Source organism: Photobacterium piscicola, from assembly GCF_900166965.1.
Lineage (GTDB): Bacteria > Pseudomonadota > Gammaproteobacteria > Enterobacterales > Vibrionaceae > Photobacterium > Photobacterium piscicola.
The window spans coordinates 115,344-173,014 of record NZ_FUZI01000006.1 but is presented as its reverse complement, the minus strand read 5'-3'; the positions used below and the strand labels follow the sequence as shown (position 1 = coordinate 173,014).

The 57,671-nt window shown below is 41.4% G+C and carries 40 protein-coding genes and 1 other annotated feature (1 of these 41 only partly in view); of the genes, 13 read left to right on the top strand and 27 right to left on the bottom strand.

Annotation, left to right across the window (positions count from 1 at the left end; genetic code table 11):
- The 12 genes from CZ809_RS15765 to hemL form a co-directional block, all read right to left on the bottom strand.
- Nucleotides 1-156 carry the 5' end (the start) of a beta-N-acetylhexosaminidase gene (locus CZ809_RS15765; protein ID WP_080158522.1) on the bottom strand. 1,773 nt of this gene lie to the left of the window's left edge, so 156 of the gene's 1,929 nt are visible here — the first part of the coding sequence; its start codon is at nucleotides 154-156; its stop codon lies off the left edge, out of view.
- A 10-nt stretch (nucleotides 157-166) separates the two neighbouring features.
- Nucleotides 167-1,057, bottom strand: coding sequence for a glucosamine kinase nucleotide-binding domain-containing protein (locus CZ809_RS15760; protein ID WP_080158521.1), 891 nt, complete (start codon nucleotides 1,055-1,057; stop codon nucleotides 167-169).
- Complete coding sequence (locus CZ809_RS15755; RefSeq protein ID WP_080158520.1) at nucleotides 1,050-2,786, bottom strand: glycoside hydrolase family 9 protein; 1,737 nt, start codon at nucleotides 2,784-2,786, stop codon at nucleotides 1,050-1,052. The genes CZ809_RS15760 and CZ809_RS15755 overlap by 8 nt, the downstream gene beginning before the upstream one ends.
- A 124-nt stretch (nucleotides 2,787-2,910) precedes the next feature.
- Complete coding sequence (locus CZ809_RS15750; protein WP_080158519.1) at nucleotides 2,911-3,906, bottom strand: ABC transporter ATP-binding protein; 996 nt, start codon at nucleotides 3,904-3,906, stop codon at nucleotides 2,911-2,913.
- 41 nt (nucleotides 3,907-3,947) lie between these two features.
- Nucleotides 3,948-4,922 (bottom strand): ABC transporter ATP-binding protein, encoded by a 975-nt coding sequence (locus CZ809_RS15745; protein ID WP_080158518.1) that lies wholly within the window; start codon nucleotides 4,920-4,922, stop codon nucleotides 3,948-3,950.
- Complete coding sequence (locus tag CZ809_RS15740) at nucleotides 4,922-5,950, bottom strand: ABC transporter permease (protein WP_080158517.1); 1,029 nt, start codon at nucleotides 5,948-5,950, stop codon at nucleotides 4,922-4,924. The genes CZ809_RS15745 and CZ809_RS15740 overlap by 1 nt, the downstream gene beginning before the upstream one ends.
- 2 nt (nucleotides 5,951-5,952) lie before the next feature.
- On the bottom strand, nucleotides 5,953-6,939 hold the full coding sequence (locus tag CZ809_RS15735; protein WP_080158516.1) for an ABC transporter permease: 987 nt from the start codon (nucleotides 6,937-6,939) through the stop codon (nucleotides 5,953-5,955).
- Between the two features lie 146 nt (nucleotides 6,940-7,085).
- Nucleotides 7,086-8,762, bottom strand: coding sequence for an ABC transporter substrate-binding protein (locus CZ809_RS15730; protein ID WP_080158515.1), 1,677 nt, complete (start codon nucleotides 8,760-8,762; stop codon nucleotides 7,086-7,088).
- 746 nt (nucleotides 8,763-9,508) lie between these two features.
- The gene (locus tag CZ809_RS15720) at nucleotides 9,509-12,886 is read right to left on the bottom strand and encodes a response regulator (RefSeq protein ID WP_199190810.1); all 3,378 of its coding nucleotides are present in this window, start codon (nucleotides 12,884-12,886) and stop codon (nucleotides 9,509-9,511) included.
- Between the two features lie 270 nt (nucleotides 12,887-13,156).
- Entirely contained in the window at nucleotides 13,157-14,176 is a 1,020-nt protein-coding gene (gene rsmC / locus CZ809_RS15715) for a 16S rRNA (guanine(1207)-N(2))-methyltransferase RsmC (RefSeq protein WP_080158513.1), read from the bottom strand.
- 155 nt (nucleotides 14,177-14,331) lie between these two features.
- Nucleotides 14,332-15,417: an AI-2E family transporter gene (locus CZ809_RS15710; protein ID WP_080158512.1), complete on the bottom strand. Its 1,086-nt coding sequence runs from the start codon at nucleotides 15,415-15,417 to the stop codon at nucleotides 14,332-14,334.
- Between the two features lie 339 nt (nucleotides 15,418-15,756).
- Complete coding sequence (gene hemL / locus CZ809_RS15705; protein ID WP_080158511.1) at nucleotides 15,757-17,061, bottom strand: glutamate-1-semialdehyde 2,1-aminomutase; 1,305 nt, start codon at nucleotides 17,059-17,061, stop codon at nucleotides 15,757-15,759.
- Between the two features lie 346 nt (nucleotides 17,062-17,407).
- Here hemL and clcA point away from each other — a divergent pair, with 346 nt between their 5' ends.
- Both clcA and erpA read left to right on the top strand, forming a co-directional pair.
- Nucleotides 17,408-18,796 (top strand): H(+)/Cl(-) exchange transporter ClcA, encoded by a 1,389-nt coding sequence (clcA, locus tag CZ809_RS15700; protein ID WP_369926012.1) that lies wholly within the window; start codon nucleotides 17,408-17,410, stop codon nucleotides 18,794-18,796.
- A gap of 62 nt (nucleotides 18,797-18,858) precedes the next feature.
- Nucleotides 18,859-19,200: an iron-sulfur cluster insertion protein ErpA gene (gene erpA, locus CZ809_RS15695; RefSeq protein ID WP_045036017.1), complete on the top strand. Its 342-nt coding sequence runs from the start codon at nucleotides 18,859-18,861 to the stop codon at nucleotides 19,198-19,200.
- A gap of 82 nt (nucleotides 19,201-19,282) precedes the next feature.
- On the opposite strand, the gene CZ809_RS15690 is transcribed toward erpA, so the two are convergent.
- Nucleotides 19,283-20,596 (bottom strand): peptidoglycan DD-metalloendopeptidase family protein, encoded by a 1,314-nt coding sequence (locus CZ809_RS15690; protein WP_080158533.1) that lies wholly within the window; start codon nucleotides 20,594-20,596, stop codon nucleotides 19,283-19,285.
- Nucleotides 20,597-20,900: 304 nt separating this feature from the next.
- Here CZ809_RS15690 and CZ809_RS15685 point away from each other — a divergent pair, with 304 nt between their 5' ends.
- Nucleotides 20,901-21,521, top strand: coding sequence for a DedA family protein (locus tag CZ809_RS15685; RefSeq protein ID WP_080158509.1), 621 nt, complete (start codon nucleotides 20,901-20,903; stop codon nucleotides 21,519-21,521).
- A 128-nt stretch (nucleotides 21,522-21,649) separates the two neighbouring features.
- Here the strand turns inward: CZ809_RS15685 and CZ809_RS15680 are convergent, their stop codons facing one another.
- The 8 genes from CZ809_RS15680 to gltB (CZ809_RS15645) all read right to left on the bottom strand — a co-directional run bounded on the left by CZ809_RS15680 (nucleotide 21,650) and on the right by gltB (CZ809_RS15645) (nucleotide 37,375).
- The gene (locus tag CZ809_RS15680; protein ID WP_080158508.1) at nucleotides 21,650-22,261 is read right to left on the bottom strand and encodes a trimeric intracellular cation channel family protein; all 612 of its coding nucleotides are present in this window, start codon (nucleotides 22,259-22,261) and stop codon (nucleotides 21,650-21,652) included.
- 124 nt (nucleotides 22,262-22,385) lie between these two features.
- Nucleotides 22,386-23,222, bottom strand: coding sequence for a vitamin B12 ABC transporter substrate-binding protein BtuF (btuF, locus tag CZ809_RS15675; RefSeq protein ID WP_080158507.1), 837 nt, complete (start codon nucleotides 23,220-23,222; stop codon nucleotides 22,386-22,388).
- Entirely contained in the window at nucleotides 23,222-24,184 is a 963-nt protein-coding gene (locus tag CZ809_RS15670; protein WP_080158506.1) for a cobalamin biosynthesis family protein, read from the bottom strand. The genes btuF and CZ809_RS15670 overlap by 1 nt, the downstream gene beginning before the upstream one ends.
- A gap of 26 nt (nucleotides 24,185-24,210) precedes the next feature.
- Nucleotides 24,211-24,909 carry a 5'-methylthioadenosine/S-adenosylhomocysteine nucleosidase gene (gene mtnN / locus CZ809_RS15665; protein WP_080158505.1) on the bottom strand — a complete coding sequence of 233 codons (699 nt, stop codon included), beginning with the start codon at nucleotides 24,907-24,909 and terminating at the stop codon, nucleotides 24,211-24,213.
- A gap of 173 nt (nucleotides 24,910-25,082) precedes the next feature.
- Entirely contained in the window at nucleotides 25,083-26,492 is a 1,410-nt protein-coding gene (locus CZ809_RS15660; protein ID WP_080158504.1) for a glutamate synthase small subunit GltD family protein, read from the bottom strand.
- 14 nt (nucleotides 26,493-26,506) lie between these two features.
- Entirely contained in the window at nucleotides 26,507-30,970 is a 4,464-nt protein-coding gene (gene gltB, locus CZ809_RS15655) for a glutamate synthase large subunit (protein ID WP_080158503.1), read from the bottom strand.
- 398 nt (nucleotides 30,971-31,368) lie between these two features.
- Nucleotides 31,369-32,835 (bottom strand): glutamate synthase subunit beta, encoded by a 1,467-nt coding sequence (locus CZ809_RS15650; RefSeq protein ID WP_080158502.1) that lies wholly within the window; start codon nucleotides 32,833-32,835, stop codon nucleotides 31,369-31,371.
- Complete coding sequence (gene gltB, locus CZ809_RS15645; RefSeq protein WP_080158501.1) at nucleotides 32,828-37,375, bottom strand: glutamate synthase large subunit; 4,548 nt, start codon at nucleotides 37,373-37,375, stop codon at nucleotides 32,828-32,830. Before gltB (CZ809_RS15645) ends, CZ809_RS15650 begins: the two co-directional genes overlap by 8 nt.
- Before the next feature lie 520 nt (nucleotides 37,376-37,895).
- On the opposite strand from gltB (CZ809_RS15645), the gene mnmL reads away from it, so the two are divergent.
- Entirely contained in the window at nucleotides 37,896-38,843 is a 948-nt protein-coding gene (gene mnmL, locus CZ809_RS15640) for a tRNA modification radical SAM protein MnmL/YtqA (RefSeq protein ID WP_080158500.1), read from the top strand.
- A 142-nt stretch (nucleotides 38,844-38,985) separates the two neighbouring features.
- Complete coding sequence (arcB, locus tag CZ809_RS15635; RefSeq protein WP_080158499.1) at nucleotides 38,986-41,340, top strand: aerobic respiration two-component sensor histidine kinase ArcB; 2,355 nt, start codon at nucleotides 38,986-38,988, stop codon at nucleotides 41,338-41,340.
- A gap of 62 nt (nucleotides 41,341-41,402) precedes the next feature.
- On the opposite strand, the gene arcA is transcribed toward arcB, so the two are convergent.
- Nucleotides 41,403-42,122, bottom strand: a complete 720-nt coding sequence (arcA, locus tag CZ809_RS15630) for a two-component system response regulator ArcA (protein WP_036796042.1) — start codon at nucleotides 42,120-42,122, stop codon at nucleotides 41,403-41,405.
- 607 nt (nucleotides 42,123-42,729) lie between these two features.
- Here arcA and CZ809_RS15625 point away from each other — a divergent pair.
- A complete protein-coding gene (locus tag CZ809_RS15625) occupies nucleotides 42,730-43,233 on the top strand; it encodes a putative 4-hydroxy-4-methyl-2-oxoglutarate aldolase (protein WP_080158498.1) in 504 nt (167 codons plus the stop codon).
- Here CZ809_RS15625 and CZ809_RS15620 read toward each other — a convergent pair.
- Nucleotides 43,216-43,692, bottom strand: coding sequence for a hypothetical protein (locus tag CZ809_RS15620; RefSeq protein WP_080158497.1), 477 nt, complete (start codon nucleotides 43,690-43,692; stop codon nucleotides 43,216-43,218). The two genes, CZ809_RS15625 and CZ809_RS15620, sit on opposite strands and share 18 nt — an antisense overlap.
- A gap of 154 nt (nucleotides 43,693-43,846) precedes the next feature.
- Nucleotides 43,847-45,574, bottom strand: a complete 1,728-nt coding sequence (gene aceK / locus CZ809_RS15615) for a bifunctional isocitrate dehydrogenase kinase/phosphatase (protein ID WP_080158496.1) — start codon at nucleotides 45,572-45,574, stop codon at nucleotides 43,847-43,849.
- A gap of 236 nt (nucleotides 45,575-45,810) precedes the next feature.
- Nucleotides 45,811-45,928 (top strand) — a sequence feature (Thr leader region).
- A 75-nt stretch (nucleotides 45,929-46,003) separates the two neighbouring features.
- On the opposite strand from aceK, the gene thrA reads away from it, so the two are divergent.
- The 3 genes from thrA to thrC are packed head-to-tail and all read left to right on the top strand — an operon-like array spanning nucleotide 46,004 to nucleotide 50,716.
- Entirely contained in the window at nucleotides 46,004-48,463 is a 2,460-nt protein-coding gene (gene thrA / locus CZ809_RS15610; RefSeq protein WP_080158495.1) for a bifunctional aspartate kinase/homoserine dehydrogenase I, read from the top strand.
- Between the two features lies 1 nt (nucleotide 48,464).
- Nucleotides 48,465-49,421: a homoserine kinase gene (gene thrB, locus CZ809_RS15605; protein WP_080158494.1), complete on the top strand. Its 957-nt coding sequence runs from the start codon at nucleotides 48,465-48,467 to the stop codon at nucleotides 49,419-49,421.
- 2 nt (nucleotides 49,422-49,423) lie between these two features.
- The gene (thrC, locus tag CZ809_RS15600; protein ID WP_080158493.1) at nucleotides 49,424-50,716 is read left to right on the top strand and encodes a threonine synthase; all 1,293 of its coding nucleotides are present in this window, start codon (nucleotides 49,424-49,426) and stop codon (nucleotides 50,714-50,716) included.
- 98 nt (nucleotides 50,717-50,814) lie between these two features.
- Here thrC and grcA read toward each other — a convergent pair whose 3' ends face one another.
- On the bottom strand, nucleotides 50,815-51,192 hold the full coding sequence (grcA, locus tag CZ809_RS15595; protein ID WP_036796032.1) for an autonomous glycyl radical cofactor GrcA: 378 nt from the start codon (nucleotides 51,190-51,192) through the stop codon (nucleotides 50,815-50,817).
- Nucleotides 51,193-51,554: 362 nt separating this feature from the next.
- Between grcA and nfo the strand changes: the two genes are divergently transcribed.
- The gene (gene nfo / locus CZ809_RS15590; protein ID WP_080158492.1) at nucleotides 51,555-52,394 is read left to right on the top strand and encodes a deoxyribonuclease IV; all 840 of its coding nucleotides are present in this window, start codon (nucleotides 51,555-51,557) and stop codon (nucleotides 52,392-52,394) included.
- A gap of 12 nt (nucleotides 52,395-52,406) precedes the next feature.
- Nucleotides 52,407-53,069: a uracil-DNA glycosylase gene (ung, locus tag CZ809_RS15585; protein WP_080158491.1), complete on the top strand. Its 663-nt coding sequence runs from the start codon at nucleotides 52,407-52,409 to the stop codon at nucleotides 53,067-53,069.
- 70 nt (nucleotides 53,070-53,139) lie between these two features.
- Here ung and CZ809_RS15580 read toward each other — a convergent pair whose 3' ends face one another.
- Nucleotides 53,140-53,322: a DUF3545 family protein gene (locus CZ809_RS15580; RefSeq protein ID WP_080158490.1), complete on the bottom strand. Its 183-nt coding sequence runs from the start codon at nucleotides 53,320-53,322 to the stop codon at nucleotides 53,140-53,142.
- Between the two features lie 497 nt (nucleotides 53,323-53,819).
- On the opposite strand from CZ809_RS15580, the gene CZ809_RS15575 reads away from it, so the two are divergent.
- On the top strand, nucleotides 53,820-55,271 hold the full coding sequence (locus CZ809_RS15575; RefSeq protein ID WP_080158489.1) for an alanine/glycine:cation symporter family protein: 1,452 nt from the start codon (nucleotides 53,820-53,822) through the stop codon (nucleotides 55,269-55,271).
- A 106-nt stretch (nucleotides 55,272-55,377) separates the two neighbouring features.
- Entirely contained in the window at nucleotides 55,378-56,151 is a 774-nt protein-coding gene (gene yaaA, locus CZ809_RS15570; protein WP_080158488.1) for a peroxide stress protein YaaA, read from the top strand.
- Nucleotides 56,152-56,238: 87 nt separating this feature from the next.
- Here yaaA and srmB read toward each other — a convergent pair whose 3' ends face one another.
- Nucleotides 56,239-57,489, bottom strand: a complete 1,251-nt coding sequence (gene srmB / locus CZ809_RS15565; protein ID WP_080158487.1) for an ATP-dependent RNA helicase SrmB — start codon at nucleotides 57,487-57,489, stop codon at nucleotides 56,239-56,241.
- Between the last annotated feature and the right edge of the window lie 182 nt (nucleotides 57,490-57,671).

The window sequence follows — 57,671 nt, the reverse complement described above, 5'->3', positions numbered from 1 at the left end:
TCCCACCGAGACTGAAGCGGGATCAATGCAGCGGCTTATAAAAAAATACAGTGACCATCCGTGCAATGCCTGATCGGTTAAGTTATGTAAACTTAACGCATAGCGGCAATAGCCTTTCGCTTTTTCTATTACTGTAAAATCAAGACGATAAGTCATTTATGTTTCCTTAACGTACAAATAGGTTGTGATTGCCGCGCGCCATTGCAATAGCACCATCCATGGCATCACCCTGAGGTGTTGCTAGACGATGTTGCATTGGTGGTGTTAGCCATGCTTGAATACGTTCACCAATCCCCCCCATTAGGCAAATGTTGTGTGCACCACGTAATATCAATGCTTGCATCCACATTTCAATATCAGCGGCTGTCTGTTGCAGTAATGAGATAGCAAGTGGATCGTTGCGTTCGGCAAACGTAAAAATAGCCGGTGAGAATTGACCATAATCACAAGGCCGAGCGGTTTTTGACCAACTAACAATGGCATCAATATCATGATCGAAATGGGTTAATACATGATGAGCCAGTTCTGTTTTCGGCACGATACCATCGACACTGAGTAGCACTTGCTGAATAAGGTGCAATCCCATCACTGCACCACTGCCTTGATCTGAAATAGGAAATTCACGTCCGCCGACAACATATTGCTTACCATTAAGTAATAAAATGCCGCAAGAGCCTGTTCCTGAAATTAAAATCGCACCATCTTTACCGCCCCAAGCACCTAAACAAGCACCATAAGCATCAGTATTTAATGTGATTGCACCATAAGGGTGAGGTTGTTGCATAAAAGCATGCCATGCTTGTTGTTGTTCTGCGCCAGCAAGTGCTAATCCAACCGTCATTGCAGAATAGTCAGCTAAGGTTAATTGTGCTTGTTGGGCCGCAAGAGTAATGGCTTGTTGAATTGATGCCATGGCAATGTCACTACCAAGCAAAATATTAGCGCTACCCGTTTTGGCTTCACCTAAAATATTGCCATCTAAATCACAAATACGAGCGCGACAAGACGTGCCACCACCATCAATACCCACGAGATAACGATAAGGGAAATTAGCCATGGTGACGTTCCTTAAATTGCAGCGCAGTGGCTAATAAATACCAACCACCATGAGGGATCCATTGCTCTCCCCAACGCCAGTTTTGCAACATGTCATCTTTTTGTGCTGCTGGATTAAAGGCAATATCTTGTTCATTTTCAAAGCCGGATGTGATGCCATTACACACTCCGCCTTTAGCATTGCTAAAACCAAGTTGTGGAAGGTAATCAGGGTTATTGTGACCATGGCCGTCTAACATGCACATATCAAAAGGATTTAAGCCTAAAATCCAATTCATTAACTGTTGGCCATAGTCCATTAGATGCTGTTTTAATTTAGGATCGGTGAGGTGATCTTGTGCCATATAAGCCATGCTCGCGAGAGAGGCAATGCGGGCATTTTCACCTTGCCACCAATAACCTGATTCATTGTTATGAGCGACAAAGAATGCTGTTTGCTTATCACCATTAACAGCTTTGGTATATTGGCGTGGATAACCAAATGGATTATTAACTTCAGTCGTTAACGTTAATTCAAAATTAAGCGTATTCACCAGAACTGGGTGTAACTGTTGCTGCTGTTTTGTTTCTGGCTCTGCGGCTAAATATTGCATTAAGGCAATCGCGGGTAAGCCTGCTTCTGCTGCATGGAAATAAGGGCGGCTACCATCTGCGGTTGCTGACCAATAATCGTTAATATTGGCATCAGACATTTGACGATTGCTTAAACGCTGCGCCCACTCACGCATTTCAGTTAAGTAACGCTGCTGATGGGTAGCGCGATAAAGCTCTACTGCGGCTAATAAAGCGCAGTATTCATCAATGATATTTTCAGTACCATCGTTGAGGTAGTTAATATTGTGTTGTTTTAAGTGCCAATAGCCACGTTCTGCTGCTTGCAGATATGACTCACTCTGCACGTTGTCGCTATGAGGAATACGACTGCAAGATGGTAAGGTTGTTATACGAGCAGCGGCAGCTAAAGCGGCAATAGCAATACCACCACCTTGACGAAAACCTGCTTGATAGTCATCAGTTTTGATGCCATCTTGGGTTGCATAGGCGCAGATATCACGTTGTGCTGGCGACTTGCTCCATTTATCAAACACCGTCATGTAAAAGAAGCCGTCATCGCTTTGCATACGTATTAAAAAGTCTGCGCCAAATAACGCTTCTTCTAATAAACGTACCCGAGTGAAATCAGCAATATCAGCTTGATCTTCTGCAATTTCATAAGCTTTGAGCATGTTCCAAACAATCATCGGTGTCTGCTGAGGATTGAGATAATTAGCGTAAGAAAGGTGACTTAAATATTTACTGACATCACCTGACGCATCATACCAACCGCCACGAACATCAACGAGAGTCTCGCTATTGAGTAATTGCGCTTGGCTGTCGGCATGATCATAAATGCCGCTACAACGTTGTGATTTGAAATAGTGTAGAACATCACTGAAAGTACGTTGCATTAATAGGCCTTCAGCAATGCTGAAAACAGGTGTTTCAATATTGGCGTAACGAATACGGTAATCACCTGCTTTTTGGCAAGCAGAAAAATCAATTTGGTAAATATTGCCCGTATGCCATTGTGCGGTGGTGCCACATGCAGTTAATGGCAGCTGCATAATAGTTTGGTTAGTATGATTGCACACTAATTCGGCTTGGCCTGACAGTGTTTGTGATGTTGTTTGTAGTAATGCTTGCTTTGTATTAAAGCACTCATAACCAAGGTGATTAATTAACAGCTGCATAGGGCCTCCAATGTCGCGAATAAGTGATGGCTCCTTATGGGAACCATCACTGAACGGCTGGTGCGACAAATAACATGGATATAAAAATAAAAGTGTTATTAGTGCTTAGTTTTTGTAACGTTGTTTAGTTTTCGTATAGATAACAACGAACAAAGTGGTTATCAGATAATTGAGTAACTTCTGGTAATTTCTCACGACATTTATCTGTCGCTTGCATACAACGACCCGCAAATGGACAACCAAAGCTTTCAGGTGTCCATAGTGGAATTTCACCTTTGTTACCTTTCAACTTGGTATGAATCGATTTACTTGGATCGGGTACTGCTGAAACTAATAATTGGGTATATGGGTGTTGTGGATTATGGATAATTTGTTCAGTATCGCCCCACTCAACCATGTGACCAACGTACATAACTGCAAGATCTTCAGCGATATAACGTGCTGTTGCGATATCGTGCGTGATGTAAAGTAGTGCCATTTCACGCTCAAATTTCATCTCTTCCATCAGGTTAAGAACACCGGCACGGATTGAAACATCAAGCATTGAAGTTGGTTCATCGGCTAGTACCACCTCAGCGCCAACGGCAATGTTGCGGGCTAAGTTGACACGTTGACGTTGGCCGCCTGAAAGCTGGTGCGGGAATTTTGCCGCGGTGGCTTTTGGTGGAATAAGACCCACTTGCTCAAGAAGGTTGTATACCGTTTCTTCAAGTTCTTTTTTATTACCCGATGGCACTTTGTTATGGATCAGTAATGGACGTGCTATATGGTGAAAAATAGTATGAGTAGGGTTTAATGATCCAAACGGATCTTGCCATACCATTTGTACCCCTTGACGGTATTTCATTACATCATCACGGCTGGTGATAGTTTGAATATCACGCCCGTAATATTCAATGTGGCCGCCACTTGGGGCATACATTTTAGCGATCATTTTAGCGGTAGTTGATTTACCTGAGCCTGATTCGCCAACCACGGCTAAGCCACGGCTTTTGTACATTTTGAAAGATACGTCGTTAATTGCACGCATCTTTGATTTTTTAAGTGAGTTACTGTTTACCGAAAAATCTTTAATTAGATTTTTACCTTCGACAATCGGTGTTCCAACAGGCTTGCTCATAGTGTCTCCTAAATACTGCCTATAAATGCGATGTGTTGCTGCTAGTTACCTGTATTGGTAAATAGGTGGCAGTTTGATAAACGTCCTGGTTCAATCTGGCTTAACTGAGTTGGCGTACTGAAACACGCTGGGTGGGTTTTTCCACAGCGAGCTTGAAAGCGACAACCTTGTGGTATTTCAAGTAAATTCAATGGATTACCTGGAATGCCTGTTAAACGTGTTTTAGGGCCTGTTAATGGCGGGAATGAACTTCCCAAGCCTTCGGTGTATGGGTGGTACGGTGTTTCAAGAATTTGTTTTGATGGTGCAACTTCAATTAATTCCCCTGAGTACATGATGCCGATACGATCAGAGAACTCGACCATCAGTGATAAATCATGAGTAATAAATAAAATTGAGAAGCCAAATTCTTCTTTTAATGCATAAATTTTTTGTAGAATTTCACGTTGAACCACTACATCAAGTGCGGTTGTTGGCTCATCCATGATGATCATTTTTGGATTTAGCGCCAGTGCAATTGCGATAACTAAACGTTGACGCATACCGCCTGAAAACTGGTGTGGATAATCACGTAAACGACTTGGGTGAATATCAACAATCTCTAATAATCCTTCAGCACGGCGAATCGCTTGCTTACGGTTCATGGTGGTGTGACGCATGATCACATCACAAAATTGCTCTTCCATGGTTAATACAGGGTTCAAGGCATTCATCGCACTTTGGAATACCATTGACATTTCGCTCCAACGGAAGGCTGACATTGCCATATCCGTTTTCTTCAAAATATCACCATGACCGTCAAAGATTACCTCACCACCGGTAATGAATGCTGGTGGCTTATGTAGACGCATCAGTGAAAATGCAACGGTTGATTTACCACAGCCTGATTCACCGGCTAGACCAAAAACTTCACCCTTACCAATATCAAAGCTAACATTATTAACTGCACGGACATCGCCAGCATCAGTAATATAATCAACACATAAATTACGAATTGAGATTTGTGGATCGGTCATTATTTAGTCCCGCCTTCTAGTGCTGGTTGAGGGATAGCTTCAACCGGTTGTGCTTGTTTTGCTGTTTCTTTTGCCAGGTTTTTCCAACGACGCATGCCTTTATGTGAACGTAACTGTGGGTTCGCAATTTCATCGACTGCGAAGTTCAACATAGCAAGGCCAATCGCGATAAATATCAGTGCGATACAAGGTGCTAATACTTCCCACCAAGCGCCGACTAACATTGAAGATGATGTTTGAACGTTGTACAACATTACGCCCCAACTAATGCCATTTGGATCGCCTAGGCCTAAGAATGAGAGAGTTGCTTCTACGTTAATCGCATACATCACCGAACCGATAAAGCTCGCACCAACGATAGAGATAAGGTTAGGAAGAATCTCAACGAAAATGATACGAGGAGACGATTCACCTAATACTTCAGCGGCTTTTACAAATTCTTTTTCTCTAATTGATAGGGTTTGTGCGCGTACAACACGTGCGCCCCATGCCCAAGAGGTGACCGCAATTACAATGGCAATGGTTAATGGTCCTGCTTGGCCAACAAACGCGGCGATAACAAATAGAATCGGCAGTTGTGGCATTACCAACATGATATTCATACATGCGGTGAGGAATTCATCGACTCGCCCACCAAAGTAACCTGCTGAAATACCGATAATTGTGGCTAGGAAGCACACTAATAGACCAGCACCAAAGCCAACAGCTAATGATGTACGTGCGCCATAAACAAGTTGAGACCAGATGTCACGACCCATACGAGAAGTACCGAGTACGTGATCAGCATCTTTTGACATTAATAACGTACGTTTGTTGGTTGCCAAGTTTTTAGCGATCCAACCTTCTGGATTATCTTGCGCAGCTTTTACAACAAAAGCAGGGTATTCATGTGGATTACCGGTTCTTTTGTCTGGTGAATATTGGGTAATAAAAGGTGCAAATAGCGCTGTTAGAATGAAAATGATAATAATGCCAAGACCAAACATTGCTTTCGGGTTGCTAGAGAGTAATTTAAATAAGCCTTTCATGATTACTTGCCTCCTTTACGTAGACGAGGGTCTAGCGCAACGATTAGGATGTCGGCCATAAAGTTAAAGAACAACATAAACATAGTCATAATAAGTAACTGACCTTGCAGTACTTGGTAATCACGCGCATGGATTGCGTTTAGCATCACCGTACCCAGACCTGGATAGTTGAAAATCATTTCGATAATTAACTGACCACCGATAGCCATACCTAACGCCATTGATAGCGCGGTAACACTTGGTAGCATTGCATTTCGTGCTGCGTAGTTGAATACCACACGGTTTTCACTCAGGCCTTTTCCTTTTGCCATGGTGATGTAGTCTTCATTTAGCAAGTTAATCATGTTGTTACGCATGCCAATTAGAAAACCGCCAATTTGAATAATAGTGGCACAGAAAAGAGGTAGGGCGGCATGGTAGAGCACATCTTTATAGAATGCGAAGCTGCTCCAATCCGGGGTTAAACCTGCGGTATATGCGTTACCTGTAGGGAACCACTGTAAGCCGATAGCAAAGGTAAACATGACTAACATCGCGATTACAACAGGTGGAACGGCTTGCACAACTAACATGCCAGGAGAGATGAAAGTATCGTAGCTACTGCCACGTTTCCATGCTGCAAAAATACCAAATACAGAACCAACACAGAATGAAATAATTACTGCAGAACCGGCTAGAAATAGTGACCAACCAATTGCACCACCGAGTAAGTCATTTACTGACAATGGATAAAATTTGATTGAAGTACCAAGGTTCCAAGTAAATACGTTCGCTATATACGTGTAGTATTGCTCGTACCAAGGGCCATCAACAAAACCTAATAGTTTCTGCATAGCAGCGATACGCTCAGGGGTTACCTGTGCAGTTGCGTTTGCGAACATCATGGTAACTGGGTCACCTGGCATCGCACGCGGAAGAATAAAGTTTAGCGTTGCCGCGAAAATTAACGCGATAAAATAAAACGATAAACGACGTAAAAAGAATCCCATAACTCACACCTTACACATCCAGCTTGCCTTCCTGAGCTGAATTCAGGACGTAAAACCCCCTGACGAAAACGCCATACCTTTGATTGCAAAAAGGATTAGAGGGAAGAGGCGGTGCACAAGGCGTGCACCGCAAATTTAAGCAGATATTACGCTTTTGGTTTTAGGTCTAGAACTTGAAGTAGACGCTCTTGAACACCAGCCCATACCATTGGACGACCTTTAGGGTTCTTCTCATTCCACCAACCAGTAAAGCGAGCTTCATTGTATTGGAAGTTGTTAGCACCAGAGATTACTGGGATTGTTACTTGGTTCTCAGCAATGATTTTCTGAATGCTATGAGCAATCTTGATTTGCTCACCCTTATCAGCCGTTTTGTAGAAGCTGTCTAGTAGCGAATCTAACTGTGCATTCTTGAAGTAATGCATAGCGAAACGTGGCATACCGTCACCTTTCTGTAGACGTGAGTTGTACGCACTGTCCCAGTATAGGTGTGGATCTGCACCGTGGAAGTAGTTAGTAAATGCTACATCGTAAGTGCCTTTCAGCATTGATTCATTGTATACAGCAAAGTCAGGAGTACGTGCTTTCGCATTGATCCCCGCTTCTTGAAGCTGCTCAACACCTAGTTGTACAGTGTTGTTGAAGTCAGTCCAGCCGTTTGGTGATTGAACTTCAAGCTCAATTTTCTCACCTTTTGGTGACTCAACAAATCCATCACCATCAAGGTCTTTAAAGCCAGCTTTAGCTAGAAGATCTTTAGCGCCTTTGATGTTGTATGTGTTGAAAGCTTTGTACTCATTATGTACAGCTTCGTCAGACCATGATTTGAAGCTATCACCTAGACCTGAAGCGTAATCGTTTGGTGTACCAGCACCATAGAACGCGATGTCGATGATAGTTTGACGGTCAATTGCCATAGAGAACGCACGACGGAAGTCAACATTGTTGATTGCTTCGTTGTTACCTGCTTTTGGCGATTTGTAGTTCAACATGAATGACATTGTGCCAGCAGCAGGGTACCAGTATTTGTGGTTTGGATTTGCTGCAGCATAAGTGCTGTCGATATCAGGAATGAATGATGACGTCCAATCTAGCTCAGAGTTGATGATCTTAGTTAGTAGTTGGTCGTTGTTTGCAATTTGAGGAACACGTAAACAATCAACTTCTAGGTTCGCGTTATCCCAGTAGTTAGGGTTACGACATTGAACATAAAGCTGAGGAGTAAATGTGTCGATCTCAGTAAATGGGCCAGTACCTACAGGGTTTTCGTTAGTGAACGTTGTAGGGTTCTTAACTTTGCTCCAGATGTGCTTAGGAACAACAGGTACTTTTGAAATTTCAAATGGAACGTTTGAGTTTGCAGCAGTTAGTTCAAAGATAACTTTGTTACCGTCTTGCTTAACTGATTTAACCCACTTGTTGATACCGATTTGATCTAGCTCTGGCTTGTTTTTTACTAAGTCAAAAGAGTAAACAACATCACCAGCAGTGAATGCTTTACCATCAGACCATTTTACGCCATCACGAATTTCAAATGTTACCTTCATTAGGTCGTCAGACATGTAGTAGTCTTTCGCCAAACGCATAACAGGCTCGTTACCTTGCATTTGGTTAAAGATTACCAATGGCTCATAAACGAACTCAGTTGTTGTGCGAAGGTTTGTTGCTAAAAACGGGTTAAAGTTACGCACCATTGTAGGGTAGAAATCAGGTACGATTGTTAGCTGGCTTTTTTCTGATGCAGTAGCAACGGGTGCTGTAAAAGCGGTTGCTGCAGCAACAACTGCAAGTGCTAACTTAGTTTTGTTTATATTGGCAAGCATAGCTGTTCCTTACTCTTAGCTCTGTTTCACTAATGGAAATAAAAATTAGCTCCGTCATTGGAGCGCTGTAAACCTACTTCATTGGAACCTGAGTAACGCTGAACCATTGAATGGCCTTGTAGGCTCTCAGTGGCTTCAATATTGGCTGTATTGGTTAAATCGTCAATGTGGTCGCCCGTCAAAAACGTCAAAAAAACAATTGTTGCCGTCAAAAGTGTTAATTTCATTGTTTTACGTGATTGAGCAGTTAGTAAATAGCGTGCTTAGTATCACATATGAAAGTCGTTGTTACATTTGTAGTGTTAGTGCTCACTACTTTATTTATTCTTTTAAAATAGGGGGGGTTAATTTTTATTTTACGTGATGTGATGTAACGCATATGGTTTTTTTTGCTTATTTTTATACGGAAATTTTTGGCTGTTAGTTTGTTGTGATTCGGTTCTCATAAACTAAAAGAATTTATTTTTAGCGCCGAAGAATGGCGCTTTTTGATGAATATGATTTAATTTTGACCACTAATGATAGTGTGACCTTGATCATTTATAGGCATTCAAACGGGATTATTTCAAAGATTAAAAAAGTGATAGTGGCACACCAAAGACATGAATAGTGGTGTCAACAAAGGGGGGAGTTTGAATCATATCATCGTGCTATTGAGCCGTCTGAGAATGGTCGTTGATATAATATAGATAATAAAAAAGGCTCTGAGAGAGCCTTTTGGGACGCTATTATGACGGTAATTAGGGTTAGTTATGACTAATGATATGATGTAACTTATCCCGCATAATGACGAGTTCTTGGCGATAGGTATTAGATTGTGGACAACGTTCTAATACAAAATCAATGGTATTAATGACAGTTCGCCAACGGGGTGTTTTTGGTAACGTTTCAAGTTGAAGATATTTATCTAAGGTACGCGTTTGAAGCGTACTACGGTCTAAATAAACACGCCATAAACCACTTTCTTCAGCTAATTCAAATTTACTTTTACGTGATTCTTGTTCCCAAAACACCAAGGTTGCTTTCATGGCATCGACTAATAATTGACGAATTATTTCAGCTTTATTATGATCACCATCCCCTAATTTGTCGGCTAAACGGGTAAATTCTCCTCCTAACTCTCGCAGTTGTTGAAGGTTATTTTTATCGCCATTAAAGGCAAATTCAGACAACACATCAATAGCATTTTCAAGTAGGTTGATACGATGATCAGCCGATGGTCCTTGGCTATCAAAGACAAACATTTGTTTAAGCCCTGACTCAATCGGTAAATTGATAACATCGGTCATTAATTGTTGTTTGTGATCACCAATGTAATAGCTAAGTTGACCATTAAAATGATGATTATCCGCGACAGCTGCTGGCAATGGGGTCGCTAGAATATCGTCAATGGTATAGCGCTCTAATAGCTCTGGCGTGCGTTTAAATAGTTTGCCCGCAGCACTGTTGGCATAACGGATTCGACCTTCGTGCTGAACACAAATGATCGCCTCATTGGTTGAGTCTAGTAGCCCAAGTAAGCGACTTTGGGTTTCTATCAGTCCAATTTCGACTTGTTCACGACGATGAATTTCCTGTTCTAGTGCTTGGTTTTTCTGGCGCTCAATTTCGGTTTTTCCTGCTTGTAAATAAGCCCTAATTCTCGCTATAAGTTCTTCTTTATTAAATGGTTTGGTTAAATAATCATTGGCTCCACATTCAAAGCCTTTGAGGCGATCTTGTACTTGCCCCAGGGCTGACAACATAATGATGGGCAGCGCTAACATGGAATGTGTTTTACGTAATTTATTACACACTTCATAGCCACTCATTTCAGGCATCATAATATCAAGTAGCACTAAATCGGGCTGCTGTTCAGTGATCAATGCTAACGCTTGAGGGCCACTTTCCGCCGTTTGAACTCGATAACCAGCAAGACGTAAGAAATTGGTTAGTATTTGTAAATTAACCGGTTCATCATCGACAACTAGCAACAATTCGCCATCTGGATTTTCTGGTAAATCAGACGCATCATAATTTGCCATATTGAGTAATGGCGCTTTGAAATGATTTTTATTGGGATTCGCCGCCATTGCTGCAATTTGATTGGCATTGGCTAAATTGAGAGTGAAACTGAATGTTGTTCCTACCATTGGTTGGCTACTGACATACAAGCGTCCACCCATTAGTTCGATCAATTGGCGACTAATTGACAGCCCTAGCCCCGCACCTTGACGATAGTTAGCGGATCCAGTGTTGGCTTGAATGAGCGGTTCAAAAATATGCTCGAGTTGTTCGCTGGGAATACCTTGTCCAGTATCAACTACTTGAATCCGTAATTGATGTTCTAATATTGTGGCCGATAAAATAATTTTACCTTCAGAGGTGTATTTAATCGCATTGCCCACTAAGTTATATAGCACTTGTTCTAAACGTTGTTCGTCCGCATCAACCAGAGGTAGATCCGTTGGAATTTGATTAATAATTCGAATCGGTTTATTGCCTAATAAATGGCTCGATAATTCCAGTACTAATCGAATAGCTACAGACATATCAACCGCTTGGTGGTTAATATCAAGATCGCCATAACGCATCTTATGGTAATCAAGCAGATCATCAACCAGTGTGGTTAAACGTTGACCGCTGTTAATGATCATTTCTAATTGACGGCGTTGTGATTGATGTAATGCGCCATTGGCTCCCGCTAATAATGATTCAGCAATACCCACCATGCCATGCAGTGGTGTGCGTAATTCATGCGAGGTGGTTGCAAGGAATTCGTCTTTCATTTTATCCGCAGTTTGGAGTTCATTATTTTGTTGACGAATAATGGTTAGGTTATGTTCTAACTCTTTATTTTGCTGGCGAATAAGCCCAATTTTCTCGCGAATAGAGCGTTGCATACGGGCAAAGCTGATCGCTAATCGTCCAATTTCATCATGACGTTCAGTACCATCAATTTTTTGCTCTAAATCACCACCAGAGGCTTTTTCTGCCGCCCACGTTAAGCGTAATAATGGTGCGGTAATCGAGTTTGACAGCCAATGTGAGGAAATGATGACTAAAATAATGGCGGTAACCATGGCTGCGACAAAGATTTTTTCTAATTCAAAGATTCGCGCAAAGGCTTCTTTTTCAGGAAGTTCAACCACTAGCGCCCAATGGTGATCTAATATATTTAGCGGCGAAAATGCGCCTAATACAGGAATATTATCGTAATTAATAAAGCTACCAATACCTGATTTACCAGCAAGTGCTTGATCGATGCTTTGGCTTTGTAATTGTATTGGTAATTTCGGCTGAGTTTCAAAGCGTAATTTATGATCAGTGCCGACTAATAGGGTTTGAATATGCTTAGTATTGTCTTTAATCAGTTCAGTTATCTTTTGGTTACTTAGCTCCATAAAGACATAACTATGTAGGTAGCCTTGTTGGATAATTGGTGCTGCAAACCAAGCCGTTGTTTCATTACTGTGGCTATTAGCACTAAAGTCGGTAAAGACTACCGGGACTTGCTCTGGGTTATTAGGGCTTTGCTGGGTTTTTTCTTTAATGGCTTTAAAGGTTTGCTGTAAGGCGCTATGAGAGGTTTTTTTTGCTAATAGATTAACCCCAAAAAGGTTGTGGTTTTTAACTGAATAAACGACATCACCAGAGATATCAACCAGCATAATATCTTTGAAATCTGAACGTTTAAGATACTCATTATAAACGGCATTATAGCGTTTAAACATTAAACGATAGCGTTCATGTCCAAGGTAGCCACTATTGGCAGTTTGATCACTTTTAGTGGTAAGGGTTGAATTGAAATAATGAGCGCGACCTTGTGCATCAAGTTGTGAATCAATATTGCCAAGTTGATGGAATGCACCCACTAAACCGTAAAATCGTCCACCACTATTATTTGATAATTCAGAGCGAGCAAAGCTTTTTACTTCAGACTCTTTAGCGGCAAAGAAACTCTGTAATTGTTTTTGTTTATTATCACGCAACGAAGCCAGATGGCTGATGCTTTGCTCGGCTAAATCTTTAGTGTGAGAATTTAGAAAGTAAAGAGCTGACAATATCAAAGGGGTGATACTGAGCACTAAAAATGCCAGCATGAGTGTGTGCTGAAGACGTTTGAAACGTTTAGTATTCTGCATTCCGGTGCCTGAATAAGATGGTGGAATTTACGGTTTTAACGACAAAAATAGTCACGTTAAAATGAACATTAAGATTTTAACGATTATCCTTTATCGTTTTAACTCAACGTGATGAATTACCGTGTTTATACTATGTTTTTATTATGGATCAAGTAACTAGAAATAGAATCGTGTCAAAAAGCACAAAATTAACGAAATTAACGTCATAAAAAAGGGCAGTATTGACTGCCCTTTATAAAATTCAAAAATGAAGTGTAAAGTTGTGAGATGTTATTTTTTTGCCGTATAGACATTGAATTTATTAGTGTGAGAACTGATCTCACACTGGCCAAGAGTGGCTTCAATCAAGGGTGGATATTGCAGAAAACAGTTCGCCACAATCACTAATTCACCACCATTATTTAAGTAACTCGGCGCTTGATTAATAAATGTTTCCGTTGCGGTATAAAATGTTTTTAAACCAGCATGGAAAGGGGGGTTACTGATTAAATATTGGTAAGGACCAGTAATGTTTTTATAAACGTCAGTGGCGATAAAGTTGGCTGCAAGCTGGTTAACCTTGAAAGTTTCTTTCGCTGACTCAATGGCTAAGGCACTAATATCACACAGATCTAAGTCAATCTGAGGGTACTTGGCTTTCATTACTGCGCCAATAACGCCGGCACCACAACCAAAATCAAGTACTTTACCGTTAAGCGCGGGTAAGTTATTGAGTAGAAGTTCTGAACCTTTATCAAATTCACCATGGCTAAAGACGCCAGGTAAAGAGCGCACGGTAAGGCTAACACCAGCAATATTAATTGGGTAACTACGGAACCATTTATTGATGTCAAAAGCTGGGGCTGGGTTATCACAGCGTCCCCAGTAGAAGCTACAACGGCGGGCTGAATCATATTTAGTTAATGGGCCATATTGCGCAAACATTTTTTCTGCACTTCTGACACCACAACGGTTTTCACCGACGATACAAATTTCAATGCCTGCTGCAAACTTACTTAGTAGCATTGATAATAAATAATCCGCTTCTGCTTTTGCTTTGGGCCAATAAAGCAGAATCATATCAATATCGAGTTCAGCGTTAAGTTCTGCACCAAAATGACAATTAATCGCTTGATGGTGTTCAATGTCACCTAGGTAACCATAATTGGTGGTAAAGACTGTTACCGATTGAGCTGTTGTAAGCAATTCTGAGGCAAAAGTATCATTTAATTCACCAGCAATAAGGACTTTGCGGTTTTCAAAAAATTCAGATTGACGAGCAACCACTTGGCTCGCGGCGGAATAAGACATTTAACTGGCCTCAAAATAGACATCATGGTTCAGGAGCGCGGATTGTTCCATAAATAGTGGCAGATGGAAAGTCACTGCTAGAGAGAATAAGTAGAATCATAGGCTGCCGTTATTATTGTTAATAATACCGGCAGCCTATGAGGGATTATTGATGGTTAATTATCATCTTGTTGTTGAAGGAATGACTGGAATTCAACTTCATACATTTTAAACAACACTAAAGTTACGCCAAAAATAATTGGACCGTAGATCATACCAATTAAGCCAAATAATTGAATACCGCCAATGATTGAAAAGAAAATCAATAAGGTGTTCATACTTGAGCTGCCTTGCATTAATAACGGACGCACGATGTTATCGATAGAGCCGACAACAATGACGCCCCAAGCTGCAAGGAACAATGACCATTCCCAATCACCGATTAACAGTAAATACAGTGATGCTGGAATCCAGATTAAAGCGGTACCAACCACGGGAATTAATGAGGCAAAGGCCATCATAGAACCCCAGAATAAGCCTTGGAAGCCACATAGCCACATTGCAAAACCACCGGCAACACCTTGTGCTAACGCGGTTAAAAATGATCCGAGTACGGCAGATTTGGCCACTTGTTCAACTTCTTCCATGATTGTGTCTTCTTGGCTGCGAGACAGTGGAATCACGTGACGGATTGCGGCAATCATCTTGTCGTTATCACGTAGAAGGAAGAAAAGTACAAACAGCATCATCATAAAATTCACTAAGATACTGGTCGCATCGCCGAGAATACGCGCACTGATATTCAGCGCTTGAGAACCGACTTGAGATGCAGTAGTCGCGATTTTCTGAATGATGACTTGGGGGTCAAAATCATGGAATGGTGAGTATTTATCAATTAAAGCCAGTGTTTTTTGGGCCATAGGATGAGCAAAGAGTTCTTTTGGCCCTCCGGTTGTTAGCCAAGTGTAGCTTTCTTTTGACACAGTGGTGCCTTGATGCACGATCGATGAAAACACCACTAATAGAGGAATAACGATAATGACCGTCATAATAAAACATGACAGCATTGCCGCTGTATTTTCACGCGTCGGCATTTTGGCAAGTAAGCGCTTATGCATAGGTGTGAACAATAAAGAGATGATAAACGCTAATACAATTGGACCAAGGTAGGGCTCGATTAATTTATAACTTGCGTAAGAAGCGACAAAGAGTGCCACTATTAGCATCCAGTGACGAGGTTCTACCTTTAATGGGTGAGGCACGATATGTATCCTTTTAAAATCGACCGATAAAAGCTATTTTCACTGTAATTGATAAAGATTATCATTATAATCATCACCATTATTTGATGATTATAGCTCTTATCAAGGAGATAGCTTATGGGATGTTGTAATTGTGGTTGTGATGACAAAAAAAAGCGTAAGCCACCATTAGTGCTAATTATTTTAGTACTTGTTGCTGGGCTTGCCGTTTATTTTTGGCAATAGATAGTTACTGATATTCATCATAAAAAAAGGCCACCATTCGTGACCTTTCTTTTCATAATAGCACTAATAAAATAATGTTTTTAATAACATTAGCTAATTTATTTTAAAACAATGCTATTTTGCTTCAGCAGCCAGAGTGGCAAACGCAAAATCTGCCGCTTCTAATGTTGCATCAATTTCTTTGGTATTGTGTGCGAGTGAGGTAAAACATGCTTCATAGGCTGAAGGTGCAAGGTACACGCCTTTATCAAGCATTAAATTAAAGAAGCGCTTGAAGCGTTCAATATCACACTTGGTCACATCGTCATAGCAAGTCACAGTATCTTGATCGATAAAGAAGAAACCAAACATTGCACCCACTTGGTTTACCGCCAGTGGAATACCGTGTTTATCAGCTAAAGCTTTAAAGCCTGTTGCTAAACGCTGAGTGGTTTTCGCTAAGCGTTTTTCATTACCATCTTCTGTTAGTACCGTTAAACAAGCATGACCTGCCGCCATGGCTACAGGGTTACCTGATAATGTTCCTGCTTGATATACAGGGCCAGTTGGCGCGACAAATTCCATTACATCACGACGTCCACCAAAGGCACCCACAGGCATACCACCACCGATAATTTTACCCAGTGTTGTGATATCAGGTTTGATGTTGTAATACCCTTGCGCACCACCTTGTGAAACACGGAAACCCGTCATGACTTCATCAAGGATCAGTAGCGCTCCAAATTCATCACAAATTTCACGAAGGCCTTCAAGGAAGCCTGGTACGGGCGGAATGCAATTCATGTTGCCAGCAACGGGCTCAACAATAATACAAGCGATCTGATCTGGTTGAGCCATGAATGCTTCACGAACTGAATTCAAATCGTTGTAAGTTGCAGTTAACGTATGTTTAGCAAAGTCAGCGGGAACACCAGGAGAGCTTGGTTGCCCAAGAGTTAATGCACCTGAGCCTGCTTTTACTAATAGGCAATCAGCATGACCGTGATAACAGCCTTCAAATTTCAGAATTTTGTCACGACCAGTAAAACCACGAGCAAGACGAATTGCACTCATGGTCGCTTCAGTGCCTGAACTTACCATACGTACCATTTCCATTGACGGTACGAGTTCTGACACTAACTCAGCCATGGTGATTTCCATTGCTGTTGGTGCGCCAAAGCTTAAGCCTTGTTGTGCTGCGTTAATTACAGCATCACGAATAGCGGCATGGTTATGTCCTAAAATCATTGGACCCCATGAACCAACATAATCGATATAAGCATTACCATCGGCATCAAAAATATACGCGCCATCGGCACGCTCAATAAATAGTGGTGTGCCACCAACACCAGCAAAAGCACGGACTGGTGAGTTGACACCCCCAGGGATTTTTTGTTGTGCTTTAGCAAATAAATCAGCTGACTTGTTCGTTTTGCTCATGTGAAATCCTATAAAAAAGTAAGGCGGTGATTCAATCCACAGAATTATCTGTCCTAATCAACCATAGGCAAGAGAAGTGTGGGGAGTGAAACTGCCTTATTGTACCTAAAGTGTTGCTGAATATAGAGTCATTTTACTGTTTTAAATGAAGCCAAATTTAAAATAAAACCCGTTGATTCTGAGAAACAAGTCACAGTTGCAAAGCTATTTTTCAACATTAGCAGTGTAAATCATAACCACATTCGATTAGGCTATAGTATTAATTCTATCTTCATCCTCTCGCTGTAATGGCGTTATCTTTATATAATACGGCTCTCTAATGACTGAAAAATCGCGCGGTCTTCATATGCCCTTCCACCTGCAACCGAGTGGTTTGGTTAGGCGTTTTTTGACCCAAGATAAAACACCTATTTCTGTTCTATTCCTTTCGGCTTTAGTCGGAACGCTTGCTGGCTTAGCCGGTACACTATTTGAAATTGGTGTGCGATGGGTGAGTGAACAACGAACAGTTTGGCTGCGTGATGAAATTACCAGTGTGCTGCCATTGTGGTTAGCTGCATTTCTTGTCAGCGGTATTTTAGCCTTTATTGGTTATTTCCTTGTATGTCGTTTTGCCCCTGAAGCTGGCGGTTCTGGTATTCCAGAAATTGAAGGCGCGATGGATGAAATGCGTCCTGTACGCTGGTGGCGAGTTATTCCGGTTAAGTTCTTTGGTGGTTTAGGTGCATTAGGCTCAGGTATGGTGCTAGGACGTGAAGGTCCGACTGTACAAATGGGCGGTAATATCGGTCGTATGATTTCAGATATTTTCCGTTTAAAAGATAAAGAAGGCCGTCACTCATTACTTGCTGCTGGTGCTGCTGGTGGTTTAGCTGCGGCATTTAATGCGCCTATGGCGGGCATTATGTTTGTTATTGAGGAGATGCGACCTCAATTTCGTTACAGTTTAATTTCCGTTAAATGTGTAATGATTTCAGCGATGATGTCGACGATCGTATTTCGCTTTATTTCAGGCCAAAGCGCGGTTATTACTATGCCGCAATATGATGCACCCGCGCTGACTTCATTATGGTTATTCTTAGTTCTAGGGCTACTCTTTGGTGGCTTTGGTGTCGTTTTTAACCGTTTAATTATTTTTACATTAGATTGGTTTGTCACTATTCACCATAATAATCGTACCCGTTATTTAATTACGGGAGGCTTATTAGGTGGTTGTTTCGGCTTATTGCTACTTTACTTCCCTGAGCTAACTGGCGGCGGTGTTTTCCTTATTCCTCCTGCGACTAATGGCGACTATAGTTTAAATATGCTATTGCTGTTGTTCTTTGCTCGTGTTGTAACAACACTGTTATGTTTTGGATCCGGTGCTCCTGGTGGTATTTTTGCACCGATGCTAGCATTAGGTACTTTATTTGGTACGTTTTTTGGCACCGTAGCTCTCGACCTTTATCCTCATTTAGGCATTGCACCGGGTTTATTTGCTATCGCAGGTATGGGGGCGTTATTTGCAGCAACTGTGCGCGCGCCTATTACTGGTATTTTATTGGTGATTGAAATGACCAATAACTACCACCTTATTTTACCCTTAGTTGTAACTACACTGGGTGCAACTATGATGGCTCAAATGTTAGGTGGTCAGCCGATTTACTCCCAATTGCTGCATCGTACGATTAAAAAAGAAAAATTAGGTCACGATTCACCACATGATGCTCCAGTTGAGACGGCTAATACTTGAACACAATAGTCAGGTATTGGATAATCACCATTAATTAATGGAAGTGTTTGAGAGGTTTTGTAATGAGCGATGTTAATTTGCCGCTGACTTTTTCTGATGTGGCTGCGAATAAAGTAAAAACGCTTATCGCTGAAGAAGAAAATCCAGAATTAAAACTACGTGTATATATTACAGGTGGTGGTTGTAGTGGGTTTCAATATGGCTTTACGTTTGATGAAAAAGTCAATGATGGTGATATGACCATTGAAAACAACGGTGTAACATTAGTTGTTGATCCAATGAGCTTACAGTATTTAGTGGGTGGTGTTGTTGATTACACTGAAGGCTTAGAAGGTTCACGCTTCTTTGTGAATAACCCTAATGCCACCACAACATGTGGCTGTGGTGCGTCATTTAGCGTGTAATACTGTGATCTGTTTGTATTATAAAGAAAGCCGTCTATCTGACGGCTTTTTTTTGAATATGGACAGCCATTACAGCTATTAATTAGCTTTGTGGTAATAAAATACCGTTGTTTGCTAATAAGTGACTGTAGCTTTTTACCTGTTCTAGTTTTTCACCTGCTTGCTGCTTAAACACGGTTTGTGTTGAGCCTGAAAGTGAATGCGCTTGGGGCAAATCAACAGTACGTGGATTTTGATGCTGACCGTTAACTAAGAATTCATAATGTAAATGCGGTCCCGTCACTCGTCCTGTTCCGCCTAAGGTACCAATAGTTTGTCCTTGTTTTATGCGCTGACCATTTTTCACCATGCGTTTCGTCATGTGCAAATACTTGGTGACATAGTTGCCATTATGACGAATAAAGACATAGTTACCATTAAATTGGTTATAACTTGATTCGATAACAACACCATCACCCGCAGCCCAAATAGGGGTGCCAATCGGAGCTACATAGTCGGTGCCACGGTGGGCTTTTACTTGTTTGGTTACCGGATGTGGCCGACGCGGATTAAAGTTAGAGCTGACGTAACGGAAGTTGATTGGTGAGCGAAGAAAAGCCTTTCGCATCGCCTGACCATCTTTATCATAATATTTACCGTTATCATGGCGGACTGCCGTAAATGTTTGTCCCATATTGGTAAACGTGGCAGCTAAAATATTGCCGTGATCTATCGGGTTGCCATCAAGGTAATGTTGTTCAAACAACACCTCAAATTTATCCCCCGCACGAATATCAAGTGCAAAGTCGATATCCCAACCGAACAGCGCTGCTATTTCCATGATTTGATTGGCTGTTAATCCTGCTTTATCTGCGGCACTCCAGAAACTAGAGTCAATGGTTGCTTGCGCGTAATTGGTTTGAGTTTCTATCTGTTGTTTCGTTATTGTGGCAGTAAAGTCATTGTTATCTGAATTACGTTTGACGACTAAGGTTTCAAGGTTGGTTAATGGTTGGTGTAATTCCATTAATTTACCCGCATCATCAAAACCAAAATTCAATTTATCCCCAGGGCGCAGTGACGTCAGTTTTTTGGTTTTACTGTTGGTTGTAACAATTTGATGTAATAGAGCGCTGTCTAAACCAACACTATCAAATGCGATAGCTAAACTTTCACCATTTTCGACGATATGGTTTTTCCATACTAACGCTGAGTGTGGTAGGTGTTTAGCCGTAGTCGTTGATGATGGCGATAAAGCGAGCGGATAGTGCTGACCTAATTGATATTTAAATTCAGTTTTAGCGGGTGGCTCTGCATAAATTTCAGGAGCCACAATAAGCGCAATAACCGCACTACTGATTATCCCTATCAGTATTTTATTTATTCTTGGCATACGAGGTAATGAGCTTCCATTCATGATGGTACTAGATAAAAAATAAATAATATTAAGTGTAACGGCTTTCAATATCAGGTGCTATTGAAGACCAAATATTCAATATTGTTTTTATAAAATTTGTCGAAGTAACCCAAAATGGTTACTTTTACAACAAGCTACAATGAACCTTTATCTTGCTGCAAAACATATTCTTATCTACTGAGAGTTAATTTTTCTAAATTAGTTCATTTTTGTAAGCTTAATTTTTAGCTTTGATCGTTAGAGTCTCTGTTAAATTCGGTCTATCATCACAAATTCAAATTCTTTTTTCTGACATAGACTGGCCATGGAATCGATTCAACATATTATTACTGAACTCACGCCATTGCTGCAGCAATATGGCTATTATATTTTAGCGCTGGCAATTGCGGTTGAAGGGATGGGGATTCCCGCACCAGGACAGTCATTATTGGTTGTGGCAAGTTTATTAGCGGCATCAGGAAAAATGTCATTACCCGCGGTATTGATGGTTGGCTGGAGCGCCAGCTTTATTGGTAATAGCATTGGTTATTTTATTGGGCGTCAATTTGGACACGTTGTCACTCGAAAACAATGGATTAAGCCTAAAACATTAACCAAATTACATGGTTTTATCGATCGCTATGGTATGTTAGGGCTGATCATTAGCCGTTTTGTGGAAGGTATTAAGCAATTTATGTGTATTGGCTGTGGTATTGCAGCAATGCCCGCTAAATTGTTCTTTACGGGTAACTTTCTTGCTGTGACCGTGTGGTTACTTGTGTTTGGTGTTGCGCCTGCTTATTTACGTGACGAAGTCGCACCTATTTTGGCGTTTTATCATAAATATCAAACTCAATGTTGGATTGTTGCTGCGGTTATCGTTATTGCTATTGTCTGGCTGGTTTACCGTCGTTTTCAACGTAGTCGAGTTGTTATTGAAGAATAGTTGTTATCTCAATGTCATGACTATTAAGCAATAACGCTATGTTTAATAAATGATAAACAAAAGATATAAAAAAACCGCCATGTTACATAGTGGCGGTTTTTTATTATCAGTGGTGTCATTACGTTAGGTTAATTACGCAGAGCAAAAGTGGGTAAAGAAAGATTCCAACGAATAGCGGCTAAGCGAATCGAAAGGGTGGTAATAATGCCCATAATGGCAGCCATCGACGGTAGGACACCGAGAGATAAACTAAGGGTATGAATGGTACCGCCAATAATACAAGCAGTAGCATAAACTTCCGTTCTGAAAATCATCGGCACTTCACGACCTAAAACATCTCGAATAACGCCACCGCCACATCCAGTGATCACACCCATAATAACCGCGACTAGTGGTGATGCACCATAACGTAATGATTTTTCAACACCAATAGCAACGAATACCGCAAGGCCGATAGCATCGGCAACAGGTAGAAAATACCATGGCATTCGACGTGGGCGTTGAGATGCGATCATGGTGATGATACAGGTGATAAAAATTACCCATAAATAGTTGGTGTCATGAATCCAAAAAACAGGGGTTGCCCCTAATGCCATATCTCGAATAGTGCCACCACCAATGGCTGTTACACTTGCAAGTACCACGACGCCAAAAGGATCCATACGTAGTCGTCCTGCCATAAGTACACCTGATGCAGCAAAAATGGCAGTGCCAAACATATCGAGAAAATAAATGAGCATCTCTGTACCTACAAGAATAATGAAGTTGAGTTAAGCGGCAGAGATTGTACGAATAAATTCGTCAGTAACAACCATAATGAAATGCTTTGTGAGATTATTCACAGGATTTATCGCAATAGTGTGATTAGTGATCGCCTCGTACTTGATCGAATAAGGTACAGACTTGTTTTATGGCAAGTAACGTTCGTGGTGTGGGTCTATTTAGCCAGTTAGTGTTTAGTTGATAAATGTGTTGTTGCTTAACTGCAACCAATTGATGTTGCCATTGTGCCCATAATTGTTGAGTGTCAGCGATTGGTTGAGCACTAAATATCACTTGAGGCTGACGAAAAATCACTTGCTCTTGGTTAACTTGCGGGTAGGCCACACTGCTATTTGCAAAAATATTGTCGCCACCACAAAATTGAAAAATTTGACTTGGCCAGCCACTATCGGCAACGGTCATTAATGGCGTTGAACCTAATTGATAAAAATAGCGTACTTTAGGTTTATTGTGATTGGTTAGTTGCAGTTGTTGTAATTGATGTCTAAATTCAGCGGCAGCTTGCTGTGCAATCTGTGGTGAATCGGCATATTGCCCCAGTCGTTCTAATGTCTTGGGAATATCGGCCAATGTTTTTGGGTTTGAATAGAGTATTTTAATCCCAAGTTGTTCTAAACGTGCTAATTCTCGGCTTGGATTTCCTCCTTGCCAAGCTAAAATTAAATCAGGTTTTAGCGCTAAAATACGCTCCATTTTAAGACCGCGATAATTTGCTACACGCTCTAATTTTTCTGCTGCGGGAGGGTAGTCACTGTAAGCACTGACTGCTATAAGCTTGTTTCCTAATCCAGCCGCATAAGCCATTTCAGTGGTATGCGGTGATAAGCTAATAATCCGTTGGGTTTGTTGCGCTAACGTGGCTGCAATACTTGGCGTAATGGTGCTGATAATCAACATAAATAGACAGAAGATGCGCACTATAAAATTCCACCAAAAAAGTATAATAATAAGCTTTCAAGTACGACCCATACATAAAGTCGCTGAGTGATGAGTTGTTGTATTTGTGCAATGTGTAGCGCGGCGGGTGTAATTCTACCACCAAGGCGAGGTCGTTCCATTTTGACATTATTGTAAATTGCTGGACCGCCGAGAGATAAGACGAGCTTATAACCGATAACCACTAATAACCAACCGGGACCGGGTAAGAGCCAGTTTTCACCTTGCTGCCGTAATCCTTTTATTGCCACACGGCCATTACGCCCCGTACTTAATAATAAAGCAAATAAGCGCAGCGGTAGAATATCAAGTATTGCTGCAATACGTATTGCTGGATATCCAAATACCGCATACTGAGTACGTGTCGGTGACCATGCTCGTGCAAGGCCTATGGCTAATCGATATAAAATAGCAGCAATGCCACCACCGATCGCATACCAAAACAAAACTCCAACCACATGCCTGCCATAGCTTAAAATGATGGTTTCAGCGCCAGCTTTGCCTAAACCAAGCAGGGATAATACAGTGGTATTTCGATTAAGATAAGGGGCGAGCAATTGACGACATTGAGCTTTATCGTTGTGACCATAAGCATAATTAAATTGATGGCTAAGTTGGCTGGTATGCTGCCAATCAAGGGCAAGCCATAATAATGTTAATTGAAATAAAGTGGGATACCACACTAATTGGCTGGTCGCGAATAATAACACCACTACAGTAAGCCACATTAATGCCCAAGCTAAATAACCCGCTAATAATCGCTGAGCGTAATTATCATGAGGATGGTTGACCCGTGCTGCTATTAATAGGGCTAAACGGTGCCAGATACGCAATGGGTGCATAGGATAGGGGATGGGTAATAACCAATGTAATACTAATGCTCCCCACAAAGCGAGCAGGGAGCTATTGGTTGTCAATGAGGCGATAAATGCCGAAGTTGTCATCAGTAGTTATCATCTCATTGATGTTATTAGTTTAACAATTCAACCATTTTAGCGACCATTACGGAAGAACTCTGTGCTGCAAGTGGCAGGAACTCATCAAAGCTCATTGGTGATTCTTTGTCGGCAACATCAGAAATTGCGCGTACAACCACAAATGGCACCTTAAATTGGTGACAAGCTTGCGCAATGGCAGCGGCTTCCATTTCAACTGCAACTACAGTTGGGAAATGAGTACGAATAAAGTTTTGCTTGTCAGCTGAACATACAAAAGCATCGCCAGTACAAATTAAACCACGAACCGCGTGTGGTGGTTGTGGCAATGCTGCTAGTGCTTGTTCTGCAACAGACATTAATTTTTCATCAGACAGGAAAGCGGCAGGTTGTTGTGCCATTTGACCAATTTCGTAACCAAATGCAGTTACATCAGCATCGTGGTAACGTACTTCTGTTGAAATAACTACGTCACCCACGTTCAAGCTTGATTCGAAACCGCCAGCAGAACCAGTATTAATCACTACATCAGGCTTAAAGGTGTCAAGTAAAACAGCCGTACCTATTGCTGCAGATACTTTACCAATACCTGATTGCAGTAATGCCACATCTGCACCGTTAAGTTTGCCAGTGTAGATAGTACAACCTGCTGTATTATGGATTTCACAGTCAGTAAGTTGATCTTTAAGGATGGCAACTTCTTGTTCCATCGCGCCAATAATGCCGATTTTCATGAATGGTATCTCTTTTTGATGGGGTGCACTTGCCGTGCTGATATGGCTAAGATTGTAGCATGAGCCATAATCATTATTCCAAAACTCTCGCCAAAACTCGGCTAATCACAAAAAGACCCCACCGTTGTAAATACAACTGTGGGGTTAATTACGCGTATTTATGGGGCGGTTGGTTATAGATTTAAATAATCGAGAATACCATCAGCGGCTTTTCGGCCTTCATCAATGGCGGTGACCACCAAATCAGAACCACGTACCGCGTCACCGCCAGCAAAGATTTTAGGGTTGGTAGTTTGGAAAGCAAACTCAGTGTTAGCGGCTTTAATTCGGCCCCATTGATCGAGCTCGACATCATAAGGCGAGAGCCAAGGCATGGCGTGTGGTTGAAAACCAAATGCCATAATCACCGCATCAGCCGCTAAGACATGTTCACTGTCGGCAACGGGTTCAGGGCGTCGACGACCCGCAGCATCAGCGTCACCTAAGGCGGTTTTTACGACTTTAACGCCAACCACGTTACCTGAACTATCGACCTCAATGCCTAATGGTTGCAGGTTAAACATAAACTTAACCCCTTCCTCTCGTGCATTTTTCACTTCACGTTTGGAGCCTGGCATATTGGCTTCGTCACGGCGGTAAGCGCAGATAACGTTATTAGCGCCTTGGCGAATTGAGGTACGGACACAATCCATTGCGGTATCACCACCACCAAGGACGACAACTCGCTTGCCTTGCATATCAATAAAAGGCTGTGATTGGTTAAGTTCCATTACTCTATAAGTATTAGAGACTAAGAATGGCAGTGCGTCGTAAACACCATTAGCATCTTCATTTTCAAGTCCAGCACGCATATTTTTATAGGTGCCGACCCCTAAGAAAACCGCATCATAATCAGCGAGTAGGGTGTCAATGCTGATATCTTTACCGACTTCAGTATTAAGTTGGAAATCAACCCCCATTTCAGTAAAGACACGACGGCGATTGACCATAATATCTTTTTCTAATTTGAACGAAGGAATACCAAACGTCAGTAAGCCGCCAATTTCAGGGTAGCGATCAAATACCACTGGTTTTACGCCGTTACGTACTAGAACATCAGCACATGATAATCCTGCAGGACCTGCACCAATGATGGCGACTTTTTTATCTGTTAGTTCAACGCCTGACATATCGGGTTTCCACCCCATTTCAAACGCTTTATCAGTAATGTATTTTTCAACATTACCAATTGTGACTGCACCAAAATCGTCATTAAGGGTACATGCCCCTTCACATAAGCGATCTTGAGGACAAACGCGACCGCAGACTTCTGGCAGGGTATTGGTTTGATGTGATAACTCTACCGCTTCAATAATTCGGCCTTCATTAGCAAGCTTTAACCATTGTGGAATGTAGTTATGTACGGGACATTTCCACTCACAATAAGGGTTACCACAATCGAGGCAACGGTCTGCTTGTGCTCCCGCTTGCTGCTCGGTAAAGGGCTCATAAATTTCGACAAACTCGATTTTTCGAATTTGAATCGCTTTTTTAGGTGGGTCGATACGCTCGACATCAATAAATTGGTAAACATTCTGGCTCATTTGGTTTCCCTCCCTTATTGTGCCTGAAGACGTAGTTCAGATTCTGAACGACTTTGATGACCTAACAGCGTATTGATATCCGCTGACTTTGGCTTTGCAAGGTAGAATTTTGGAATCCATTGGTCAAAGTTAGCCAAAATTTCATGCGCACGAGTTGAGCCTGTTTCTTGCAGGTGACGATCAATTAATCCGCGTAAATGTTCTTGATGGATTTTGAGTTGATCAAGTGCGACTGCTTCAATTAACTCAGGGTTTACGCGTCCTGCAAAATCACCATCTTCATCTAAGATATACGCAAAGCCACCCGTCATTCCGGCGCCGAAATTGACGCCAGTCTTACCTAAAATAGCGATAATTCCGCCAGTCATATATTCACAAGCGTTATCACCAGCCCCTTCTACTACCGCTATCGTCCCTGAGTTACGGACCGCAAAACGTTCTCCTGCTTTACCTGCTGCAAATAATTTGCCACCTGTAGCGCCATATAGGCAAGTGTTGCCAATAATGGTGGCATCATTGGATTTAAATGACGAGCCAAGTGGCGGACGAATAGCTATTTTGCCTCCGGCCATACCTTTACCAACGTAGTCGTTAGCGTCACCGGTTAAATTAAGGTTTACACCGCCAGCATTCCAAACGCCAAAAGATTGCCCTGCAGTACCGACAAAATTGAGTGTAATCGGTGCTGATGCCATGCCTTGATTACCATAGCGATGAGCGATTTCACCGGATAAGCGCGCGCCAATTGATCGATCTGTATTACAAATTGGGAAGTGATAATTACCGCCGCTGCGCGTTTCTATTGCACTTAGCGTATGATCCAATAATTGTTGGCTTAACTGCGCATCATCAAATGGGGTATTGGCTTCACTACAATATAAGGTTTTACCTGCTTGTGGTGTCGGTGCGACCAATAGTGGACTTAAATCCAGTTTTGATTGTTTAGCGGTAAAACCATCCAGTTGTTGCAATAAATCAGTGCGACCGATTAAATCGGTTAATTGTTTGATTCCAAGTTGGGCTAATAATTGCCGTACTTCTTCACCAACACCAATAAAGTAATTCATTACCTGTTCTGGCAAGCCTTTAAAGAAATCTCGACGTAGTTTTTCATCTTGAGTCGCCACACCCGTGGCACAGTTATTGAGGTGACAAATACGCAGGTATTTACACCCAAGCGCGACCATTGGCGCGGTACCAAAACCAAAGCTTTCTGCGCCTAAAATCGTTGCTTTAACCACATCTAGCCCTGTTTTTAAGCCGCCATCCACTTGCAGACGGATCTTATGTCGTAAACCGTTAGTGACTAATGCTTGTTGGGTTTCAGCCAGACCCAGCTCCCACGGGCTACCTGCATATTTGACTGACGTCAGTGGACTTGCGCCCGTGCCACCGTCATAACCTGAGATCGTGATTAAATCGGCATAAGCTTTGGCAACACCTGTCGCGATAGTGCCAACGCCGGGTTCTGATACCAGTTTGACAGACACCAACGCTTTGGGATTGACCTGCTTGAGATCGAAAATTAGTTGCGCCAGATCTTCAATCGAATAAATATCGTGATGTGGAGGTGGGGAAATTAAGGTCACGCCAGGTACGGCAAAGCGTAACTTGGCAATTTCAGTGGTAACTTTATGCCCCGGAAGTTGACCGCCTTCACCGGGTTTTGCCCCTTGCGCGACTTTAATTTGGATCACATCGGCATTGACTAAATAATGCGGAGTGACGCCAAAGCGACCAGACGCCACTTGCTTAATACGTGAGTTACGCTCAGTACCAAAACGACGTGGATCTTCACCACCTTCACCTGAGTTAGAACAACCGCCTAACCTGTTCATTGCAATTGCTAATGCTTCGTGTGCCTCTGGGCTTAGGGCGCCAATCGACATCGCTGCTGAGTCAAAGCGCTTATACAATTCCGTTGCGGCTTCTACGTTCTCAATCGCAATTGGATTGTGGTTATCCGTTAAGGCCAATAAGTCACGAATAGCGGCTACAGGGCGATGATTTACTTGCTCTGCAAAAGCGAGATAATCTTGATAATCGCCAGATTTAACCGCTTTTTGTAAAGTTGAAACGACATCCGGGTTATAAGCGTGGAACTCGCCACCGTGAACATATTTAAGTAAGCCTCCGTGATCAATCGGTTTGCGTTTTAGCCATGCTGTACGCGCAAGGTTGTGCAGATCTTGTTGAATATCACTAAAATCAGCGCCAGCAATACGGCTTGAAACCCCTTTGAAACACAACTCAATAATGTCATCACCTAAGCCAATCGCTTCAAATAACATTGAACAACGGTAAGAGGAAATGGTTGAGATACCCATTTTGGACATGATCTTAAACAGGCCTTTATCGATACCATTACGGTAGTTGATCATCACCTCGCGATAAGGCTTGTTAATGACATTGCTATCGACCATTTTTGCCAATGATTCATAGGCAAGGTAGGGGTAAACCGCCGTAGCACCAAAACCAAACAACACCGCAAATTGATGCGGATCGCGTGCGGTAGCGGTTTCAACCACAATATTGGTATCACAACGTAAATTGTTATCGACTAATCGGCGTTGAACGGCACCTACCGCCATTGCGGCTGGAATCGGCAGAGTCTCTTTGCTGATGCTGCGATCGGATAACACAATCAGTACCGCCCCTTGTTCAACTAACTGCTGCGCTTTATCACATAAGCTAATAATCGCTTGCTCAAGATCGGTTTGTTGTGGATCAAAATTAATATCGAGCTGATTGCTGGCGTAGTATTGCTGATCGAGTTCTAGTAATTGTTTTAAATCAGAATACAGCAACACTGGTGACTTAAATGCCACTCGTTGAGCATGACTGTCGGTTTCACAGAACACATTAATTTCACGACCAATACAGCTCGCAAGCGACATTACATGCTTTTCACGTAAAGGATCGATCGGTGGGTTAGTGACTTGCGCAAACATTTGACGGAAATAGTCGGTGATAGGACGCTGCTGTGACGACAATACTGCCATTGGTGCATCATCACCCATTGAGCCTGTGGCTTCTTGACCATTTTCACCAATAACTCGCAGCACTTGATCGAGCTCTTCTCGGCTGACATTAAATTGTTTGTGGTGAGTATTAAGCTGATTATCATCCAAACTACGTTGGCTTATATGGCTATCATCTAACTGCTCAATGGGCACTAAATGTTGAACATGAGTATCCATCCATTGCTTATACGGATGGCGGCTCATCAGTTCGTTATCAATATCTTGTGAATGCCAGATTTTGGCAAATTTAGTATCGATAACCAATAGTTCACCGGGGCCAACGCGGCCTTTTTCTGCCACTTCATCTGGGGTGTAATCCCAAATGCCGACTTCAGAAGCGATGGTGATCAGTTTATCTTTGGTGATCACATAACGCGCAGGGCGAAGGCCATTACGATCAAGGTTACACGCCGCGTAACGACCATCTGACATTACAATACCTGCAGGGCCATCCCATGGTTCCATATGCTTGGAGTTAAAATCATAAAAAGCACGTAATGCGGGATCCATATCTGGGTGGTTTTGCCATGCTGGTGGCACGAGCATTCGCATCGCACGGAAGAGATCCATCCCGCCGGCTAAAAACAGCTCCAGCATATTATCAAGGCTTGATGAATCAGATCCGGTTTCATTAACAAATGGCGCCGCTGTTTTTAAATCGGGCAGCAATGGCGAGCTAAATTTATAAGCGCGCGCACGTGCCCATTGGCGGTTACCGGTAATGGTATTAATTTCACCATTATGGGCTAAGTAACGGAATGGTTGTGCTAATGGCCATCGCGGTTGAGTATTGGTTGAGAAACGCTGGTGGAATAAGCAGATCGAGGACTCTAATCGAATATCGCCTAAATCTTGATAAAATTTAGGCAGATCAGCGGGCATAAATAACCCTTTGTAGACCGTGACTTGGGTTGAGAGGCTACAAATATAGAACTCTTTATCATCGGTAATACGTTTTTCAATTCGACGCCGAGCAATATAAAGCCGACGTTCAATGTCCCGTGGTTTCCATCCCGCAGGGGCATTGATAAACACTTGTTCAATGGTTGGCAATGATTGTTGTGCTATTGGCCCGAGGACAGTTGAGTTAATCGGTACTTCACGCCAACCCGCAATGGATAAGGTTTCGGTGATCAACTCTTCGTTGATAATTTCACGTGCATGTTGAGCAAGGATAGGATCTTGACTGAGGAATATCATTCCTACCGCAAATTCACGCGATAGATTCCACTGCTTTTCTGCGGCAATAATACGATAAAAATTATCAGGCTTTTTAATTAATAAGCCACAGCCATCGCCAGTTTTTCCATCCGCGGCAATTCCTCCTCGGTGAGTCATACGATCGAGGGCAGATATTGCGGTACGAACAAGTTTATGGCTAGTTTCGCCTTCAATGTGGGCGATAAGACCGAAGCCACAGTTATCTTTTTCTAGTGATGGGTTATACAGTGACATTGCAATTCTCCCTTGCTCCTGTTTGCTGTAAACAGTTTTACTGCAAAATGAAAATCAATCTTGATTACTCATTTTGCCTCCTACGATATTTCAAACTAACGATAATTTACAAAAAGGTCAAATATTGCTAACAAATGACATTTATAACTATTAACTGGTTTTTATTAATCTTAACTATCTGAAATAAAGTTATATTCATTACAGCTGTAAGTTTTTTTGAGTAATAATTAAGGGTTAATAATTGTATTTTTAGATTAAAAAAGCATTAATCTTGGTGGGTGGTGTGATGATATGTTATAAAATTGTATAAGGAGATAATCTTCTGAGCTGTAACCAATAAAAAGCCAGCGTTAATGCGCTGGCTTTAAATTTTTTAGTTGAATCAAACAATAATAAGTTTACGAAAGCATCAATGAATTCGCTTTCGCTTCAAGATGGGAGTTACCCATTAAGTAGCTATCAATCACACGAGCTGATTCTCGACCTTCATTGATGCATCGCACTACTAATGATTGTCCGGTTCGCATATCACCTGCGGCAAATACGCCAGTTTGACTGGTAGCGAAATTCTGAGTGGCAACATTACCGTGATCATCAAGTTTAATATCCAACTGTGCTAATACGCCTGTTGGCTCTGGGTGTAAAAACCCCATCGCTAAAAATGCCATATCACAGGCTATGATGCGTTCGGTTCCGGCTATCTCTTCAAAGTTCGGTCTTTCACCAGGTTTGGCGTCTTGCCATGCAATATCAGCGATCCGTAGCCCTTTGACATTACCGTTACCATCATCAATAAATTCTTTGGTCAGAATATTCCAATAGCGATCACAGCCTTCTTCATGTGAGGTCGAGGTTTTCATGATCATTGGGTATGACGGCCACGGTTGATTGGCTGGGCGTTGCTCTGGTGGTAATGGCATGATTTCGACTTGAGTGATACTTGCCGCGCCATGGCGGTTGGAAGTACCGACACAATCTGAACCAGTATCGCCACCACCAATGACAACGACATGCTTGTTTTGTGCATGTACTTCAGCTGTCTTGAGATCCATATCGTTTGCACGGCGGTTATTTTGGGCTAAAAAGTCCATCGCAAAATGGACGCCATTAAGCTCACGCCCCGGAATAGGTAAATTACGCGGGACAGTTGAACCACCAGTTAGCAAAATAACATCAAATTCTTGGCGTAACTGTTGGGCGTTAATATCGACCCCAATATGAGCATTGACTTCAAATTTCACACCAGCTTGCGCCATCAGGTCAATTTTACGATCAATAATATCCATCCCAAGTTTAAAGTCAGGAATCCCAAATCGCAGTAAGCCTCCCACTTTTTCATCGCGCTCAAACACGGTCACAGTATGACCTGCACTGTTAAGTTGTTCTGCGGCGGATAACCCCGCAGGACCCGAACCGATAATAGCAATGGTTTTTCCTGTACGTGAACGTGGCGTTTTAGGTTTGGCATAACCGTTACGATAAGCGGTTTCAACAATGGTTTTTTCAATATTACAGATGGTGATTGGATCTTGATTTATGCCAAGCACACAACCACTTTCACAAGGGGCTGGGCAGACACGTCCCGTAAATTCAGGGAAGTTGTTGGTTGAACTTAAAATGTTCCATGCTTCTTCCCAGCTATCGCGATAAACCGCATCATTAAATTCAGGAATAATATTACCAATCGGGCATGCGTTATGGCAAAAAGGTACGCCACAATCCATACAACGTGATGATTGTTCTTGAATTTTGTCACCAAATTCATCGTTAAGGACAAATTCTTTATTATTCTGAATACGAACACTTGGATCTAACTTACTTGGCAGTTCACGGCCAAATTCTAAAAATCCCGTAGGCTTACCCATTGATGGCCTCCAACGTTTCCTTGTTGTGAGCGGCAGCTTGACGCTGTTGTAATACGGCTTTGTAATCCCTTGGCATGACTTTTATCATCTGCTTGAGGTTAGCCTCAAGATTAGATAAGAACAGTTCTGCAACCGTACTACCGGTGAATTCAATATGTTTAGCTAACATCTCAAGTAAAACAGCTTTATCGTCAGCTTCGATTGGATCAATATCAACCAGTTCAGCGTTGAGTTTGGTTTCAAAATCACCAAATTGATCCCATACATAAGCGACACCGCCACTCATGCCCGCAGCAAAGTTACGGCCTGTTTGACCTAAAATAACGGCAACACCACCGGTCATGTATTCACAGCCATGATCGCCAATGCCTTCGACGACCACTTTCGCGCCTGAGTTTCGAACACAGAAACGTTCACCTGCAAGGCCACGAATATAAGATTCGCCAGAGGTTGCACCGTAGAAACACACGTTACCAACCACAATATTATCTTCAGCAATAATATCGGATTGACGATCAGGGTAGAGAACGAGTGTACCGCCAGAAAGGCCTTTACCCCAATAATCATTGGCATCGCCTTCGACGGTAAAGTGAACCCCTTTAGCAAGGAAAGCTCCAAAACTTTGCCCCGCAGAGCCGTTAAATTTGACCGTCATCGGCAGTGGTAAACCGTGGTCTTTATAGACTTTTGATATTTCATTAGACAGCATAGTGCCAACACTACGATCGGTATTGATGATCGGCAGTTGTGCGGTAACCGCTTCACCTGTAGTCAGTGCCGGTTGTGCTAATCGAATCAAGGTTCTATCAAGTACGTTTTCTAAACCATGATCTTGCTGGCGTTGGTTATAAATACCATCTTCAGCTCGTGGCGGTTGAATGTGCAGTACCGGACTAAGATCGAGGTTTTTGTATTTCCAGTGGCCGATATCATCACGCAATTTAAGCTTCTGCGCTTGGCCAACCATTTCATCAATGGTGCGGAAACCGAGTTCAGCCATTACTTCACGTAAGCCTTGAGCCATGTATTGGAAGAAGGTTACTACATCTTCGACGCGGCCATCAAAACGCTCACGTAAGGTTTTATTTTGAGTCGCAATCCCCACTGGGCAGGTGTTTTTATGACACTTACGCATCATGATACAACCTTCAACCACGAGTGCTGCGGTTGCTACGCCCCATTCTTCAGCACCGAGTAAAGTCGCAATGGCAAGGTCACGCGGCGTTTTCATTTGCCCATCAGACTGCACCACTATTCGGTTACGTAAACCATTTTTAAGCAGTGTTTGATGGGTTTCAGCTAAGCCAAGTTCCCATGGTAAACCCGTGTGACGAATCGATGAAATAGGGGATGCACCGGTACCACCGTCAAAGCCTGCAATTAACACTACATCAGCTTTGGCTTTGGCTACGCCTGAAGCAATGGTTCCAACACCAGCTTCTGAAACCAACTTGACGTTAACACGACCGTCACGGTTAGCATTTTTCAAATCATAGATTAGCTGAGCTAAATCTTCGATTGAGTAAATATCGTGGTGAGGTGGTGGTGAAATAAGGCCGACCCCAGGGGTTGAGTGACGGGTTGCACCAATCCAATCATCGACTTTATCGCCCGGCAGTTGTCCGCCTTCACCCGGTTTTGCACCCTGTGCCATTTTAATTTGCAGTTCAGCGGCATTGGTGAGGTAGTATGAGGTCACTCCAAAACGACCAGACGCTACTTGCTTAATCGCTGAACGCTCCCAATCACCATTGTCTTTTTTATCAAATCGAATCGGATCTTCACCGCCTTCGCCTGAGTTAGATTTCGCGCCAATGCGGTTCATTGCGACCGCTAAGGTTGAGTGCGCTTCATAAGATATCGAACCAAAGCTCATGGCTCCCGTTGCAAAGCGTTTAAGAATATTATCAAGTGACTCAACCTCATCCAGTGTAATTGAAGCGGCTGGATTGTTGACAAAATCTAGCTGGCTACGCAATGTCGCAGCATTGTCACCTTGTTCATCAACAGCTTTGGCATACAACTTAAATTGGTCATAATCTTTGTTGCGGGTTGATTGTTGCAATAATGAAATCGTTTCAGGATTAAACAGGTGTTTTTCACCGCGTTGTTTCCACTGATAGACACCGCCTACATCAAGGATTTGTACTGGAATTTCACGGGTTGGATAACCAACACGGTGACGTACTAAGACTTCTTGGGCAATATCATCAATTGTTAATCCTTGAATACGGGTAACAGTACCGGTGAAGTATTTATCAACCACTGATTTGCTAATACCCAGGGCTTCAAAAATTTGCGCGCCATGGTAAGACTGCAGCGTTGAAATTCCCATTTTAGAGAAGATTTTTAGCAGTCCCCCGTTAACCCCTTTACGGTAGTTATCAAATAACGTATCAGTTGGCAGTTCTGGGTCAAGTTTTCGTTTATGTTGTAAATCGACCAGTGTTTCCGTGACCAAATAAGGGTTAATGGCATTAGCACCATAACCAATAAGGGTCGCAAAATGGTGGGTTTCACGGGCATCACCCGTTTCAACTACAATGTCACATTTAGCACGTAAGCCTTTGCGGATTAGGTGATGGTGAACCGCACCCACAGCTAACATCGCGGGGATGGCTGCATGGTTAGAGTTAACTGCGCGGTCGGTTAAAATAATAATTGAGTAACCATCAACCACCGCATCTTCAGAGTATTGACAGATACGTTTTAATGCACGATCAAGTTTGCCTTGTTCGCCGCTGGCTCTGAACACGATATCCAAGGTTTTAGATTGCAGGTGTTCATTATCGATGGCGCGAATTTTTTCTAACTCAGCATTAGATAATACCGGTGATTCGAGCTCAACTTTATGACAATGCTCAGAGGTTTCCGTCAGTAAATTCTGATCTTTACCAAGATAGGTATTAAGTGACATCACCATTCGTTCACGAATAGGATCAATCGGTGGATTGGTTACTTGCGCAAATAACTGCTTAAAGTAATTAGATAAATGTTGTGATTGGTGGGATAGCACCGCTAATGGCCAATCAGCACCCATCGCGCCTAATGGTTCATAACCAGCATTAGCGAGTGGCACAATAATATCGTTGACTTCTTCAGAGCTAACACCAAAGGCTTGTTGATGATGCAGTAACCGCTCAGGGGTTGGCTGGTGGTACATGTTGTCAGCATCAGGTAGTGTTTTTAGTGTTAGTAAATTATCTTTGATCCATTGCTCATATGGCTGTGAGGTCGCGATGCTATCTTTAACTTCTTCATCTGAAATAATACGACCTTGTTCAAGATCGGCAACGAAGATACGCCCAGGTTGTAAGCGGCCACGGAACTGCACATTTTCGGGGGCAATTTTTACTACCCCTGATTCTGATGCCATGATCAGAAAATCATCTTTAGTGACGGTATAGCGTGATGGTCGTAACCCGTTGCGATCTAATGTAGCACCGACTTGTACACCGTCAGTAAAACAGACAGATGCAGGGCCATCCCACGGCTCCATAATATTGGCGTGATACTGATAAAAAGCGCGCCGCTTAGGATCCATGCTGGTGTTTTCTTGCCATGCTTCAGGGATTAACATCATTAGAGCATGCGGTAAACTTCGCCCTGAAAGCACTAATAACTCAAGCGCCATATCAAAATTGGATGAATCTGAACTACCTTCCTGACAAATTGGCAGTAGCATACTAATTTCTTGGTGGCTGAATAAATCAGATTCAAGAATGGCTTCACGGGCCTTCATCCAGTTAAGATTGCCGCGCACGGTATTGATTTCACCGTTGTGGGCAATATAACGGAAAGGTTGCGCTAATCGCCAGCGAGGAAAAGTGTTAGTTGAAAAACGGGAATGCACTAACGCTAAGGCGGTGACCATTGCTGGATTGTGTAAATCAAGGAAGTATTGCGGTACTTGGGCTGTCGTTAACTGGCCTTTATAGACTAAGGTTTTATATGACAGTGAGTTGATGTAGAAGTCATCACCAATATTGGATACGCTTTCTAAACATACACGTACAGTGTAATTACGTAATACGTAAAGCTTACGTTCTAATACGGCGGGATCTAAATTAGCACCACCGGTAATAAAAACATGTTCAAATTGAGGTTCCGTGCTGAGTGGATCCTCACCGATCATTGAATTATCGACCGGAAGTACTCGATAACCAATAATTTCCAGATCGAGACGTTTAGCATTGCGCTCAAGAATATCACGACATTGTTGACGTTTATGTTCGTCTTTGGGAAATAACACTACGCCTACACCATATTGTGCAAAAGCAGGTAATTTAATTCCCAGCTTAACCGTTTCTTCTAATAAAAATTCATGGGGTTTTTGCAATAAGATGCCAGCACCATCGCCACTGCTAGGATCACAGCCTTGACCACCACGGTGCTCCATACGCGCGAGCATATCGAGAGCTTGAGTGACGATCTGGTGAGATTTACGGTTTTTAAGGTGGGCAACAAAGCCGATACCACAGGCATCGTGCTCTAATTCAGGCACATAAAGTCCCTGACTGTTAAGCTCTTGAGCTGTCATAGATACATCCTTTCAGTTACATCAAGCCATATTCCTAAGGCTTGGTTATCCCTAATTTATTTACACAATCAATTTGCATTGAGATGGACTCCTGTCCTGCATCCTTGATGTGTGTTTGTAGTGATGACACCGCATCATTCACAAACTTAATTCTGTTGTATTACGATTATGAATAACAAAACACGTTATTCTTGCCAAAATAGCCATATAAACCACACTAAAACAGCATGATTTTAGTGTTTTTTTTGTTTATAAATTGCACACAAGTGTAACCATCCTACAATTTTGATACATTAATTACCAATAAAAATTAACATAATTAACGCATAAATTAAGCATTTAAACTGCTTATTATGTGGCGTAAATAAGTCGGTCAAAAGTAACAAAGAACCGACATAGAGCGGTGCTTTTTTGTTTTAGCACAATTTACATCATGGTGATTGATGATATGTTGCGGCTCTTTTGTTTCTTGGTCTGCGTTGACGTAGATTATTCATTGTTTTAAACGCTAGGTAATACCATGCAATTGCATCAACTCGTCAATACTTTCGGGCAAGACCTTCAACATCGTTATGGTGAAAAAGTTCATAAACTGACGTTACACGGTGGTTTTAGTTGCCCTAACCGTGACGGTACTATTGGCCGCGGTGGCTGCACATTTTGTAATGTTGCGTCATTTGCTGACGAAAAAAATCAGTTCGTACCTATTCAACAACAACTTACGGCACGTGCTGGTGAGGTGCATCGCGCGAAGCGTTATTTTGCGTACTTTCAGGCTTATACCAGTACCTATGCTGAAGTTCAAAGTTTGAAAAAGATGTATGAACAGGCATTAATATCGGCTGATATTGTAGGTCTATGTGTGGGTACTCGTCCTGATTGTGTGCCTGATTCGGTGTTAGAGTTACTGGCTGGCTATGTAGAACAAGGCTATGAGATTTGGCTTGAGTTGGGTTTACAAACCGCAAATGATAAAACCCTTAAGCGTATTAACCGTGGTCATGATTTTGCTTGTTATGCAGCGATTACTCAACGTGCTCGTGCGCTTGGTATTAAAGTGTGCACCCATTTAATTGTTGGGCTACCCGGAGATACTAAGGTCGATAATTTGATGACCCTAAACAAAGTCGTGGCGGTTGGTGTTGATGGGATTAAATTACATCCGTTGCATATCGTGGAAGGCAGTAAGATGGGACAAGCTTTTAAAGCGGGTCGATTGCAGCCGATTAGTCTTGAACATTATACTGATATTGCTAGCGAGATGATTCGTCTAACGCCTGCAAAAGTGGTTTATCATCGCGTTGCTGCAAGTGCTCGTCGACCAACATTACTGGCACCGATGTGGTGTGAGAATCGCTGGCTAGCCATGACTGATATTGGACGTATTCTTGATAAACAAGGTGCTCAAGGGAGCGCTATCGATGATCCTTTTGTTTATCAATTACCAGCATTACATAATAATGTTTAAATGGAGCCTACGTTAAGTAGGCTTTTTTGTGCGCCACAATAAAACTTTACAGCTTTCGTTTAGGTGCTAGTGGCGAGAGCGATTATTATAAATAGTAGTATTCGCCATGGTGGCGAGGTTGTTTTTCTATTGGTATTCATTGATGAAACAAGTCAAAATTTTAGCCCAGTTTTATGTTGATCTTCTCGTTAAGCTTGGCATTTTCCGTTTTAGTTTATTATTAGCTGCAGCGTTAGTGGCATTAGCATTAGTGGTACAAATTAGTGTGACGCTATTGCTGCAAGGCACTATGCGTGAAGTCGAAATTATACGTTCCGTTACCTTTGGTTTATTTATTACCCCTTGGGCGGTGTATTTTTTATCGGTGGTGGTTGATCAATTAGAAGATTCTCGTCAACGATTATCGCAATTAGTCACCAAGTTAGAGCAAATGCGCGCACGTGACATGGAGTTAAACCAACAATTACAGGCGAATATCTCACAGTTAAACTCTGAAATTGAAGAGCGTGAAAAAGCAGAAGAAGCGCGTGAAGAGGCAATGCAAGACTTAGAAAATGAAGTCTATCAACGTGAAAATGCCCAATTAGCAGTGGCTGAAAAAAGTGCATTATTGAAATCGTTTTTAGATGCATCGCCCGATTTAATTTACTACCGCAATGAGCAAAATCAGTTCTCAGGCTGTAATCGTGCTATGGCTGAATTGGTCGGCAAAAGTGAAAAAGAATTAGTGGGATTAACACCATGGGATGTTTACCCTGCTGAAGTTGCTAAACGTATTCTTAAAACTGACCAAGAATTGTTTGATGATAATACTGCCATGACTGACGAGCAGTGGTTGGATTATCCTAATGGTAGAAAAGCGTTATTTGAATTACGCAAAGTGCCTCTTTATGATCGTAATGGAAAACGTTTAGGCTTGATGGGGTTTGGGCGTGATATTACTGAACGTAAAAAATATGAGAATGCTCAAGAAAAAGCCAGCAGTGATAAAACCGCATTTATTTCGACTATCAGCCATGAATTACGCACCCCACTTAATGGCATTGTCGGATTAAGCCGAATGTTATTAGAAACTAAACTTACAGATGAACAACGTGGTTATTTAAGAACGGTACATGTTAGTGCGATCACTCTGGGTAATATTTTTAATGACATTATCGATTTAGATAAATCAGATCGTCGACGTCTAGAGCTACTACCACAACCATTAGACTTTTATGAGTTTATTGATGAGATTGGTAACATCTCACAATTAATGGCAGAACAAAAAGGACTACGATTTGATTTAGAGTGCCTTACTCAATTACCTAAAAATATAAAAGTAGACAGTACACGCTTGCGGCAAGTGCTGTGGAATTTAATTGGTAACGCCACTAAATTTACTAAACAAGGTGGAGTGGTGTTGTCTGTAAGTAGTGAAATTCATGAGCACGACGCCAATATTATTTTTGAAGTTGAAGACAGTGGCATTGGTATTCCAAAAGCCGAAATAGATAATATTTTTGCGATGTATTATCAAGTTCAACAAGGGGATGATAATTTACATGCGGTTGGAACAGGAATTGGGTTAGCGGTGTCACGGCAATTAATTCAATTAATGGGCGGGGATATTTACGTTGATTCTGAACTGGGTGCGGGCAGTACTTTTACCGTTAAGATTAAAGTGCCATTAATTGAAACCGTAGTAGAAGAACATGTGGTTAATGAAGTACGCCCTGAAATGACAGGGTTAAGTATTTTCATGGTAGAAGATATTGAGCTGAATATTGTGGTGGCGAAATCATTACTTGAACGGCTAGGGCATGAGGTGACGGTAGCAATGCGTGGTGATCAAGCATTAGCAATGTTTAAGCCTGAAGATTATGATTTAGTGCTATTGGATATTCAACTACCTGATATGACAGGATTTGATATTGCACAAAAGTTACGTCAACAATATCAAGATTTGCCTGCGTTAGTCGCATTAACGGCTAACGTTGTTAATGATAAAACTGAGTATCTAGCAAAAGGTATGGATGAGGTACTTAATAAACCGTTAAGTGTTAAAGCGATTACTCATGTTATTGAAAATCTTGTTTTAAGTTGTAGCCATGAAATAGATGAGAATGACGATAGCCTTGATAGTAGTAATACTGCTCAAACTAATATGATAGATACGTTATTAGATTTAGAGATGCTAACCTCATACGTTGAAATCGTCGGTACCGAGCCGGTATATACCAGTATTGCGATGTTTGAAAAAATGATGCCTGACTATTTGGCTATCTTAGATTCAAATATGACCGCAAAAGATCAAGATGGTATTAAATTTGAAGCACACAAGATCAAAGGTGCTGCGGGCTCTATAGGTCTTAAACATATTCAGCAAGTGGCGCAGATGGCGCAATCACCTGAGTTACCTGCGTGGTGGGAAAATATTAATGACTGGGTGGATGAAATTAAATACAGCTATCAAGATGATATAAATGTATTGAAAACATGGCTAAAGCAGCAGTAATTAATAATAAAAAAGGCACCTAGAAGGTGCCTTTTTATTTCATTACTGGTTTGGAAAAGAGATTACTCTTCGCCTAGATCACCACAAAAACGGTAACCTTCACCGTGAATAGTTGCGATGATCTCTGGTGTATCTGCAACTGATTCAAAGTGCTTACGAATGCGACGAATCGTTACATCAACAGTACGATCATGTGGCTTAAGTTCGCGACCAGTCATTTTCTTTAATAAATCAGCACGTGTTTGAATCTTACCTGGGTTCTCACAGAAGTGCAGTAGAGCACGGAACTCAGAACGTGGTAATTTAAATTGCTCGCCACTTGGGCTTACTAAAGAACGGCTGTTAATTTCCAATGACCAACCATTAAACTCGTAACGCTCAACCAATTTTTTATCTTCAGTTGGAAGACCTTGGTTCATCGCACGAGTTAATAGGTTACGAGCACGAATAGTTAATTCACGTGGGTTGAAAGGTTTTGTGATGTAATCATCAGCACCAATTTCAAGGCCTAAAATTTTATCAACTTCGTTATCACGACCGGTTAAGAACATCAGTGCCATATCACCTTGTTCGCGAAGTTCACGAGCAAGTAGAAGGCCGTTCTTTCCTGGAAGATTAATATCCATGATAACTAGATGCACAGGGTTTTCAGAAAGCATCTGGTGCATTTCTGCGCCGTCATTTGCTTCGAATACAGTATAACCCTCTGCTTCAAAAATACTTTTCAGGGTGTTACGTGTTACGTGCTCGTCTTCTACAATCAGAATGTGAGGGGTTTGCATTTTGGCGGTACCTAATATCAGAAACTAAATCTGGTTAATCACAGAATAGTTAAATTCTATAAAAAAAATTCACATATAGGCAAAATGTTTAAATAAACACTTTATTGTTACAACCTATGTGGTACACCATCCTTTCATTCAACATGCATTAGATGTTGAAATCCCCCATAAAGCTTGGGGTGCTGGCTACAATCTCCCTGATAATGCGACAATTGTATTCACTTAACAGCTCGCTAACAATGTGGAGAGCTTATTTGATGTCGATTATTTATATGTTTGTTGATTTATATCAATCAGCGAGAAGAACATTTGTTATATTTCGAGTTTAGTTAACTTTTATATCGGGGTAGATAAAAAGTGTCATGATAGTAATCATAATATACAAAACCCAATACCATTGACTAATATTTAATCTTAATGATAATAAAAAATACAACATATAGTTCATCTTTCTCTAAATATTGTAACAGTATCAGTTAGGGTTGGCACTCATTAAGGTTGATGGATTTTAGTAAAAAAGATCTCATAAATTAATATTGTGGTCATTGTTACGAAATACGGTCAATTTTGCCTGTTTTGTTTATTTAATAGTGATAGGAAAAGGCTAATGAAGGATTTATTACCAGATTTATGTGATTGCTATGCGCAAGATATTCGTTTTTTGCCGTTAATGTTACGTGATTATGGCTGTCATACCCCGTTTTGGGGGCAAATAGTGACCCTACGCTGTTTTGAGGATAACAGTTTAGTGCGTAATTTATTATCAACCGATGGCCGAGGTAAGGTGCTATTTATTGATGGCCATGGCAGTTGTCGACGTGCATTGCTGGGAGATCAGCTGGCATTATTAGCGATAGAAAATAATTGGCAAGGGATTATTGTTCATGGTGCGATTCGAGATGTTGCAACCTTGGCACAATTGTCATTAGGTGTGAAAGCGTTAGCGGCATGCCCTATTAAAACGGATAAACGGCAGATGGGAGAACATAATGTCGTGCTCAGTATTGCGGATACGCTAATTTATCCTAATGATTATATTTATGCAGATTTAAATGGCATTATTTTGAGTAGTACTGCGTTAGATGTGAGTGCATTAAAAACTGAATCCTAAGCCGAGCTCAATTATTTTTTCAAGCTCAGCATAATCAACCGTAGCCCGTACATTTACTTTTTGTGAGACGTCGTATTGGCTACTCAGCTCTAATCCTAATGAGGTTTGGTTATTAATGGTGTCTGATGTAATGGCACTATTAATACTTATTCGTGGTGATACAGAATATTTAACACCAGAGGTTAATCCACTTGTTGCGGGTTGACGATCGGTACTGGTGGTTAGATGGGTGCTAACATAAAGCTGAGTGTTATCCGTTACTGAATAAGCGTAGCCACTGTCTATCTGCCATATATCAAAACGTTGCTGACGTGATTGTGACGATAAAAACCATCCTGATGTGAGTTTTTTACCCCCATTATAAGTTAGGTTGGTGTCTATCGATGTTGCCGCTTGTGCTGTGACGGGCATGGCTAAAAAAATAAGTACTCCCACAATACTTATATAATATTTGATCATGCTCACTCCTATCACACCGACATTATTTTAAATAGTAGGCCATATTACGAAGAGAGTAAGTGTTATAAGTGATAAATACTCATCAAGTGGCGTATTCATGATCATCGCCACAACTTAGTCGTAATCTCTCCGTTATTACACTCACTGACGACGGTTATTTTTTGGATATTTGAATATGTAGCCGATGACGGGCATGATAAGGAAAAACATCAGGATATAGTTCTTGATTAATATTGTTCTGCAAGTGCTGCCAATAACTGGCTTCAAACAGATCTTGATGTAATTCATTAAACAAATTTTTTACTTTAGGATTGATCAGTAAAAAGGTTCGAAACTCTTCTGGAAAAACATCATTAATCCCAACGCTATACCAAGGTTCGGCGGCCATTTCATCTTCGGGGTAACGCGCTGCCGGAATCTTTCTAAAATTCATTTCACTCATATAAGTAATTTCATCATAGTCATAAAACACCACTCGCTTATGACGCGTTACGCCAAAATTTTTAAATAACATATCTCCAGGGAAAATATTAGCGGCGGCGAGTTGTTTAATCGCATTTCCATATTCATTAACGGCGTGGCGTAAGTCAGCATCATTTGCTGTTTCAATATAAATATTAAATGGAATCATTCGCCGTTCCATATACAGGTGTTCAATTATGATCTCATCATCGGTGAGGGTCACGATAGAAGGGGCGATAGTGAGTAGCTCTTGAATGAGTTCATCGCTGAATCGGTGACGTGGAAAGCTAAAATGACGATATTCTTGTGTATCGGCCATTCTACCGACACGATCATGTTCTTTGACTAATTGATATTTTTGTTTAACAACGTGAGGGCTAATGTCTTTTTGTGGAGCGAATTTATCTTTAATTATTTTAAAAACAAAATCATAAGACGGTAATGTAAACACAGACATTACCATGCCTTTTATTCCAGGAGCGATAATAAATTGGTCGTCAGAGTGTGCTAAATGATCTAAGAATTGGCGATAAAATTCTGTTTTCCCATGTTTTTGGCACCCAATGGCAGTATAAAGCTCAGCCAAATTTTTATTGGGTAACAGTTGAGCTAAAAAGCGCACTAAGGCTGCGGGGGCTGGGCTATAAACCATGAAATAAGAACGAGCAAAACCAAAGATAACGCTAACATCATTGACGTTACAGATACCCGCATCTAATAACAATTGACCATTATGATTGAGTATTGGCAGTACTAAAGGCCGTGATTCACCATTTGAAAAAGTCAGTTTACCGACCAGATAAGCGGCTTTATTACGGTAAAAAGGCTCACGAATTTGTTCTAAGGTTAGGTGTTGATCAAGCCGCTCACCTAACTCAGCTTCTAAGTGGGTAACCAGCAATTGAATATCACGTTGTTTATCATTCCAATCAAGCGTAAAAGGCTGATCATCAAGCATTCTTTCAATCATTACCGCAACGGTTGTTTGAACTCGATAATGACGGGTTAATGAGCTGGGATAGGTAGGTATACGGTGTTGTTGTGAGCTATGAACAAAGATATTATCGCGGTTGATATTACGATGCTTGAAAATACGGCAATACACCGAATTAAAAAAACTTTCGGCAATATCATAACGTGGATAATCAACCAATAAATTCTGATAAGCCTGTTTCACGGCAGTCAGACATATTTGATTTGCGTATTGTCCTCCAAGCATGATCTGAATCTGATTGGTAACTAATTCCACATGATGATCATAAAAACTAATACGGGTTTTTAATGCTTGGTGCACTAGCGTCCATTGCTGGTGTTCAAATCGTTGTTGCGCCTCGGCAGTGACGTCAAGAAAGCGGCCAAACATGGCATCTGAGCCTTGTAAAATAGTATGTGCTATCAGTGACTCCATGGCTGCACTCATCAGTTTATCCTTAATGATGACAATTTTATTCTTTGCTATTTACTATGCAATGCTCTGTAGCTGACTGCAAATATTATTGTTGTTTTTTTGAGCGGTGAAGTGCGTCGTATTGCAGATGTGTACGACGTATGTATTCTGTAATAATTGTAAAAACTTTATTGACTCTATATTACATTCCATGTAATCGTAAGGTAACAGCGTGTAAACAGAAATGACAATTATGACAAATGTACCCCGTATCGTTATCACCACCACCATGATTATTACCATTAACACTACAGGTGTTGATGCGGGCTGATATGCGCAAAATTACAATAAGCCCGCAACTCATTAAGAGCTGCGGGCTTTTTTTTTAAATTTAAATTCATCAGTGTTGAGTAATATTTATCGAGAGATAAATAGTTCAGGATAGTCACTCGGGAGTAGGGAATGCGAGTATTTAAATTTGGCGGATCGTCACTAGCAGATGCAGAACGATTTTTAAGAGCGGCAGATATTATTGCCAGCAATGCCAAGCAAGGCGAAGTTGCGGTGGTGTTATCAGCGCCAGGTAAGGTTACCAACAATTTAGTTGCGGTGATTGAGAGTGCGGTAACAACCGGTGCTGCAGCTCAGCAAATAGCAACATTAGAAACGGTATTTAATGATCTTTTTCATGGTTTAAAAGCACGTGAACCAAAGTTAGATCATCAGACATTAGAGAGCAAATTAGCCACCACGATTGAACAACTACAACAGTATGTTCACGGTATTCGGTTATTAGGATTATGCCCAGATAATGTGTATGCCAAAGTGATCAGTAAAGGTGAGCGGCTATCAATTGTAACCATGAAGTTGCTATTGGAAGCCAAAGGTCAGGCGGCAAGTTTGATTGATCCCGTGCAGTATCTCCATGCCGAAGGTGACTATCTTGAAGCTCATGTTGATATCGAGGTATCAACACAGCACTTCCAAAATAATCCATTACCCGCAGAGCACGTTTGTATCATGCCAGGTTTTACTGCCGGTAACGCTCAAGGTGAATTAGTCACTTTAGGCCGTAATGGTTCTGATTATTCAGCCGCCGTTTTAGCTGCTTGTTTGCGCGCGGATTGTTGTGAAATTTGGACAGATGTTGATGGGGTTTATAGTTGTGATCCACGTTTAGTACCAGATGCTCGCCTGCTTAAATCATTAAGTTATCAAGAAGCGATGGAGTTATCTTATTTTGGGGCATCAGTATTGCATCCCAAAACCATTGCTCCGATTGCGCAATTTCAAATCCCATGTTTAATTAAAAACAGTTTTAATCCACAAGGGGCTGGCACGCTTATTGGTCAAGATACGGGTGAAGATAAGCTTGATATTAAAGGTATTACAACCTTAAAAGATTTGACCATGGTTAACGTTTCCGGTCCGGGAATGAAAGGCATGGTTGGTATGGCTGCGCGTGTCTTTGGTGCGATGTCAACCGCCGGCGTCTCGGTGGTGTTGATCACGCAATCTTCATCTGAATACAGCATTAGTTTTTGTATTGAAACTCAGGATAAGACGGTAGCTAGAAAAGCATTAATTGCTAGCTTTGAGCTTGAATTAAAAGAAGGTTTATTAGAGCCAGTTGAGTTTAGTGATGATTTATCAATTGTGACGTTGGTTGGTGACGGTATGCGAACCTCACATGGTGTTGCATCGCGTTTCTTTACGGCGTTAGCGGAAGTCGATGTCAACATTGTAGCGATTGCACAAGGGTCATCTGAACGTGCTATCTCTGCGGTTATTCCTCAAAATAAAGTATCAGAAGCGGTTAAAGCGTGTCATGAGAATTTATTTAATAGCCAACATACGTTAGATGTGTTTGTTGTTGGTGTTGGTGGCGTTGGTGGTGAATTAATTGATCAAATTCACCGTCAGCAACAAAAATTAGCGCAAAAAGGGATTGTGATCCGTGTCTGTGGCATGGCGAACAGTAAAGGGTTACTGCTTAACAGTAATGGCTTTATGCTAGATAGCTGGCGTGATCTGATGGGGGCGGTTAATGAACCATTGCAATTACAACGTATGGTTGAGTTAGTCCGTCATAACCATATTATCAACCCCGTGATTGTTGATTGTACGTCAGATCAAACTATTGCCGAGCAATATACCGATTATCTTGCGGCAGGTTTCCACGTTATTACCCCTAATAAGAAAGCCAATACTGCTAGCATGGCGTATTACCAACAATTACGCCAAGCTGCGCGAGTTGGTCATCGTAAATTCATGTATGACACCACTGTTGGTGCTGGCTTACCTGTGATTGAAAATTTACAAAACTTGCTGGCTGCAGGTGATGAATTAGTACGTTTCTCGGGTATCTTATCTGGCTCTTTATCTTACATCTTCGGTAAGTTAGATGATGGCATGAGTTTCAGTGAAGCGACCACAGTTGCACGTAATAATGGCTTTACTGAGCCTGATGCTCGAGATGATCTCTCTGGTATGGATGTTGCGCGTAAGTTACTGATTTTGGCTCGTGAAGCTGGGTTAGAATTAGAACTTGAAGATGTGGTGGTAGAACAAGCATTACCGCCAGGTTTTGATGCTTCGGGTTCTGTTGATGACTTTATGGCTCGTTTGCCTCAAGCCGATGTCTATTTCTCTGAGCTGGCTGCGACCGCAGCAAAAGAAGACAAAGTATTACGTTATGTGGGTGAGATTGATCATGGTAAGTGTAACGTTAAGATTGTTGCCGTAAACCCTGATGATCCGATGTTTAAAATCAAAGACGGTGAAAATGCATTGGCGTTTTATAGCCGTTACTACCAACCGATTCCTCTCGTCTTACGTGGTTATGGTGCCGGTACGGAAGTGACTGCGGCAGGTGTCTTTGCCGATCTAATGCGTACCTTAGGTTGGAAGCGAGGTATATAACATGAGTGTCGTTGTTTATGCGCCAGCCTCGATTGGCAATGTCAGTGTCGGTTTTGATGTGTTAGGTGCTGCGGTTTCTCCTATTGATGGTTCTTTATTAGGAGATCGAGTTGAAGTCGCGGCAGGAACATCGGCATTTAGCCTGCAATGTGTCGGCGCTTTTGTGGATAAGTTACCGCCGCAAGCACAAGACAATATTGTGTATCGTTGTTGGCAAGTGTTTGCACGTGAATTGGATCATAAAGGTATTCCATTATTGCCTGTGGCTGTCACATTAGAAAAGAATATGCCAATTGGTTCTGGTTTAGGTTCAAGTGCGTGTTCTATTGTGGCCGCGCTTGAGGCGCTAAACCAATTCCATCAGCAACCATTAACCAGTAATGAATTATTGACGTTAATGGGGGAAATGGAAGGGGAGGTTTCAGGGAGTACCCATTACGATAATGTTGCGCCTTGCTTCTTAGGTGGATTGCAATTTATGGTCCAAGAAATGGGGATTATTAGTCAAGCGGTGCCTTGTTTTGATGATTGGTATTGGGTTATGGCATATCCTGGTATTAAAGTGCCAACAGCTGAAGCGCGTGCCATTTTACCCGCTCAATATCGACGTCAGGATGTGATTGCTCATGGACGTTATTTGGGCGGGTTTATTCATGCTTGCCACTCACGACAACCTTTGTTAGCCGCTAAAATGATCCATGATGTTGTGGCTGAGCCTTATCGTGAAAAATTATTACCACGTTTTCATCAAGCTCGACAATATGCGTTAGAAGCGGGGGCGATTGCGAGTGGTATTTCAGGTTCTGGACCAACGATGTTTAGTATCTGTACCAAGCTTGAGGTTGCACAGCGGTTAGCTAATTGGCTAGCCGATAATTATGTTCAAAATGATCAAGGATTTGTGCATGTTTGTCAGCTGGATAAACAAGGTGCAAAAGTTACAGGGAGTGAGTTATAACCATGAAGTTGTATAATCTTAAAGATCACCAACAACAAGTGTCATTTGGTCAGGCAGTGCGCCAAGGTTTAGGTCGTCAACAAGGCTTATTTTTTCCAGCACAATTACCACAACTGGGTGATATTGATGCTTTGCTCGCAATGGACTTTGTGAGTCGTAGTAGTAAGATTTTATCAGCATTTATTGGTGATGAGCTGAGTCGTGAGATTGTGACTCAAATGGTTGATAGTGCTTTTCAGTTTCCAGCACCTATCAATAAAGTAAAAGACGGCGTGTATGCATTAGAGCTGTTTCATGGTCCGACATTAGCATTTAAAGACTTTGGTGGCCGTTTTATGGCGCAATCTTTAGCTACGGTAACTGATAGTGACGGTAACATTACCATTTTAACGGCAACATCAGGAGATACAGGTGCCGCGGTTGCTCATGCTTTTTATGGTATGGATAATATTCAAGTAGTGATTTTGTACCCCAAAGGCAAAATTAGCCCACTACAAGAAAAATTGTTTTGTACCTTAGGTGAAAACATTACTACTGTTGCGGTTAATGGCACCTTTGATGATTGTCAGGCATTAGTTAAACAAGCTTTTGATGACGCAGAGTTACGGGCTGATATTGGTCTAAACTCAGCAAACTCGATTAATATCAGTCGCCTAATGGCGCAAATTTGTTATTACTTTGAGGCTGTATCACAATTATCAAAAGCAGAGCGTGAACACCTCGTTATTTCCGTACCGAGTGGTAATTTTGGTAATTTAACCGCAGGTCTATTAGCGAAATCATTAGGTTTACCGGTTAAACGCTTTATTGCTGCCACGAATGTAAATGATACGGTTCCGCGTTATTTACACACAGGGGAGTGGATGCCAAAAACAACCGTTGCCACGATTTCAAATGCGATGGATGTCAGTCAGCCAAATAACTGGCCACGTATTGAAGAGTTATGTCAGCTCAAAGGCTGGGGATTAAATGAGCTTGGGTATGGCGTCGTTGATGACCAACAAACCGCGGTGACATTAAAACAAATGTATGCCGATGGCTATTTATGTGAGCCACACGGTGCAATTGCTTATCATGTTTTAGATCAACAATTAGCCGAGGGTGAAACAGGCATATTCTTGTGTACTGCGCATCCAGCTAAATTTAAAGATGTGGTTGATAACATTCTTAGTACTGATTTACCATTACCTGCACCGCTCGCAAAACATAATGCATTGCCGTTATTATCATTAGAAGCCGCTAATGATTTTGCTACAATTAAGACAATTTTATACTCGGTTCAACCCGTTTTATAATGTGATATCAAAACATCATGATACAAAAAAGGAGCCAGTGGCTCCTTTTTTTATTACAGCATCTTGCTCAAATCAAGACACTCACACTAGGCTATAAATTATAGGCTGCTAGTGAAAGTACGAGCGATAACGTCTTGCTGTTGTTCAGTTGTTAGTGAGTTGAAACGTACAGCGTAACCTGATACACGGATAGTTAGCTGTGGGTATTTTTCTGGGTGTGCAGCAGCATCTAGTAGTGTTTCACGCTTAAGAACGTTAACGTTTAGGTGTTGACCACCTTCGATTTTAGCTGGCGCTTCGATAGCTAGTTCACGGTACTCAATGTCACCAAGATCTGCTTGTGCGATAATTTGGTCAGCATCGTAGCTACCAGGTGCACAAACACAACGCGCTTCATTAGACTCGCTATCTAGGATCCAGATTGAGTTTAGTAGATCATCGTTTGCTGCTTTAGTAATTTGAATACCAGTAATCATAACTTTTCTCCAAGAAAATTGTTGTTAATTTATTCGTTTTTGTATTGAGCTACCTATTATATAACCTTCAACGCACATTTGTGTATTGATGTAGATCAAATTACAACGAAAAACCTTAAATATAATAAGGCTGTTTTATTGAGCTAGGTCAATCTAACTGCATTTTACTGGCGAATCAACTAAAAATATCAAATTTAAAAAATAAGTTGAATGTTATTTTGTTGTAAAATAACGACATTTTATGATGTTACTATATGCTTATGGTGAATAGATTGTCATATCTTGTGGGTTTTTATGTTAAATATCACGACCGCTATTAGTGTTGTTAATATGTTGTTTGGCGGTTATTTGTAGGAGTTATTATGAAACTGATTGGGGCTCATGTGTCGGCAGCAGGTGGTGTGTACAATGCCCCTTCAAATGCTGCGGCTATTGGTGCAAATGCTTTCGCATTGTTTACTAAGAATCAACGTCAATGGTTGTCTAAGCCGTTAGAGGCTGATGCTATTCTGGCGTTTAAGACAAAATGTCAGCAGTTAAATTTTGATGCGACTGCTATTTTACCGCACGATTCTTACTTGATTAATTTAGGTTCACCGGATACTGAGAAGTTACAAAAATCACGGTTAGCTTTCATTGATGAGATGCAACGTTGTCAGCAATTAGGATTACATTTATTGAATTTTCACCCAGGCAGTCATCTTAAAAAAATATCAGAATCAGCCTGTTTAGCCCTCATTGCTGAATCGATTAATTTAGCTCATCAGCAAGTTGATGATGTAGTTGCGGTGATCGAAAATACGGCAGGACAAGGCTCGAACTTAGGTTGGCGTTTTGAACATTTGGCTGAGATTATTGCTCAAGTGGAGGATAAATCTCGTGTAGGAGTTTGTATTGATACTTGCCATACCTTTGCGGCTGGATATGATTTACGGACGATGGAAGCGACAGCAGCGACGTTTGCTGAATTTGATCAAGTGGTTGGGATGCAATATTTGCGAGCAATGCATTTAAATGATTCTAAAGGAGATTTAGGGAGTCATTTGGATCGTCATCATAGCCTAGGTGAAGGGATGATTGGATGGGATTGCTTTCGATTCTTAATGCAAGATAACCGCTTTAATAATATACCTTTGATATTAGAAACCATTAATCCTGATATCTGGCACCATGAAATTACGACTTTACGCAGTTTTGAATAAGAGAGTTAACCTATGACGGCAAGCTGGCAAACATTTATCGAGCAGCAACAACAATTACCGTATTTTAATGATATCGAACAAGCAGTTGCTACGGCTCGTGCTGAGGGTAAGACTGTTTTTCCTCCTCAAGATGATGTGTTTAATGCTTTTTTCAGTACGCCATTAATGGCAACGAAAGTCGTGATTTTAGGTCAAGATCCTTATCATGGTCCTGAACAAGCACATGGGTTGAGTTTTTCGGTATTACCTGGAGTAAAAACGCCACCATCATTGGTTAATATGTACAAGGAATTAGCGACGGATATCAATGGATTTACTATTCCTGATCATGGTTATTTACAACCATGGGCTGAGCAGGGGGTACTGTTACTTAATACCGTCTTAACCGTTGAACAAGGTAATGCGCACTCTCACGCTAAAATTGGTTGGGAAACGTTTACTGATCGCGCTATTGAATACATTAATGATAATACCGAAGGGGTGATTTTTTTATTGTGGGGCGCACATGCTCAGAAAAAAGGTAAAAAAATTGATCTTGAACGACATCACGTTTTAACGTCAGCACATCCTTCACCATTATCTGCTTATCGTGGTTTTTTCGGCTGTAAGCATTTTTCAGAGGCTAATAATTTATTGTCGATGATGAGCAAATCACCGATTAATTGGCAATTATAAGTCGCGGCATAAGGTATCGCTTTTAGGAATAAAAAGGCCAGTGTTTATGCTGGCCGTTTTAATAATATTTTTAGAAATCAAAATCATCACTATTGAAACTACCACACATATCCATGTCTTGTAGTTCTCTGCGTAGTCTTTGACGGTCTTTCAATGCTTCAATTTCACGCCACTTTCGTTTTTCTGGTTTAGCACGAGAGCGACGAGAAACAGTATCGATTGTCATCATGTCATCAAATGCAAAGCTATCCATAAAGCACCTATCCCTACTTTTCGCTTGGTGTAAGCGATTTGAGTATTTATTACCATAGAATGGCTAATAATAAAATTGAACTGTTTCTCATTTGTTATTAAAATATGAAACTTTTGTGTGGTAAGTCTCACAATTGTTGAGTGAGTGATTAAAAAAGAGACCATTATTGGTGTTAAATAGGATTTTTATAGTTTCAATTATTAGTCTGTAGTTAAACCGACTAATTATCTAAATCAAATCCATTTTTAGAGGGTAATAATCAGTAAATGTTTTTAGTTGTAAGTTTTATAACTCACTGTAAAAATGCTGATAATTAAATAATTATTATTTTAATAATGGTTTTGCACCTTATCTCTGATCTTATGCTTTAAAGTTGGCAGGGTTAAAAATAATACCTGTAACGTATTATTGCCATGTTGGCGCTGTTTTTTATTGGGTTAATAACGGTAGTAAAAAGGACGTTGTATCATTAATTATCGATTTTTAAGGCGTGAAATGTGACCAGTCAAATTAACTTTATCAACGATTTGCTATGGGGATCGGTGTTGATATATTTGCTGATTGGTATTGGCATTTATTTTACTTATCGCCTCAATTTTATTCAATTTCGTCACTTTAAACATATGTTTTCTGTAATGAAAAATAGTCGAAAGTCAGACTCGTCGGGTATTTCATCTTTCCAAGCTTTGTGTACCAGTTTGGCGGCAAGAGTTGGCTCTGGCAATATGGCTGGGGTTGCTGTTGCCTTGACCTTAGGTGGCCCCGGTGCCATTTTTTGGATGTGGCTAATTGCGATGTTAGGTATGGCGACTGCTTTTGCAGAAAGTGCATTAGCGCAATTGTACAAAACCCGTGATGATGATGGTAATTATCGTGGTGGCCCTGCCTATTATATGGAACGAGGTTTAGGTATGCGGTGGATGGGGGTTATCTTTTCTATCTGTTTGATCATTGCCTTTGGCTTAGTTTTTAATGCGGTACAAGCCAATTCAATCAGTCAAGCCACGCATGTCGCTTTTGGGTGGCAACCACAATATGTTGGCCTTGGCCTTGTGGTATTAACCGGCATTATTATTTTTGGTGGTTTGCGTACAATTGCACGTACAGCTGAAATTTTAGTACCGACGATGGCATTGTGTTACCTCGTATTGGCATTATTCATTATGCTGAGCAATATCGAACAGTTACCGCATATTTTGATGTTGATTTTTCGCAGCGCGTTTGGTTTTGAAGAAGCAGCCTCTGGTGCGTTAGGCTACACCATCGCACAAGGAATGATTAATGGCTTAAAACGTGGATTATTTTCAAATGAAGCCGGTATGGGCTCAGCCCCAAACGCTGCTGCATCAGCAACACCTTATCCTCCGCACCCTGCATCACAAGGTTATGTACAGATGTTAGGGGTGTTTATGGACACCATTGTTATCTGCTCTGCCACGGTGGCGATTATTTTAATGTCAGGTGAATATGAGCCACATAGCAGTATTACAGGCATTGAATTAACCCAAAAAGCCATCAGTTCCCAAGTGGGGGATTGGGGCGGGATTTTTATTGCGGTGGCTATATTCTTCTTTTCTTTTACATCACTGGTTGCCAATTATTCCTATGCTGAAACGAATTTGATATTTCTAGAGCATAATCACAAGGTGGGCTTAAATGTCTTTCGAGTGGTCGTGTTATGTATGGTGATGTTTGGAGCAATGGCTGACTTACCTACCGTTTGGGCGATGGCTGATATCTCTATGGGCATGATGGCAATGATTAACTTAGCCGCGATAGTGTTACTGTCGGGGACGGTGATTAAGTTAGCTCAAGATTATAACAAGCAGTTGTCGCTAGGAAAAATACCCACATTTAATCGTCAAGATTACCCCGAATTACATGCTCAACTTGAAGCGGGAATTTGGGATGAATCGGCACCCGTTGTCGTAAAATCAACGCGACATTAATGTTGTATACCTATTAATGAAATAGTAATAATCACGGCAGTTATACGTGGTTTTTACTATTGATGGTGGTAGTCTAAATACGTCAGACTTTAAAGGAAAAAGCCTTATGTTAATCGTGGTATCACCCGCAAAAACGTTAGATTACACCTCGCCATTAGCAACAACAACTTATACGTTACCTGAATTAACCGTTGATTCAGCTGAATTGATTGATGTTTGCCGAGAGCTGACACCGATGGATATTGCTAGCTTGATGAAAGTCAGTGATAAAATTGCCGGACTAAATGCAGCTCGTTTTGCTGAGTGGCAGCCAACGTTTACCGTGGATAATGCTCGCCAAGCGATTTTGGCATTTAAAGGTGATGTCTACACGGGCTTAGCCGCTGAAACTATGACTGAAGCACAGTTTGCCTATACACAGCAGCATTTACGAATGTTATCTGGGCTTTATGGTGTGTTGCGACCACTTGATTTAATGCAGCCATACCGTTTAGAAATGGGCACCCGTCTAGTGAACCAACGTGGCACTAATTTGTATCAATTCTGGGGCGATATTATTACCGATAAGCTTAATGTAGCTGTTGCTGAACAAGGCGATAATATTGTGGTTAATCTAGCATCTAATGAATACTTTAAAGCGGTTAAGTCTAAAAAACTCAATGCTCAATTAATTACCCCTATTTTTAAAGACTGTAAAAATGGCACCTATAAAGTCATTAGTTTCTATGCCAAAAGAGCCCGTGGAATGATGGCTCGCTATATTTTAGATAATCAATTAACGTCTATTGCTCAGTTACAACAGTTTGATAGCGCGGGATATTATTTTGTTGCAGCGGAATCAACAGCCACTGAATTAGTGTTTAAGCGTGAACAGCAATAACTAATGTGGCAGTGATTATTTAACGTTAAAAAAAGGCCAACGCATTAGCGTTGGCCTTTTTATTTGTCTGTTTTGTAAAAGAGAAAATTATGACTTAGCTTGGCTTTTTTTAGCAGCTTGTTTGATTTTCTTTTTCGCTTTCGCTTCTTTTACTTTCTTATCAACTTTTTTCTTTTTCTTGGCGGTATTAGGTTTCTTCGTTTGTGGACGTAGACCATGAATAAAGCGCTCTTGCACTTCTTCTTTCATGTAACGGCTAATACGTTCGATCATGCCTTGGTCATGTGCTTCAACCAATGCAATAGCCGTACCTTTTTTGCCTGCACGAGCAGTACGACCAATACGGTGTACGTAGACTTCAGCAGTACGTGGTAGGTCAAAGTTAATAACATGGCTTACATCGGGTAAATCAATACCGCGCGCAGCAACGTCGGTAGCAATGAGTACGTTTACTACACCATCACGAAAACGAGTGATCATGTTAGTACGTGCAGCTTGTGCCATTTCACCTTGAATCCAGTTACAAGGAATGCCCATTGCGTCTAATTGACTACGAAGGATACCTAGGCGCTCACGTGTTTTTACAAAGATGATGGTACGCTCAGCTTGATCTTTAATGATGTTTTCTAACAGAGCAAGTTTGTGCTCCATACTATCGCAACGAAGATACATCTGTTGAATCTTTTTACGTTCGCGACGAGATGGATCAGCGTTAACTTCAAGTGGTTCATTTAGAATAGTTTCTGAGAACTCACGTACGCCTTTACCTTCTAAGGTTGCTGAGAATAATAAACTCTGACGACGCCAGCGACATTCATGGTTGATGCGCTCAACAATTTTGCCAAAGCCCATGTCTAACATACGGTCAGCTTCATCAAGAATCAGACATTCAATTGCGCGGCAATCAAATTTCTCAGACTCAATGTATTCCATTAAACGGCCAGGTGTTGCTACGACGATATCTTGCGTTTTACCAAGTAGCTCAGCATGCTCATCGTAAGAAATACCACCGGTAATAGTGAATACTTTTAAGTTAGTGTACTTAGACAGTGCTTTTGCATGTTCAGCAACTTGAATCGCTAACTCACGCGTTGGCGTTAAGATTAATACACGTGCAGGCCCCGGCTTTTTGCGTGGAAAATCCTGCAAGTGCTGAATCATTGGAAGCAGAAACGCAGCTGTTTTTCCGGTCCCTGTTGGTGCAGAAGCCATGACATCTTTACCGTCAAGGGCATGAGGGATAGCCTGCGCTTGAACTACGGTTGGGCGGCTATAGCCGATCTCGTCAATCGCTCGTAATAGCTCGCTATCTAACTCTAATTCGGAAAAGTCTTTCACCAGTTATCTCTCCCAAGACAAATGCTAAATATGCTCTCGTCACTGTGCTTATGCCGTGTAACCAGAACATGGGTATTTATATTAAGGGGCGGCATTATAGCCACTCTTGGCGTAAGTAACACCGATTAAAACATAAAAACTTCAGTTAATGATCAATATTCATTATTGCTTGATTATATTTT

What these genes read in the sequence shown, in the direction of transcription:
- CZ809_RS15760 (WP_080158521.1), bottom strand. Translation starts at nt 1,057, where the DNA reads ATGGCTAATTTCCCTTATCGTTATCTCGTGGGTATTGATGGTGGTGGC.
- CZ809_RS15755 (WP_080158520.1), bottom strand. Translation starts at nt 2,786, where the DNA reads ATGCAGCTGTTAATTAATCACCTTGGTTATGAGTGCTTTAATACAAAG.
- CZ809_RS15750 (WP_080158519.1), bottom strand. Translation starts at nt 3,906, where the DNA reads ATGAGCAAGCCTGTTGGAACACCGATTGTCGAAGGTAAAAATCTAATT.
- CZ809_RS15745 (WP_080158518.1), bottom strand. Translation starts at nt 4,922, where the DNA reads ATGACCGATCCACAAATCTCAATTCGTAATTTATGTGTTGATTATATT.
- CZ809_RS15740 (WP_080158517.1), bottom strand. Translation starts at nt 5,950, where the DNA reads ATGAAAGGCTTATTTAAATTACTCTCTAGCAACCCGAAAGCAATGTTT.
- CZ809_RS15735 (WP_080158516.1), bottom strand. Translation starts at nt 6,939, where the DNA reads ATGGGATTCTTTTTACGTCGTTTATCGTTTTATTTTATCGCGTTAATT.
- CZ809_RS15730 (WP_080158515.1), bottom strand. Translation starts at nt 8,762, where the DNA reads ATGCTTGCCAATATAAACAAAACTAAGTTAGCACTTGCAGTTGTTGCT.
- CZ809_RS15720 (WP_199190810.1), bottom strand. Translation starts at nt 12,886, where the DNA reads ATGCAGAATACTAAACGTTTCAAACGTCTTCAGCACACACTCATGCTG.
- rsmC (WP_080158513.1), bottom strand. Translation starts at nt 14,176, where the DNA reads ATGTCTTATTCCGCCGCGAGCCAAGTGGTTGCTCGTCAATCTGAATTT.
- hemL (WP_080158511.1), bottom strand. Translation starts at nt 17,061, where the DNA reads ATGAGCAAAACGAACAAGTCAGCTGATTTATTTGCTAAAGCACAACAA.
- clcA (WP_369926012.1), top strand. Translation starts at nt 17,408, where the DNA reads ATGCCCTTCCACCTGCAACCGAGTGGTTTGGTTAGGCGTTTTTTGACC.
- erpA (WP_045036017.1), top strand. Translation starts at nt 18,859, where the DNA reads ATGAGCGATGTTAATTTGCCGCTGACTTTTTCTGATGTGGCTGCGAAT.
- CZ809_RS15690 (WP_080158533.1), bottom strand. Translation starts at nt 20,596, where the DNA reads ATGAATGGAAGCTCATTACCTCGTATGCCAAGAATAAATAAAATACTG.
- CZ809_RS15685 (WP_080158509.1), top strand. Translation starts at nt 20,901, where the DNA reads ATGGAATCGATTCAACATATTATTACTGAACTCACGCCATTGCTGCAG.
- CZ809_RS15680 (WP_080158508.1), bottom strand. Translation starts at nt 22,261, where the DNA reads ATGCTCATTTATTTTCTCGATATGTTTGGCACTGCCATTTTTGCTGCA.
- CZ809_RS15670 (WP_080158506.1), bottom strand. Translation starts at nt 24,184, where the DNA reads ATGACAACTTCGGCATTTATCGCCTCATTGACAACCAATAGCTCCCTG.
- mtnN (WP_080158505.1), bottom strand. Translation starts at nt 24,909, where the DNA reads ATGAAAATCGGCATTATTGGCGCGATGGAACAAGAAGTTGCCATCCTT.
- CZ809_RS15660 (WP_080158504.1), bottom strand. Translation starts at nt 26,492, where the DNA reads ATGAGCCAGAATGTTTACCAATTTATTGATGTCGAGCGTATCGACCCA.
- gltB (WP_080158503.1), bottom strand. Translation starts at nt 30,970, where the DNA reads ATGTCACTGTATAACCCATCACTAGAAAAAGATAACTGTGGCTTCGGT.
- CZ809_RS15650 (WP_080158502.1), bottom strand. Translation starts at nt 32,835, where the DNA reads ATGGGTAAGCCTACGGGATTTTTAGAATTTGGCCGTGAACTGCCAAGT.
- gltB (WP_080158501.1), bottom strand. Translation starts at nt 37,375, where the DNA reads ATGACAGCTCAAGAGCTTAACAGTCAGGGACTTTATGTGCCTGAATTA.
- mnmL (WP_080158500.1), top strand. Translation starts at nt 37,896, where the DNA reads ATGCAATTGCATCAACTCGTCAATACTTTCGGGCAAGACCTTCAACAT.
- arcB (WP_080158499.1), top strand. Translation starts at nt 38,986, where the DNA reads ATGAAACAAGTCAAAATTTTAGCCCAGTTTTATGTTGATCTTCTCGTT.
- arcA (WP_036796042.1), bottom strand. Translation starts at nt 42,122, where the DNA reads ATGCAAACCCCTCACATTCTGATTGTAGAAGACGAGCACGTAACACGT.
- CZ809_RS15625 (WP_080158498.1), top strand. Translation starts at nt 42,730, where the DNA reads ATGAAGGATTTATTACCAGATTTATGTGATTGCTATGCGCAAGATATT.
- CZ809_RS15620 (WP_080158497.1), bottom strand. Translation starts at nt 43,692, where the DNA reads ATGATCAAATATTATATAAGTATTGTGGGAGTACTTATTTTTTTAGCC.
- aceK (WP_080158496.1), bottom strand. Translation starts at nt 45,574, where the DNA reads ATGAGTGCAGCCATGGAGTCACTGATAGCACATACTATTTTACAAGGC.
- thrA (WP_080158495.1), top strand. Translation starts at nt 46,004, where the DNA reads ATGCGAGTATTTAAATTTGGCGGATCGTCACTAGCAGATGCAGAACGA.
- thrB (WP_080158494.1), top strand. Translation starts at nt 48,465, where the DNA reads ATGAGTGTCGTTGTTTATGCGCCAGCCTCGATTGGCAATGTCAGTGTC.
- thrC (WP_080158493.1), top strand. Translation starts at nt 49,424, where the DNA reads ATGAAGTTGTATAATCTTAAAGATCACCAACAACAAGTGTCATTTGGT.
- grcA (WP_036796032.1), bottom strand. Translation starts at nt 51,192, where the DNA reads ATGATTACTGGTATTCAAATTACTAAAGCAGCAAACGATGATCTACTA.
- nfo (WP_080158492.1), top strand. Translation starts at nt 51,555, where the DNA reads ATGAAACTGATTGGGGCTCATGTGTCGGCAGCAGGTGGTGTGTACAAT.
- ung (WP_080158491.1), top strand. Translation starts at nt 52,407, where the DNA reads ATGACGGCAAGCTGGCAAACATTTATCGAGCAGCAACAACAATTACCG.
- CZ809_RS15580 (WP_080158490.1), bottom strand. Translation starts at nt 53,322, where the DNA reads ATGGATAGCTTTGCATTTGATGACATGATGACAATCGATACTGTTTCT.
- yaaA (WP_080158488.1), top strand. Translation starts at nt 55,378, where the DNA reads ATGTTAATCGTGGTATCACCCGCAAAAACGTTAGATTACACCTCGCCA.